Source organism: Streptomyces sp. NPDC006174, assembly GCF_040614075.1.
Taxonomy (GTDB): domain Bacteria; phylum Actinomycetota; class Actinomycetes; order Streptomycetales; family Streptomycetaceae; genus Streptomyces.
The window spans coordinates 278,365-333,596 of record NZ_JBEXTJ010000007.1 but is presented as its reverse complement, the minus strand read 5'-3'; the positions used below and the strand labels follow the sequence as shown (position 1 = coordinate 333,596).

Here is a 55,232-nt window from a genome sequence, read left to right as displayed (position 1 = left end):
GTCCGCCCGGACCGAGTGAAGGTCGATCGGGAGCAGCCCTCGCCTGAGAACCCCAGCGGCAAGGTGTTCTGGGTGCAGACCGACGACGGTGGCCGGGTGCGGCGTACGTCCCGGGAGATCATGCACCTCCCGCACCTTGGGTACGACGGGGTAACAGGGGTCTCCCCGATCCGTGTGGCGGCACAGGGAATCGGGCTTGCCCTCGCCGCAGAGCGGGCCGCAGGGCGGCTGTACGGCTCGGGCAACATGATCTCGGGCGTCTTGCAGACCGAGCAGCGGCTTCAGCCGGAGCAGGCGGCGGCGCTGAAGGAGGGATGGAAGGCGCGGTACGGCGGGTCGCAGGCAGCCCACGATGTGGCCATTCTCGACTCCGGGGCGTCGTTCCACCCGGTGACGATGCCGTACAAGGACAGCCAGTTCCTCGAATCGAGGATGTTCCAGGTGACCGAGGTAGCCCGGATGACTGGGGTGCCGCCGTTCCTGTTGATGTCCACGGAGAAGTCCACGTCGTGGGGTACGGGGCTGGAGCAGCAGGCGCAGGGGTTCGTGACGTGGGACCTCGCGCCGACGTGGCTGACGCCGACGGAGCAGCGGGTGACGAAGGAGCTGCTGCCGAAGAACGTGTACGCGAAGTACCAGTTGGGCGGGCTACTGCGCGGTGACAGTGCGGCGCGCGCCACCTTCTACCGGGCAATGCGGGACAGCGGGGCGTACTCCGCGAACGACATCCTCGCCCTGGAAGACCTGCCGCCGATCGCCGGGCCCGAGGGCGACATGCGGTTGCAGCCGCTGTACATGGCGCCGCTGGGCTACGACCCGAGCGTCAAGGCGCCGGCGGATCTGCCGCCGGATGCGGACCGGGCGGCGCGTGCCGCCGACCATCTCGCCAAGGCGGCCGAGCTCATGGCCCCGCCGGAGACGAAGGAGGGCAGCGATGCCGAAGACGACTGAGCGCCGCGACCTGACGATCTCTGCGGCCGACGTTGCGTTGCGCGCGACCGAGGGCGGTGCGCGCCAGTTCTTCGGGCATGCCGCCGTGTTCAACAGCCGGACCGCGATCGGTAACCCGCTGACCTGGGGTTTCTACGAGGAGATCGCTGACGGGGCGTTCACCAAGACCCTGAGCGAGGGCGATTCCCGGTACCTCGTCGACCATGACACCCGGCTTGTCGTCTCGCGCGTATCGGCCGGGAGTCTGCGCCTGGCGCAGGACCAGATCGGCCTGGCCGTCAACTCGGACCTGGACGAGCGGCTCTCATACGTCGGCGACCTGATCGTGAACCTCGACAACCGGAACATCACCGGCATGAGCTTCGGGTTCCAGGTCGTCAAGGACGACTGGCAGATGGTCGACGTTGAGACGGTCGACGGCGACAAGGCTGAGGCTGAGCTGCGGATCATCCGCGAGGTGAAGCTGTTCGAGGTCAGCGCCGTGACGTTCCCGGCCTACGAGGACACCGATGCCGGACTCCGCTCCGTCGGCGTGGCCCTGGCCGCGCGCGGCGACGACGAGGCGTTCGACCGCCGGGCCGCGTACCGGCCCGAACTTCTGAACTTCCGCCACGAGCCGGGCCTTGTGCCCACTCGGGGTGGTGACGCAACCCAGCCGGGAGAGACCACTGGGGGCCGTCAGGCGATGCGCATGGAGGCGCTTGCCGCCCGCTACCTGCTCGCGCGGTAGCTGCTCTCACAACCCTTTCCAGCCCCTCACCGCACGGTGGTGGGGCTACTCGTGCTGGGAGGCACAATGCCCAACCTTCAGACCCTGCTCGACAAGAGGGCCACCGCGTGGAACGCGGCGCAGGAGTTCCAGTCCCGCGGCGACGACAAGCCGCTGTCCGCCGAAGACCGGTCCGCGTGGGACGCGGCCCTGGCCGACGTGGAGCAGCTGTCCAAGGACATCGAGACCGAGCAGCGTCACGCGAAGCTCTCGTCCGTCGACTACTCGCAGATCGTCGCTCCGGGGGCGGACACCGAGGAGGCCGAGGAGGCGCGCGCCCGCCACGGTGGCGAGGACGGGGTGAAGGCGTACACCGCGGCGTACCGCTCGTGGATGCGTGACGGCACCCAGGACCTCACCTCCGAGGAGCGCGCGACCCTGCGGACCGGCTGGTTCGACGGCAAGGAGCTGCGCGCGCAGGGCGTCGCAACCGGCGCGGCCGGCGGGTACCTCGTGCCTCCGGCCTTCCGGGCCAAGCTCGTGGAAGCCGTCACGTTCTACTCGTCGATGCGCGACGTGGCCGAAGTCATCACCACGGAGACGGGGGCGACCCTGCCGTGGCCGACGGCCAACGACACCGGAAACATGGGCGCGATCCTGGGCGAGAACACGCAGGTCGGCGAGCAGGACGTGGAGCTGGGGCAGGCCGACATCGGCGCCTACATGTACACGTCCAAGCTGGTCCGCGTCTCGCTCCAGCTGCTCCAGGACAACGCGTTCGACCTGGAGTCGTGGCTGGCCCGCAAGCTCGGGGAGCGCATCGGCCGCATTCAGAACGTCCACTTCACCACCGGCACCGGCAGCTCTCAGCCTGAGGGCGCGCAGACGAACGCCGTCATCGGGAAGACGGGCGGCACCGGGCAGACCACGTCGGTCACGTACGACGACCTGATCGACCTGATCCACAGCATCGACGCCTCGTACCGCAACGGCGGCCGGGTGCAGTTCATGCTGAACGACGCCACCCTCGCCGCGGTCCGGAAGCTGAAGGACGGGCAGAACCGCCCGCTCTGGGAGCCGAGTATCCAGGTCGGGGTCCCGGACGGCCTGCTCGGCTACAAGTACACCGTCAACCAGAACATGCCCGTCATGGCGGCGAACGCGAAGAGCATCCTGTTCGGCGACTTCTTCGCGGGCTACCTGATCCGCGACGTGCGGGACGTGCAGATGCTGCGTCTGGCCGAGCGGTACGCGGACTTCCTCCAGGTCGGGTTCCTGGGCTTCGCCCGGGCGGACGGCACCCCGCAGGACACCGCCGCGTACAAGGCGTACCGCAACTCCGCGACCTGATCCGCCGATCCCCGCACGCCACGAGGCAGAAGGAGTACGACATGGCGACCACGCCGAAGAAGGAGAGCACCGATTCCGGGGTGCTCCAGGAGAAGCCGGACGCGTCTGCGGCGACGGTGGGTGACCATGACCGCATCGTCATGGCGTCGCGCCGCGCGGACGGCAGCATGGACCAGAACCGGCCCGAGTTCATCGGGGACCCGGAGGTGGCCGTCGCCGCCGCGAAGGAGCAGCTGGGCCAGCAGGCGGCCAGCGCCGTGGACGTCGCGGCCCGCGGGGTGTCCAGCACCCCGGAGGGCGAGGGCTCGTCGGAGCCCGACCCCGACGTCGCGGCGCTGAAGGAGGCGCAGGACAAGGCCATCGCGTCGGCCAAGTCCCAGGCCGAGCGTGAGGTCCGTGACCTGCACCAGGGGCTGGGTGGCTGATGGCCCGCATCCGACTGCTGACGAGCGTGTCGGGCCGCGGGTTCGCGTGGGCGCCGGGTGAGGTCGTGGACCTGCCCGGCGCCGAGGCGGCGGCGTGGGCCGACGGGGTTCGCGCCGAGCTTGTACGCGACGAGCAGCCCGAGACGCCGGAGGCTGCGGCCGTACGGCCGGAGCGGACCCGGAAGCGGCCGGCCCAGCGCGAGACCCGCACCACGTAGAAGGGGGCGGCCGTGGCACTGCTCACCCTGGCCGAGGCGAAACGGCAGGCAGACGTACGGAGCGAGGCGCAGGACGCGGAGATCCAGCTGTACATCGACGCGCTGACCTCGGTCATCGAGGGCTACGTGGGGGTAGTGGAGGAGCGGGAGGTCACGGACACCGTGACCGGCCAGGGCCCGGCGGTCGCGCTGCTGCACCCGCCGGTCCTGTCCGTCACCTCCCTCACCCCGACGGAGCCGGGCGGGACGGCCGTGGACGTGGCCAGGCTGCGCGTGGACGGCCCGTCCGGGGTCATCGCGTACGCCGACCGCACCCTGTTCTCCGGCGGCCCGTGGACCGCCGTGTACCGGGCCGGGCGCACCGAGGTCCCGGCCACGATCCGGCTCGCCGCGCTTCTGCTGTTTCAGCATCTGTGGCGCACCCGCAACGGCCCGGCCCGCGGCGGTGGCAGCTCGGACGACTACAGCGTCACCGAGCCCATCCCGGGTTTCGGGTATGCCGTGCCGAACAGGGTGCTCGAACTGCTGGAGCCGTACAAGCGCCCGCCGGCGGTGGGCTGATGGCGACGTCTGCGGTACCCGCCACGATCACCGCGCTGCTCACCGCGCTGAAGGCGGCCCCGGAGCTGGCCATGGTGCGGGTCATCGACGGGCCGCCGCCCAGCACCAACTTCAGCGAGTCCGACCGGCTCTACGTCGGCTGGTCTCCCGGGGCTGAGCAAGCGGCCGAGATCCAGCAGGCGTTCGCCGGGGCCGGGGCTCGGACTCGGGACGAGGACGCGTCCATCTCCTGCTACATCGAAACGCGTGAGGGCGCTGGTGACATGGCCTGGTGCCGTGACCACGTCTTCGAGCTGCTTGCCGTGGTGGAGGACTTGCTCCGGGCCACCAACGCCGTTCCGGACGCGCCGACGTTGGGCGGGGCGGTGCTCTGGTCCGAGCTGACGGCCGGATCCCTCGTGCAGGAACAGGGCCCGGACGGCGCGTATGCCGGGCTTGGCTTCACGGTGCGCACGCGCGCCCGCATCTGATCACTCAACGAAGGAGTACGCCATGGCGCGAGTGCGCTACATCGGCGCCGAGCCGGTCACCGTGCCGGAGCTCGGCAGCAGGACCGTTCAGCCGGACGAGCTGGTGGAGGTGCCCGACGGCCGGTTCGACGGGTACGTGTGCCAGACCGCCACGTGGGAGGCGGTGGAGGAGCCGGCGTGGCGGGCCGAGCACGGCCCCGAGAGGGTCTCCTTCACGGGCAAGGAAGCCGTCACGCCGAAGAAGACGACCAGCGTGGCAAAGGCCGCGCCGAGCTCGAAGGAGGGCTGACCCATGGCGATCGGTTCCGGGCTTGGCGCCCAGATCGGCATCGCGGCCGAGAGCAGCTACGGCACGTTCGTCGCGCCGGCGAAGTTCATCGAGTTCACGAAGGAGGGCCTGGCCCTCCAGAAGACGACCGCCCAGTCGGCGGGGATCGCGGCGGGTCGGCTGGTGCCGCTGTCGTCGCGGCGGGTGGTGACTCAGCGGCAGGCGTCCGGCAGCCTGGAGATGGAGGTCACCAACAAGGCCATGGGTGTGCTGCTCCAGACGCTCATGGGTACGACGGTGACCCCAGTACAGCAGGCGGCAACGGCGGCGTACCTCCAGACGCACATCCTCACGGACACGGCGGGCAAGTCGCTGACGATCCAGAAGGGTGTGCCGCTGACCACGGGTACGGTCACCGACAAAACCTTCCTGGGCTGCAAGGTCATCTCGGCCGAGTTCTCGTGCGAGGTCGGCGGGATGCTGGTCGCCACGTTCGAGATCGATGCGAAGGACTGCGACGAGACCCAGACCCTGGCCGTCGCCACGTACCCGGCCATGTCACCGTTCCACTTCGGGCAGATGTCGGTGAAGACCGGCACGTACAACTCCGAGGTCGCGCTCGACGGGATCCGCAAGGTGTCCGTGAAGATCGAGCGACCGCAGGCAGTCGAGCGGTTCTACGCCGGGCAGGCCGGGCTGAAGAAGGAGCCGATCTCGAACGACCAGGTGAAGATCACCGGGTCGCTGGAGACCGACTACGTCGCCACCACCCTGGACGACCTGCACACCTCGGACGCCGCGACGTCGCTGGTGTGGGACTTCACCGGTGCGCTCATCGAGGGCGCGCACAACGAGCGCTTCACCGTCAAGATTCCCGCGATCCGGCTCGACGACGCGCCGCCGGTGGTGGAGGGCTTCGACCTGGTGAAGCCGACGTACAACTTCACCGGGCTGTACGACGGGACGAACCCGACGGCCATCGAGTACATGTCCACGGACATCACCCTGTAGGAGGTGGCCCGGTGGCTGTCTCCTCTGTGCAGATCCTCGGGACCGGGCAACTCCTCGAACTCCAGCGCAAGCTGCGGGCGGCCGGCCACGAGAACATCCGGTCATCCATGCAGCGGCGCATCCGCCGTGCGGCCGAGCCGCTGCGGGACGACCTCCAGTCCTCGATCCGCGGCCTGTCGATCCGCTCGACGGGCCGCGGATCGGGCAAGCGGGGCGGCCGGTCGCCGACGACGCGCCCTCTGCGGGCGTCGATCGCGCAGGCCATCCGCATCAGCGTCCGGACCGGGGGCAACCCGGGGGCCCGGGTCTGGGTCGACAAGGGTCTGCTGCCCCGGGACATCCCGATGGGCGTGCTAAACCGGCTGAACGAGGGCCGACTGCGGCACCCCGTGTTCGGCAACCGGCGCCGCTGGGCGCAACAGACGGCCACCCCGTTGTGGTGGGACGGCCCCGTACGCAAGCACACCCCCCGCATGACCGCCGAGGTGGCCCGCGTCGTGGACGACGTGCGCCGCCGTATCGAGTAGGAGCAGCCTGTGATCATCGTCTACACCCCTGCTGGCGCCGAGCCCGAGCACTACGACGCGAAGACGCTGCTGGCGTCGGAGGCGTCGATCGTGGCCCGGACCGTCGACATGAAGTGGCCGCAGGTGAAGGACGGGCTGGTCGACGAAGATCTCGACGCGATGCGCGGCGTGGTCTGGGTGCTGAAGAAGCGCCACGCGCCGACGCTGCGCTTCGGGGAATTCGACCCGGGGGTCGCCGAGATGGTCACCCGGTACGACAAGACCGAGGCCGAGGCGTGGTTCGACGCTGCGTTCAACCTGATCGGTGTGGACCCGGAGACCACGGTCGAGCGTGTGGCCACCGCGCTGCATGAGGCGGCTCCGGGTGCCGTCGCCGACCTGGAGCACGCGCGGGCGTACATCGAGACGTGCCGGGCTGAGGCCGAGGCGGGAAAAGAGCCCGAGCCGCAGCCGGTGGCGGAGCCGTCCGCACCCGCGCGCAAGACCTCTGCGAAGAAGACGTCGCCGAGCTCCGAGCCCAGTTCCTAGGCCTGTTCGCTCACCTCCTGCACATGCCACCCACGGTGGTGGACGGCCAGCTGGTGGACGACTTCTACGCCCTCGTCGTGTGGCTGGACAACCACCAGCAGCAGCTCAAGGAAGCAGGAGGTGAGTGACCGTGGCGACTCGCCTGACGTTCCTGCTCGATGGTCGTGACCAGCTGTCCCGTGTCCTGGACCGGGCCGGGGATTCCGCGAACCGGATGCACCGCCGGATCAGCGCGGCCGCCACGAACTCCAGCACCGCGATCAACGGCATGGCCCGTACGACGACGGACCGTATGGCCGGGATGCAGCGGGACACCGGGCTCGGGGCGAAGGCCGTCGACAAGCTCGTCGGGACGATGCTGACGCTGGCGCCGGCGGCGATCCCGATGGTGGCGTCGCTGGCTCCGATCGCTCCGGCGGTCGGCGCGGCGGCCGTGGCTGCTGGGGCGTACGCCGCTGCTCTGGGCCCGCAGATCGCCGCAATGACGGAGGCGGCGGAGGCGGAGAAGAAGTACACCGACGAAGTCAAGAAGTCCGGCCGCACCAGCGAGGCGGCGGTCGCGGCGCAGCTGGAGTACCAGCGGGTCGTGGCGGACATGCCGCCGGAGACCCGCCGGGCGGCCGCCGCCCTGTCGGTGCTGAAGGACGGGTACGACGATTGGTCGGACAGCCTGGCGAAGGACACCCTGTCGCCGGTCACCAAGTCGTTCGCCCTGCTCAACGGGCTGCTGCCCAAGACGAGCGGGCTGGTGCGCGGCACGTCGCGTGAGCTGGACCGTACGGTGACGATTCTGGCCGGCGGGATGCAGTCGCCTGGCCTGGACCGTTTGAACTCGCAGTTCGAGCAGTTCGCCACCGGCACGCTCCGCAAGGTCAACGACGGGCTCGTCGGCTTGATGCGGAACTCTGACGGCAAGGTCGGCTCGGGCCTGTCGGAGTTCATGGCGTACGCGCGCACCAACGGCCCAGCGGCGGCCGACACCGTGAAGAACCTCGGTCAGGCGCTGCTCAACCTCTTGGAGGCCGGGTCCGACGTGGGCGTCGGAATGCTCCAGGTCGTGAACGTCCTGGCCAAGCTCGTGGCCAGTGTCCCGCCCGAAGCCATCGCCACGTTCCTGCAACTCGCCTTCGCGATCAAGGCGGTGCAGTTGGCGGCGGTCGGTCTCGCGGCCGCGCGTACGGCAATGGCGGGTTTCGCCGTGTCGCTCGTGGCAATGCGCGTGGCGGCGGCCGCGGCGCCGACCCGGCTGGCTGGGGTGACGGCGGCGATGGGCACGATGTCCCGGGGCGCCCGGCTCGCGGCGGCCGGGACGGGTATCGGGCTGCTCGTCATCGCGCTGATGGAGCTGGAGCAGATCGGGAAGGAGGCCCCGCCGGACGTCGACAAGATGACGTCCGCCCTGGGCCGGTTCGCGGACTCGGGCCGGGTCGCGGGCGAGATGGCCCGCGTCTTCGGCAAGGATCTGTCGGGGCTGCTGGCCAGCCTCAACCTGATGGCCGCGTCCGGTAAGGGTGACGAGTTCTTCGCGCGGTTCGAGAAGAACCCGGTGTCCTTGAAGGACGCGAAGAGGGATTTCGAGGCGCTCGACAAGAGCCTCGCTGCCCTGGTCGCTGGGGGGAAGGCCGACCTGGCGGCGGCTGGGCTGGCCCGTATCAAGGTGGAGATGGGCTCGGCCGGGTTCTCCACGGCGGGCCTGAAGGATCGGCTCACCGAGTACCAGGAGGCGTTGGCCAACGCCGCCTTCGAGCAGAAGCTGATTGCCGACTCGATGGGTCTGTTCGGCCAGCAGGCTGTGGCTGTGCAGCAGAAGCTCGACGCGCAGAAGGCCAGCGCGGACGGGCTGCGGCAGTCCATCCAGGCTCTCAACGATCAGCACCGCGCAGGCTTGGGCGGGATGATCGGGTTCGAGGCGGCGATCGATTCCGCGACGGCCGCGATCAAGGGCAACGAGGAAGCCCTGTCGATGTCGGGCGGGCAGCTCAACCTCAACTCGGAGAAGGCCCGTACGGCCGCCACCGCGCTGAACGACCTCGCGGCCAAGACCGACGAGGCGGCGGCGCAGGCCCGGCAGTCGGGGGCGTCGTGGGAAACGGTCAACGGAATCTACGCCCGGGGCCGGGCCGCGCTGATCCGGTCTGCCGACGCGATGGGCCTCACCCGTGGCCAGGCCAAGGCACTCGCGGACCAGATCCTGCGGACGCCGGACAAGACGGCCAAGCTCAAGGGCAACTTGGAAGACCTCCAGGCCAAGCTGAACTCGGCGAAAGCGCAGCTCAAGTCCGTACCGGATGGGCGGCGTGCGGCACTGCGTGCGGAGATCAGCGACCTCACGCGGAAGGTGGCCGCAGCCAAGGCGGCGATCGGCAGCGTCCAGGGCAAGACGGTCTCGGTCATGGTCAACTACCGGGCCAACAAGAACCCGTCCAGCTTCGCGGCGTCGATCGGCGGATACGCATCCGGTGGCAAGCCGAAGCCGGGCGAGCTGGCGTGGGTCGGTGAAGAGGGCCCGGAGCTGGTCCGCTTCGGCGGCGGTGGGGCGGAGGTCTACTCGCACCGCTCCAGCATGGCGATGGTGGCCGATGCGTCGGCTGCCGGCCGGGATGCTGGGCTGGGGCTCCAACGCGGCATGGGCGTGGCGACCGGTGAGGTGGAGGCGTCCGGCCGCGCGCTGGCAGGGGCGATCCTGTACGGCGTCCGCGACGAGCTGGAGATCCGTTCTCCGTCGAAGAAGATGCGCGCGCTGATGAAGGACGTCGGGCGCGGGCTGATCCTGGGCATGACCGGCGAGAAGTCGAAGATCAGCGCCACGGCACGGGACTTGGTCGCGGACATCTGGGCGGCGTGGAAGGGCGTCAAGACCAACAAGGACTCCGCGCTGGTGGCCAGGGTCACGCGGGACACGCGGCGGCTCCAGACTCTGGCGACCGCCCGGGACAAGATTGCCGCGCGGATCAAGGCGGCGAACGCGTACCGGGCGACGCTGTCCACGAACGCCCGGCAGGCCGCCGGGCTTTCGTCGCTGGGGCTCCAGGATGAGGAGGTGTCGGCCGGGAGGATCCAGGCCGGGCTGAAGCAGAAGCTGGCCCGAGTCCAGCAGTTCACCCGGTACGTCGCGTCCCTCGCGAAGCGCGGGCTGAACCGGTCGCTGCTGAAGCAGGTCATCGACATGGGGCCGGACGCCGGGTACGCCTACGCCTCGGCCCTGTCCGGGATGGGCACGGCGGCACTGCGCGCGGTCAACAAGACGCAGACCAGCCTCGACCAGGCCTCCTCGAAGCTCAGCTACCTCGGGGCCGACCTGATGTACGACAACGGGCGGAACGCCGCGAAGGGCTACCTGAAGGGGCTGTCGTCGCAGCAGGCAGCGATCGAGAAGCAGATGCTCGTGATCGCCAAGGGCATGGACAAGGCGATCCGCAAGGCACTCGGGATCAGGAGTCCCTCCACCGTCGCGGCGGTGTCCGGTGCGTTCTTCACCCAAGGCGTGGCCAAGGGAGCCGTGGACGAACTGCCCGTGCTCGACCGGGCGATGGGTGCGGTGGCCGGACGGATGGCCACCATGCGGCCGACCGTCGGGCGGCCCGCGCTCGCAGGTGGCGGGGCGGGTGGTGGCCAGACGATCCAGGCGCACATCACCGTGCAGTCCCTCGACCCTCTCGCGGCCGCACGCGAGGTGCAGAAGATGCTGCTCCAGCTCGGCCGGTCGCACGGTACGAGCGTGACGTTGAAGGTGGGGTGAGCCGTGCCGGTTCTGGTGGAGGCGGGCTGGGGTGGGGTGGTGCAGTGGCCGGACACGATCACGTGGACGGACATCACCGACCGCGTCGACATGGTCCAGGGCATCACCATCACCCGGGGCGCGTCCGACGAGCTGTCGGAGACGCAGCCGGGCACGTGCACGATGACCCTGGACAACCAGGACGGGGCGCTCACCCCGGGTAATCCCGGTTCGCCGTTCGCTCCGTTCGTGCGGCGCAACGCTCCGATCCGGGTGACGCAGGTCGTCATGCCCACCCGGACCGGGGCGGGGCCGTGGCCGCTGGCCCAGCTCGCCGATGATTTCGATGACGAGCGGACCGACACGACGCTGTGGACCGCGTCCGGCGGCGCGCTGGAGACACCGCAGGGCCGACTCCAGCTGCCGCTGGTCCCGGGGGTGGTGTCGCGGTACACCAGTCAGCGGCAGTGGACGCTGACCGGCTCGCAGTTCTCGGTCAAGCTGTGCAAGGTGCCGGCGCTGGCGGGGTCGTCAGTGGCGTCGATCAGCCTCTATCTCCACTCGGCCACCAGCGGGACCCGGTTCCGCTGGTACTACCACGTGGCGACGAACGAGCTGCGGGCCCTGAACGAGGTCGGCGGTACGGACGGGGCGCCGGTGGCCATGACGTACAACTGGATCCAGCACGCGTGGGTGAGGGTGCGGGAGACCAGCGGCGTTGTGCTGTTCGAGACCAGCCCCGACGGGTGGGACTGGACGGTCCGCCGCAGCGTCAGCACCCCAGCGTGGGTGGGCACCGACCTGGTCCAGGTGGAGCTGGCCGCGTCCCGGACCGGAGGCAGCTCCGACCCGGCCGAGCTGGACCTGCTCGGCGGGGTCGCCGTCCCCCGGTTCTGGGGCGTCGTCAACGAGTGGCCGGTGTCCTGGTCCGGGTTGCAGAGCAGCGTCAGCATCAGCGCGACGGACCTCTTCAAATGGCTCAACAAGCAGCCGGCCCTGCGGTCGATGCTGGGAATGGAGGTGCTGACCCGGCATACCCTCGCCGGGATCTACGCCTACCTCGCCGCGTACTACCCGCTGTCCGAGGAGGCCGGTAGTACGGCTGCCGGTGACGTGGCCGGCCGGTTCGCCCTGGGCGCGCTGACGGTCACGCAGGTCGGCGTCGGCGGCACCCTGGAGTTCGGGACGGAGGGAGTTCCTGAGACCGGCGAGACCGCGGTCACGATGGCACCTGCGTCCGCCGGCGCCGGGCGGTACCTCGTCGCGGACACCGGGCTGGCGTTCGCTACTGACAGCATCTGGCTGCCGCAGTACCAGGTGTGGTTCAAGACGAGCGTGCCGGGCCGGGTGCTGCTCGGCCTGCACGATCCGGGCCTGGACTACCAGACCATCCTCGCCCTGAACGGGTCCGGGGTCCTGGTGGTGGAGTCGACGGAGACCGGGCCGCCGCTGTCGATCACCACCACCGCCACGGGCAACTTGGCGGACGGGAAGTGGCACCACCTCGTCTACGACCAGTCCCACAAGCGGATCTACGTGGACGGCGCGGCGGTGGGCGGCGGCCTCCTCGCGTGGTCAGCCACGGACTACCGCACCCTGTACGTCGGCGGCTACCGCGGGGCCCGCCTGTTCGACGGGCAGATCGGCCACGTGTCCGTCCACCTGGGTACCGGCCCGCTCGGTCCGCTCTACTCCCAGACCTACGACGCGATCACCGGATTCTCCGGGGAGTCGGCGGACTGGCGGGTGGAGCGGCTGGCCCGGTACGCGGGGCTGACCTCGGTCAGCATCCTCGGCAGCACCCATGACGCGATGGCGTCGCAGGGACCAGGCGGCTCCACCGTGGTGGCCCGGCTGCGGGAGGTCGAGTCGACGGAGTCCGGGAAGCTGTACGCCGAGCGCGACTGGTACGGGCTCGCCTACCAGTCGCGTGACCTGCGGTACAACCCCGACCCGGCCGACGACGCCTTTGCCATCGAGTGGGCGGACGTAGAGCCGGGCTCCGAGCTGGCGGACGACGACCAGAAGATGGCCAACCACGTCACGGCCTCACGGCCTGGCGGGGCGACGCAGACGGTGCAGGCCGCGAGCTCCATCCTCGCCTTCGGGGTGTACCCGGAGTCGATGAACCTCATCAAGACCTCCGATCTGTCGGTGCTGGACGCGGCAACGTGGCGGGTGATGCGGTACGCCAACCCCAGCCCGGAGCTGCGCGAAGTGCCGATCGAGGCGCACACGATGCCGAACTACCTCGACATCCTCGCCGCCGACATCAGCTCCCATTTCACCGTGACGGACCTGCCGCCGCAGGCGCCGGCCACCGAGCTGCGGGTCACCGTGGAGGGCTACTCCGAAACGCTCAAAGAGCGCAGCCACCGCATCCAGTTCCGTACCTCGGAGACCAGCCGCGACAGCGTGTGGGTCCTCGGTGACCCGGTCTACTCCCAGCTCGACTACACCACCCGCCTCGGCTACTGAGAGAGGACCCATGGCCGCAACCGCCCTGCCCGCCGCGATCGTGCGCGCGGAAACGTACTACCTTCCCCCGCCGCCCCGGCGCGGCCAGCCCGCACATGACTGGTCGCAGGTGCCCGGCGCCGAGCTGATCTACCGGTGGGCCGAGACCCACCTGCGCCGGCGCCTGCCCGTCCCCACCACCTCGGTCCCCGACCACCCGGGTCTGTACGCGCGGATCGATGACGGGCGGTGGCTCGCCGAGTGCGACGCCTGCGGATCCGCCTGGATCGTCAGCGTGCTGGACCCGCGGTTCGGGTGCGTCGAGACCGCGTGCAAACGCGACTGGGTGCCGCTGATCCTGCCCGAGGACACCGACGCGGCGGAGGCTCACGCGCTCGCGTTGCAGCGCCGGTTCTGGTGGCACGCGGACGACCCGCGCAACCCTTCCTGGGTCCCGCCCGAGCCCGAGCCGCCGACGGACCCGGAGCCGGAGCCGCCGGTGGAACCTGACCCGGAGGAGCATCCGTGACGTTCGACCCGCGTACCTGGAACTCCGGTGAGACCGTCACCGCGGCGCTGCTGAACGAGCAGGTCCGTGACCAGTTCGCCTCGATGTTCGCGGCGTGGACGTCGTTCACCCCGATCTGGACCGGGACAACCACCAACCCCGTCTACGGCAACGCAGTGGTGACGTGCCGGTACATGAAGATCGGCCGCTCCTGCCGGGTCCGCTGGGACATCCTCATGGGCTCGCAAACCACCTACGGGTCCGGCGGCTGGTGGCTCGGCCTGCCGTTCGCCGCCGCCGGGACCGGCGCGCAGATCGGCAGCGTGCACGCGTTCCAGTCCCAGCGCGTGTCCGGCCAGATCATCGTCTCCGCCGGCGCGTCGGTCGGCTCGATCTTCTTCCCGACCACCGGGTCTCCCGCCACCCTCACGTGGGCGGGCCCGACGGTGCCGCTCACGTGGGCGGCCGGCGGGCGCCTGGTCGCGGAGATGCACTACGAGACCGCCACCTGACCCACCCTGAATCCGCTCGCCCCGAGCCGCACCGGCCCGGGGCTTCGTCATGTCTGGAGGCTGTCATGGCCGATCCGTTGTCCGCCGCCGCGTTCCTCGCGGCCTTGCGCGCTGAGGGCGTGCGGGTCGTGGAGACGACCGGGTGGCGCACTCACAACCGCAACTCGAAGGGGGCGTGGGGGCCCGTGCACGGGGTGATGATCCACCACACCGTGACCCGGGGCACCGCGTCCACGGTTGCCCTGTGCCGCAACGGGCACTCCGCCCTGCCCGGACCGCTGTGCCACGGCGTCATCGCGAAGGACGGCACCGTCCACCTCGTCGGGTACGGGCGGGCGAACCACGCCGGGTCCGGTGACGACGATGTGCTGCGCGCGGTCATCGCAGAGCGCGCGCTGCCCGCCGACAACGAGGCGAACACCGACGGCAACCGGCACTTCTACGGCTTCGAGTGCGAGAACCTCGGCGACGGGAAGGATCCGTGGCCGGCTGCCCAGCGTGAGGCGATCGTCCGCGCGTCGGCCGCCGTGCTGCGCGCGCACCGCTGGGGCAAGGACGGAACCACTTCGGTGATCGGCCACGCGGAGTGGCAGCCCGGGAAGATCGACCCGCGCGGCATCAGCGGCGGGATGGACGGTATCCGGAAGGACGTAGCCACGCGGCTGAAGCACCCGGCCGGCTGGTCCCCGAGCGCGCCGAAGCCGCCGACCACCACCCCGAAGCCGCCGGCGCCGAAGCCGGTCCCCACTACCGCTGAGCGGATCACCGCTCTGGAGAAGCGCGTCACCGCGCTGGAGAAGAGGAAGTAGCCATGGCTGCACCCGTAGAGAAGAAGGTCACCGCCGCGTCGGTGGCCGCGTACCTCGCGTCGACCGGGCTCCTCGCGGTCCTGACCGCCGCGCAGGGCGATGCTCGGCTCGTGGAGTTCATGCCCGACGGGCTGTCCCCGTTCGTCCTCGCGCTGATCCCGACGGCGGTCACGTTCGTCGGCGGCTGGGTCGCGAAGCACACGCCGCGCGGCCTGGGCGCCTGATGCGGGCCGCGGTGATCCGGCGGCTTCGTGCCCGACTGGGCCGCCGCGGCCTGTTCCTCGCGTTCATGGGCGTCGGCAAGGTCTGCTGGGGGCTCGGCATCATCGTGCAGCCCCCGCCCACTGCCGGGCTGGGTCTGCTCACCGGAATTGCCCCGCTGCACTGCTGGGCGTGGGTGTGGATTGTCGCGGGCACGGTGACGTTCGCCAGCGCCTGGGTGCCGTTCGGGCAGGACCGGTGGGGATTCCTCGCTGCGTCCCTGCCCCCAGCCCTATGGGCGTTCGTGTACGGCTGGGCCGCGCTGCTCGGTGAGTACCCGCGCGGCGTCTTCGTCTTCCTGTGGTACATCACGTCGCACTGTGGCGTGATCTGGTGCGCGTCGCGCGTCCCTCCCGGCGGCGACCGCGTGCGCCCGACCCGGAGGGCTGTAGAGGGGAGCCCGGGTTGAACCAAGCCTGGCTGACCATAGTCGGAACCTGCTTGACCGTGGCCGGGGTCATCACCACCGGGTGGCTGACGTACCGGGGAAGCCGGACTGCGGCCGCGATTCAGGCGGCCCCGCAGGCGAAGGCCGGAGACCTTGCCGTGCTGCAAGCGACGGTTACGCGGGTCGACGAAGAGAACAAGGAGTTGCGGACCGGGCAGCAGCGACTGCACGCGCTGCTCCGGGCGTGTACGTGGACGATGGACCGGTGGGCGGGGCAGATGCACCGGGCCGGGATCGAGCCGGAGCCGCCGCACCCTCTCGTGGAGGAGTACAACCGAACTGGAGTCTGACCTGGCCCCCACTGCCTCGCGGCGGTGGGGGCCTTTCGTCATGCCTAGGGTCAGAGCAGGCCGAGCTCGGTGTCCGGCCGGCAGAACGCGCACGCCGCGACACCCTGCACGAGGGCCTCGCGCGCCTGGTCGACGCTGACCGTACGCTGCTGCCGCTGCCCGGCCATCGAGCAGTCCGGGGCGTGGACCTCCTCGGGTGCTCCGCTCGGGCTGAGCCCGATCACCCAGGGCGGTACGGCGGCCGCGCGCTGCGCCTCACCAGCCGCCCGGTCCGCTTCGCGCTGCTGCTCGATCGCGATCCACCGGTCGATCTGCTCGACCTGCTGGACGGCGATACGGCGGGCGAACTGGAGCATGGCCAGGCGGGATGGCTCCTCGTTCACGGGTGCCGTACGGCTTTCTTGACGGCCATCTCCAGCTCGTACCGGGGCACGCCCTTGGCGATCGCGTGCTCGGTGATCGCCGTCTGCACGGCGGTGGCTGATGCCACGGTCAGCGCGCCCGCCTGCTGCTCGGCCCAGGCGGCGGCCTCCAGCTCGATCAGGTGCGGAGGAATGTCGATATCAGCCATGGCCGGATCGTACGTCTACGAGGTGGGCGCCTCGGGCAGCCGGGTCACGAACGTGCCGATGCCCGGCTCCATGTACGCGAGCCCGGCCGTACGCAGCTCGCGCAGTACCCGGCGCGCGGTCACCGGGCTGACGCCGGTCTCCGCCTGGAGATCCAGCGCTGACGGCAGGCGTGTCCCGGGCGGGTACGTCCCGTTGTCGATGCGCTCCTCCAACAGGGCGTACACCTGCCGCCACCTGGGGATCTCTGGCTGCCAGTCCATACCGTGGACGCTAGGTGCGCAGGGGTGGCCAGGCGAGACAGGCGAGATCAGTTGGCCTATCGCACCTATCGGACCTATCGTGCTGGGCTTATGGTGGTGCCCAGACGAGAAGACCCCCGCGACCGATGGCACGGCCCGGGGGTGCGGACGACGCTTCGAAGGAGCGACCGCCATGACAGAGCGTACCGGTCGGGTCAGGGCCCAGCACAGAGCCGGAGAGGACGCCGTGCAGACGGCGTATAGCGCATTCATCACCCACACCCAGAAGTGCGCTCCATGCCGTACGGAAGGCGCGGACTGCGGCACGGCCGTCGAGCTCAAGCGGGTGTACCGGAAGGCCAAGGACGCGGCGGTGGCCGCATGATGTGTGACCGCTGCGACCAGCCCATCCCGCGCGGGCAGGAGGAGCGGGTCCCGGTGCACGGTGCGTCCGGCGCCGGCGCAACGCTGGTCCTCCACCGCGGCGGGTGCCGCCGCTCTCCCGCGCACCCGGTGTCGTACCCGCCCGGCCGCGGGCGTTGAGACTCCCGCTCGTACCGGAGGCCGGCGGCGGTCACGGTCCGGGCGGGTCAGGCGGCGGCCCCTGCTGCTCGCGCCGCAGCGGGGGCCGCTCTTCGCGTACGAGGTCGGCGAGCGGTACGCCGATCGCGTCGGCGATCCGGAAGAGGTTGTCGAGCAGGGGGCTGGCGCGGGCGCGCTCGATGTCCTGGTAGGCGGACCGGTCCAGGCCGGTGCGCTCAATGACGTCCTGCTGAGAGAGGTTCGCGTGGAGCCGGGCGGCTCGTATCCGGTCGGCGACCCGTCGTCGTCGTTCAAGGAGGCGAGGGTCTGGCGGAAGGACGCGTGGCACCTGCTCCAGATTGCCGGGTCATGATCGTTTTGAATGCAGGGTTGACCCGGCTTTGTTTGATCTTGGTTACTTCGGGTATTCACAACGGACCCCCACCCGCGCACTGGTGTACACGTCTCCGCCAGAAAGCGCCGTATGGCGTCATGACTCAGTCAAGACGCCTCGCCCCGCACCCACTTGAGTGCGGGGCGGTTTACGTTGGACAGCAGAAGGCCCCCACCGACATAACCGGCGGGGGCCTTGCTCCTGTGTGGCCGGCCTCCCCGCCGACACGCCACAGGATTCGGGAGGCACGTCTCAGACGCGCGCGGGGAGACGCATCTGTCCCTCCCATGCCCCGCACTCTACGTGCCAGGGTCGCGCAGTCCATCCCTCGAACGGGTGACGGAAGACCCCTTCTCCGTTGGCGATGTGGCCCAGATGTGGCCCAGGGCGCCAAAGAGGCCCCCCGATCTTGACGACCGAGGGGCCTCGTTCATGGCCTGACCTGCTGGTTCTCACTGTGCCCCCGGCAGGATTCGAACCTGCGACACCCGCTTTAGGAGAGCGGTGCTCTATCCCCTGAGCTACGAAGGCGAGGGCCTGGAGAAGCCTTGGAGAGGATCCAGTGAGTGGATCTTCAACGAGAGCGCCAAGCCCACTGGTCGGCTGCAGTGTGGGCCCTGCTGAGCAGCAGTGCTGCCTGACAGGAGCTACGCCGATGGCCGACCAGTGAACAGGGTAGCGGATGGTGATCCGCCGGTGGTGCCACGTTTCGCTGCCGGCTGGGGCAGACTCGCTGAGCAGCACGTTTGTCGCGATCCAGGAGGTGCTGGGCTGGACCCGGCTCGGCGAGCGGGGCACCGTCCGGGCGGCGCCCCGGCTCCTCGGGCCGCTGGCCGGCCGGAGCGTCGACGGACTCGGCATCGCCGCCGAAGGCGACCCCGGCTTGTTCGTACGGCTTCTCTCCTACCGGACGCGGCCCGATCCCGGCTTCCCGGTCGTCACTCCCTGACGGAGGCCGGACGCCGTGTCGCCCGGCCCACGCTCATGTGGGTGAAGCCGGCGGCGAGGAGAGTGGCGGGGTCCAGGAGGTTGCGGCCGTCCAGGAGGAGCGGGGTGCGCATCGTGCGGGCGGCGGTGGGCCAGTCGACGTCCGTCAGCTCGGGCCACTCGGTGACCAGGATCGCCGCGTCCGCGTCGGCCAGCGCGGCGAGCGGGTCCGAGTGGCGGGTGGTGGAGGACCAGGGGTCCTGGTGGGCGGTGGTGTGCGGGGCCATCGGGTCCCAGCAGGTGACCGTGGCGCCTTCGGCGAGGAGGCGGGCGGCGAGGGTGGTGCTGGGGGCCTCGCGCATGTCGTCCGTGGCGGGTTTGAACGTCATGCCCAGGAGGGCGACGCGGCGGCCCTTGAGGCCGTTCAGCTCGGCCTTGAGGCGTTGCACGGCCCGCCTCGGCTGGAGCTCGTTGACCTGGATGACCGCGTTCAGCAGCTGGAACGGATAGCCGGAGTTGCTGGCCATGGCCCGTAGCGCGCGGGAGTCCTTCGGGAAGCACGAGCCGCCGTAGCCGAGGCCCGCCTTCAGGAAGTGCGGGCCCAGGCGGTGGTCCAGGCCGACGGCTCGGGAGACGTGGCCGATGTCCGCGCCGGTCGCCTCGCAGACGGTCGCGATCTCGTTGATGAACGTGATCCTCGTGGCCAGCAGCGCGTTGGACGCCAGCTTGACCATCTCGGCTGATGCGACATCCATCCGTTCGACGGGGGAGTCGAGCGCCGAGTAGAGGGCCGCCACCCACGCGGCCGTCGTGTCGTCCGACGTGCCGATCACCACGCGGTCCGGGTGCAGGAAGTCGTCGACCGCCCGGCCCTCCGCCGTGAACTCCGGGTTGGCGGCGTATCCGACGTGCGTCAGACCCCGCTCGTCCAGCGCCGCCCGTACGCGTGCGCCCGTACCGACCGGGACCGTGCTCTTCACGACGACCGCGACCAGATGCGCAGCATCCCGTACCGCGTCGATCACCGCCCAGACACGGGACAGGTCCGCGTCGCCGGACGCGGTCGGCGGGGTGTCCACGCAGACGAAGACCACCTCCGCGTCGCTCACCGCCTCCTGGACGTCCAGCGTGAAGGCCAGCCGCTCCTTGTTCCGGGCGATCAGGTCGCCGAGGCCCGGCTCGAAGAACGGTACGTCGCCGGCGTTCAGCAGCCTGATCCGCTCGGGCTGGATGTCCCGGACGACGACCCGGTGACCCAGCTCCGCGAAGCACGCTCCCGTCACCAGGCCGATGTAGCCCGCGCCGAAGACAGCGATCCTGCGGGACGTGCCAGTCATGATTCTCTTCCGTTCTCTCGGTCCCGCGCCGGAGCGGGGTCAGGCGCGACGGCCCTGGTTTCTCGGGTGGTTGCGGGCGGTGCGCTCGTTGCCGAACTTGTACGAGCCCGTCCAGCGCGCCATCACCTCCTGGGCGTCGCCCGACTCCACCTCCTCGGTGAACTTCGCGGCACGCTCGCCGCGCAGCGTGGTGGCCTTCCGGCCGCGGTGCGTGATGAGGACGGTGCCGTCGGTGCGGGCTTCGTAGCTGAAGCCGGAAGGGCTCGGCATGTTGTCTTCCTCTTCTCTCGGGTGCGGCGGGCCGACCGGTTCAGGCCGTGTCGTCCGTTCTGGTCCGGTCCCAGGAGGCGCGCACCGGCAGCACGCTCGGCACGGTGCCCTCCTCCGCCGCCAGCATGCCGTGCGCGAAGAGCCGGACCAGCGGATGCAACCGGTACGCGTGTCCGCCCGGGCGGCGGACCACCTCGGCCCAGTGCGCCGCGGCCAGGTCGGCCAGCAGCTCGTCGGTCTCCTCCGCGCCGAGCCCCAGCGGCCCGGCCGCCGTACCGGGCTCCACCGGATGCGGGCCCAGCGCCGAGTGGAACCGCAGCGTCCGGCGGGCGGCGGGGCTCAGTTTCCCGTACGCCTCCGTCAGGCGGTCGCGCAGCGACAGGTCCGCGACCACCAGCTCCGCCAGGGTCCGTCCGGGGTCCGCGAGCCGGTCGGCGTACCGGGACAGCGGCCAGTGCGGACGCGCCGCGATCTTCGCGCCCGCGATGCGCAGCGCCAGCGGCAGCCCGGCGCAGGCGTCCACGACAACGGCCGCGGCGACCGGTTCGGAGTCCGTACGGGACCGGCCCGCCAGCCGCCCGAACAGGGTCCGCGCGTCCGGCGGTGCGAGCGGCGCCAGCACCGTACGGCTCACTCCTTCCAGTGCGTACAGGCCCGAGCGGCTGGTGATCAGCACCGCGCAGCCGTCCGTCACCGGCAGCAGCGGGCGCACCCGGCGCTCGTCCGCCGCGTCGTCCAGGACCAGCAGCAGGCGGCTGTCCGCCGTACGCGTACGCCAGGCGCGGGCGCGATCGTCCAGGGCCGCCGGGATCCGGTGCTCGGGTACGCCGACCAGCCGCAGCAGTGCGGCCAGCGCGTCGGCCGGGTCCAGCGGGTCGGGGCCGGAGCCGCGGAGGTCCAGGTGGATCTGGCCGTCCGGGTAGGAGCGCTTGACGCGGTGCGCCGCCTGGAGCGCCACGGCCGTCTTGCCGATGCCCGGCATGCCCGTCACCACCTGGACCGCCTGGCCCGGTCGGCGCGGCTGGCGGCTGGTGAGCGCGGTGGACAGGCGGATGACCTCCTGGTCCCGGCCGGTGAAGTCGGCCGGAGCGGATGGTAGTTCGGCGGGACGGAGGGTGCCGGTCGCCGGCCACGGAGGTCCTGGTGGCGTGGGAGGAGGTGGTGTCGGAGGTGCGAGTTTCGGCGCTGTCGGTGCCTTGGTCGCCGCCCGTGCGGACGTGCGCGCGTGAGCCCGTACGGCTCCGCCCGACCCGCCCGCCTGAGCCCTTGCAGGCCCGCCCGCCTCACCCGCCGTACGTCGTGCCGTGCCTGGTAGCAGTGACGGGTGGCCGGTCAGCAACGCCTGTTGCAGGCGGCGCAGTTCGGCCGACGGCTCCAGGCCCAGTTCGGCGGCGAGCGTCGCGCGGGCGGCGCGGTAGGCGGCGAGCGCGTCCGCCTGGCGGCCCGAGCGGTACAGCGCCGTCATCAGCTGGCCGCGCAGCCCCTCCCGGAGCGGGTCGGCGGCGATCAGCGCGATGAGTTCGGGGACGAGCGCGGCGTGCCGGCCGAGCTCCAGGTCCGCCTCGATCCGCCGTTCCAGCGTGACCAGGCGTTCCTCCTCCAGCCGGTCGCGCTCGGCGTCGGCCAGCGGATCGCAGACGCCGCCGAGCGCGACGCCCCGCCAGACGGCGAGAGCGCGGCGCAGCTCACCGGCGGCGGTCACCGGGTCTCCGGCGGCCAGGGCCTCGGCGCCGCGCGCGGCCCGCTCCTGGAACTCCAGCAGGTCGATGCGTACGCCGTGCTTCGGCAGCCGGATGAGATAGCCCGGCCGCCGGCGCTCCACCGCGACGCCGGGGCCGAGCAGATGGCGGACGCGGGAGGCGTACGTGTGGAGCTGGGCCGGGCAGGTGGCCGGCGGATGGTCGCCCCAGAGCAGCGCGGTCAGCCGGGTGTCGCTGACCACCCGGCCCCGGGCCAGGAGCAGCGCGGCCAGGACGGTGCGTGGCTTGGGCCCGCCGAGTTTGACCGGCGCGCCGCCGCGGTGGGCGTCCACCGGGCCGAGCAGGCTCAGCCGCAGGGTCTCCGTCGAGGTCTCCGGTGTGGTCTCCACTGACGTCTCCGCCTGGGCCACCGCCGTCACGGGCCCCATATGTTGCCGTTCGGCTTGGAGCCGGAGAGCAGGCCGACCGGAGTGGCCGTACCGCTCAGCGGCGTCGGTGCCGAGGCCGTCGTGTGCGTGCCGCTCGCCGGGACGGTGACCGCGTCGGCCACCGCTCCCGCTCCCAGGAGTACGGCGCTCAGCGCCGCCGCCGCGCATACCGACGTGATCGTGGAACGGATGAGAGTCTGCATGGTCCCCCCAGGACGCATCAGCTGAGCCGTGTGATCCGGGTGTTCCGGCCGGATCGTGCCGGCCGGGTTCGAGCGCCTTTCCCCTTTGACCGGCGCTCTGTCCGGTGAGAACACTCTGCTCGGGGCGGGCGGCCTTGCCCAGGCTTTTCGTTGACAGGGACCTGCAATGGCAGGACGAGGACACGTCCACGGCCCGGACCGCGCACGGTTGCCTTGAGTCAGCTTTCCAGCGTCAGCAGGTCCACCAGCAGCGTGAGCGGCATCGCCGAGACCCTTCTCAGCCGCAGGCCGCGGGCCGTGCAGCGGCTGAGCACCGCGTCGGCGGCCCGTTCGGACTCGGTCAGCGTGGGACGGGAGAGGAAGAGCACCGCTTCGTGGCAGAGCGCCGGAGCCCGGGAGAGCGGCGCGGCGGGCGGCGCCGGCTGGACGTAGATGTGCTCCACGCCGTCACCGGGACGGGCCGCCCGCGCCAGCAGGCCCCGTACCTCGGCCGGAGAGAGGCGAGCGGCGGATTCCAGCCGGATGTCTACGAGGTACACGGCCGGCCCGTCCTGTCCGCCCACGGCGGCTCCTCGCCGGCGGCCACCCACGTAGACCTGCGGACCAGGCCCGTGCGCGGCGGGCCCGTGCGGGCCCGGCTGACGCGGCGGAGACTGTCCAGATCAGGCCATGGCGTATATTCTTCGCCCGCATCCGCGTCTGTGACCACGTACGCGGAAGCGCTGCGCGGTGCGACCCACCGCGACTCTGGGGGAGGGGAACCATGCTCGGTCGATTGGGGATCGGCCCGGATGAGGAAGCGGTCTACCGCGCCATGCTCCAGGACGGCCCGGGGGCCGTCGCCGGTCTCGCGGAGGCTCTGGGCTGGCCCGAGGAGCGTGCGGCCTCGGCGCTCGACCGGCTGGCCGCGCTCTCGCTCGTACGGCCTTCGGCGGACGGCGGGCCCGGCCGTCCCGTCGATCCGGAGGTGGGCCTGGCCACACTGCTCGCCGGCCAGGAGAGCGAACTCCTGGAGAAGGAACGGCAGATCAGGGCCAGCAGGATCGCGATGGCCGGGCTGCTCGCCGACATCCGCGCCACCGGACAGGGCGTCGCCGAGGTGCGGAAGCTGCGGACCATGGAGCAGATCCAGTCGAAGATCGAGCATCTGGCCACGACCTGTACCGGCGAGATAGCGGCGTTCGTGCCCGGCGGCGGCCAGAGCGAGCAGCATCTGGAGGCGGCCCGTCCGCTGGACACCGCCACCAGCGACCGAGGGGTCCGCCTCCGGTACATCTTCCTGGACAGCTGCCGTAACTCCACCGCGACCAGGGAGTACGTGGCCTGGCTCGGGGAGCGCGGCGGGCTGGTGCGCACGGTGCCGCGGCTGCCGCTGCGCATGCTCATCTACGACCGTTGCCGCGCGATCGTGCCGATGGACGCGTCGGCGGCGGACCGGGGTGCGCTGGTGCTGGAGGGCACCGGCGCGCTGACCGGTCTGCTCGCCCTCTTCGAGCAGACCTGGCAGCAGGCGAAGCCGCTCGGCGAGAGCGCGGCCGAGGCCGTGGCCGGCCACGGCAGCCCGCTGTCCCCGCCGGAGCGGGCCGTGCTCGACCTGCTCACGGAAGGGTTCACCGATGAGGCCATCGCCCGCCAACTCGGCGTGTCCGTACGGACCGTACGGCGTCTGACCGCCGATCTGATGCAGCGGCTCGGCGCGCGCAGCCGCTTCGAGGCGGGCGTGCTCGCCGCCGGCAAGGGCTGGGTGAACGTGTGACCGCGCACTCCTCACGACCGCCGGCACCCGACGTCCCCCGTTCGTCCCCGATCCGGTTGCTCCAGGGCTGCAGGGTGGCAGCGCGTTCTACATTTCCTCTGCACCGGCGAGCTGGAGGTCCGCCACGTCGGCCATGTGCCGGCCGCGGAACCAGTCGATCGTGGCGGTGAGGCCGCGTTCCGTCGTGAACCGGGCGCTCCAGCCGAGCCCTTCGCGTGCCTTCGCCGTGTCGGGCCGGCGGATCGACGGGTCGTCCGTCGGGCGCTCCACGTGCACGATGGCGGAGGCGGAGCCGGTGAGCTCACGGATCCACTCGGCGAGCCGGAGGACCGAGATCTCCTCCTGGTTACCGAGGTTGACCGGGCCCGCCAGCTCCGAACCGGTCATCCGGACGATGCCGTCGACCAGGTCGGGGACGTAGCAGAGCGAGCGCGTCTGTGAGCCGTCGCCGGCCACGGTGATCGGCTGCCCGGCGAGCGCCTGGCGGATGAAGGTGGGCACGGCGCGGCCGTCGTGGGCGCGCATCCGGGGCCCGTACGTGTTGAAGATCCGGACGATGCCGGTGTCGACGCCGTACGTACGGCGGTACGCCATCGTGATCGCCTCGGCGTACCGCTTGGCCTCGTCGTACACCGAACGCGGCCCGACCGGGTTGACGTTGCCCCAGTAGCTCTCCGGCTGCGGATGGACCAGCGGGTCGCCGTACGTCTCCGAGGTGGAGGCCAGGACGAACCGCGCGCCCTTCTCCCGGGCCAGGTCGAGCAGGTGGCGGGTGCCTTCCGAGCCCACCCGCAGGGTTTCCAGGGGCAGTTGGAGGTAGTCGATCGGGGACGCGGGCGAGGCGAGATTGAGTACGGCGTCGACCGGGCCATCGACCGCCGGTATGCCCACCGTGACATCGGCCTCGACCAGCCGGAACCCGTCGCCGACCAGATGCGCCACGTTCTCCGGTGAGCCCGTGACGAAATTGTCGACGCACACGACGCGCCAGCCGTCCGTGAGCAGCCTTTCGCACAGATGCGAGCCGAGAAATCCCGCTCCGCCGGCCACCACCGCTGTTCTCGCCATCTTTGTTCTCTCCCGTTCATCGAAATCATCGCACGGAACATCCTTGGGGATTTGACCGCAACAGGTCGGCTCCTGCAAGCGTGGATATTTCACCGGCGACCGGTCCCATGAGTTCCTCATACGCGATGTGAGATCTTCACGTCCGGCGGGCGGATGGCTTCCTCATGCGTAATCGGTGAGCCCGGCACTACCGGACCGGGCGGGATTTCCTGAGACTCAAGGGGTCAACAGCGGTTCCTATTCGAGGGGAAGTCCACCGTGTCGCAGAACGACATCACCACCGAGAACATCGAAGAGCTGATCGCGAAGAACATCGCGGAGCGGTTCGCCGACGACCACGAGGTGCTCGGGCTCTCGCAGCACTTCCGCCGAGAGGGATACGTCAAGCTGCCCGGCCTGGTCTCGCCGGAGGTCTTCGACGCGGTCGCCCAGGAGACCCACGAGCTGATCGACACCCACCAGAAGCGCATCGACATCCGCCTCAAGGAGACCGGCGACTCGCCGCGCTACATGTCCACGGTCGGCCAGAAGGCCATCGCCACGGACGGCTCGCTGATCCCGGCCGTCTACGAGTCCGCCGCGCTCAAGGACTTCCTCTCCCGGCTGGCCAAGGAGGAGGTCATGGGCTGCCCGTGGGACGAGGAGAAGTACATCATCACCCGCCAGCACCAGAAGGGTGACACCCACGGCTGGCACTGGGGCGACTTCAGCTTCACCGTCATCTGGCTGATCGAGGCGCCGTCGCTGGAGTACGGCGGCATGCTCCAGTGCATCCCGCACACCGACTGGAACAAGGACGACCCGCGCGTCCAGGAGTACCTGCAGAAGCACCCGATCCGCAGCTACGGCCACGCCAAGGGCGAGCTGTACCTGCTGCGTTCGGACACCACGCTGCACCGCACGGTCCCGCTGAACGCGGACAGGACCCGCATCATCCTCAACACCTGCTGGGCCAGCCGCGCGGACCAGGAGAAGGCGGCCACGCACGAGACCATGAGCGCGATGTTCGACTGATCCGGACGGACCTTCATCCGGGCGCGAGCAGAGGGACGACGACGATGGCCAGGATGCCTGCCACGCTTTCCATCACCGCGATGGTGCCCTGTTTCAACGAGGAGGAATGCATAGAGCAGGCATACCTGCGTATCAAGGAGGAGGTGTATCCGTACGGGGATGCCGAAATCCTTTTCGTCGACGACGGAAGTACGGACGCGACTCTCTCCATCATCAAGCGGCTCGCCGCCGACGACCCGCGCGTCAGCTATATCTCCTTCGCCCGTAATTTCGGACTCGAATCGGCCTTCACCGCCGGATTCTCGTACGCGTCGAAGGAATGGACCGTCCAGCTCGACGCCGACCTGCAGTCACCGCCCGCCGAAATCCACAAACTCACCCGGCGGGCCGTCGAAGGCGACTACGACGCGGTGTTCGCGGTCCGCACCGGCCGGCAGGACCCCTGGTACCGCCGGCTCGGCACGGTCGGCCACCAGGCCATCGCCACCCGGATCCTCGGCATCGAACTGCCGGTCCACGCCTCGGTGTTCCGGGTGGTGCGCACCTCGGTGGCCCGCAAGGTCGCCGCCTGCAAGGTCAGCACTCCGTACTTCCTGGCGACCCTTCCGCTGATCGGTGCGCGGTACACCACGGTGGAGACGGCCCACTCACCACGCGCCGCCGGCGTGGCCAAATGGTCGCTGGCGAAGCTGTTCCGGCACGCCGCCGACCTCTTCGTCGGCTTCTCCTACCGGCCGCTCGCGCTGATCTACCTCGCCGCACTCGGCGCGGCGGCGGCCGCCGTGGCACTGACGGCGGCCGGCAGCGGACTCCAGCCGCTGGCGCTGGCCTCGGTCCTGCTGCACACGGCCGGTCTCGGCGCGCTGGCCCTGCTGGCCCGCTACCTGGTGCGCGTCATGCGCGGCAGCGCCGGACTGCCGCGCTACCAGATCCGCGAGGCCAACGTGCCCGTACGGCCGCAGGACTACCTGTACGCCGACCCGCACGCCGGAACGCACACCGACCCTCACCCCCATCCAGAGAAGTCCACCGGCCGGGCGGCGCCCGCGTCGCTGCTCCAGACAGGGAACCTGCCATGACCAAGCCTCACATCCTCGTGCTGGGCGGCGGCGAGGACCAGCTGCCCGCCTACCACGCGGCGCGCCGACTCGGGTACGGAGTCGTCGGCGTCGACCAGCGTCCGCACGCGCTCGGCGCCTTCGCCGCCGACCTGTTCCTCTGCATGACCACCCGGGCCCCGGAGCGGATCGCCGCCATGGTCGGCCACCTCGACATCGCCGCGGTCATCTCTCCGGCGAGCGACGCCGCCCAGGAGTCGGTGGCCGAGCTGAGCCGGCTGCTGAAGACTCCGTACCGGCCGGCGCCGGACGCGGTGCGGGCCTCGGTGGACAAGGGGTACTTCCACGAGGTGCTGGAGCGGCTCGGGCTGCCGACGTACGCCTACGTCCAGTCCGCCGACCCGGTGGAGCTGCGCCTCGCCGCCGCCGCGCTGCCCATGCCGGTGATCGTGAAGCCGAGCGACTCCTCCGGCAGCAAAGGCGTCCAGGTCGTCGCCGACCAGGCCGCACTGCCTGCGGCCGCCGCCGAGGCCCGTACGTACTCCTTCTCCGGCGAGGTGATCGTCGAGGAGATGCTGCTCGGCCGGCACCTCTCCGCCGAGGCGTTCCTCCGTGACGCCAAGCTGGCGACCATCGCGGTCACCGAGCGCTCCACCACCGGCGCGCCGCACATGATCACGACCGGGCACACGGTCCCGGCCGAGCTGGCGCCGGTCACCGAGATCGCGCTGCGCTCGATGGTCATGGACATCTGCGGCGCGCTCGGCCACACGGACGGCCCGGTCAACTTCGACTTCGTGGTCGACCGCACCGAGGAGATCCGCTTCATCGAGATGGGCGCCCGGCTCGGCGGCAACGGCATGCCGCTGCTCGTCCGGCACGCGTACGGCATCGACACCTACGAGGCCGCGCTCCGCCTCGCGCTCGGCCTCCCCTTCGACCTCCAGGCCCGCCACGACAAGAAGACGGCCCTGCAGATCCTGTCCACCGACACCGACGGCATCCTGCGCACCATCGACGGCGCCGACGCGGTCCGCGCGCTGCCGCAGACCGCCGAGCTGCGCATCTTCCCGACTCCTGGCTCCCGGGTCCGGCGCTACACCCAGGCCGGACACAAGATCGGCTACCTCCTGCTGGTCGCCGACACCTACGCCGAGCTCCGCGAGGCGCAGGCCAAGGCGAAGTCGCTCCTCCGCTTCGGCGTCGAACCCGACGCGCCGGGCACCGCCGCGACCGCGCCGGCCGCCGCTCCCGAACCCGCCGCGGCATCCGCCGCCCCCATCCGCACCGATCTGCTTACGGAGAAGCGTTGACCACGCTCCGGCGCCATGCGCCCTTCCTCATCCTGGCCTCACTAGCCCTCGTCTTCGCGGCCGTCGTGTGGTTCGTGATGCCGCACGAACGCGAGGTCAAGAGCCTCGGCGTCATGCTCTTCAAACTGGTGCCCTTCGTCCTCGCCACCGAGGCGCTCGCCCAACTCGACCCGGAATGGGCGCAGAAGCTGCGGCTGCACCTCTTCGCGCCGCTCTGCTTCATGCTCTACTTCCTCTACTTCGTGCCGAAGATCTTCTTCCACGCGGAGAACCATCCCGAGCTGTACTACTACGTCCTGACGCTCACGCCGTTCCTGATCCTGACCTTCCTCTTCTGCTTCCGGATCGGCGGCGGCGCCGCGCAACTGGTGCGCCGGCTCGGCTACGCGATGCTCCTGATCATGCTCTCGGGCCTGGAGGACCTCGCGTACCTCACGATCAACGAGCACACCGACCCGCAGTGGCAGACCATCCCCGAGGTGTGGACCTGGGCCTCGCACATGACGGTGCGGCTCGGCCACCCGGCCAGCAAGCACGAGGCGTTCGCCATGATCATCACGCATGTCGTGATCGCGCTCTTCGTGCTCTTCGCGCCGACCCGCTGGTTCAGCGCGCTCGGCCGCGTCGTCCCGCGCCGCCGCTCGGCCGTGTCCGGCACGGCTGCCTGACGGGCCTCACGGCAGAAGGGGAGTGGGACGATGTTCCTCCGAGAGGCCTGGTACGTGCCCGTCACGTACGCCCGGCAGTACGGGTCCCGGCGCGCGCTGCGCCGGCGCCAGCTCGCCCAGCTGAACCGGATGCTGGCGCACGCCCGCGCCCGGGTCCCGTACTACCGCGCGCACCCCGCCTACCGCACCGGCCCGCTGCGCTCGCTCGCCGAGGTGGCGCGGCTGCCGGTCATCGACAAGGAGGTCCTGCGGAGCCGGCCCGTGGAGGAGCTCCTCGCGGACGGATCCGATCCCGGCACCCTGCCCACCTTCCGCACCAGCGGCTCCACCGGGCGGCGGGTCACCGTCGTCCACGACCACCGCAGCCACGACTACCACCTCGCCTCCTGCGTACGCCGGTTCCTGGCCACCGGCCGCTACCGGCCCACCGACCGGCTCTCGCACATCCGGCCGTTCGCACCACCCGCGCGCGGCTACCAGAAGGCCGGGCTGTTCCGCCGCCATGTGCTGCTCACCGACCGGCCGATGGACGAGATCACGGCCGAGCTGCTCGCCGCCCGGCCACAGGTCATCATCGGCTATCCGGTCCATCTGCGGTCACTGCTAAGGGCGTTGGGCCCGGCCGAACTCACCGCTCTGCGCTCCACGTTGAGGCTGGTGATGACGGAGTCCGAGCTGCTCGTGCCGGAGCACCGGGCGCTGCTGGAGCGGGAGTTCGGGGTGCCGGTGCATGACGAGTACTCGGCGTTCGAGGTGCTCAACATCGCGTACGAGTGCCTCCACCAGCGGGCCCACCTCGCGGAGGACCGGCTGCTCGTGGAGATCCTCGGGCCGGACGGCCGGCCGGTGCCGGACGGCGGTGAGGGCCGGGTGGTGGTGACCGCGTTCATGGAGCGTGCGATGCCGCTGATCCGCTACGACCTGGGTGACGTGGGCCGGATCGACACCGGGCCGTGCCCGTGCGGCCGGCGCTTCAGGACCCTGCGGCTGACGGCGGGCCGCGTCAACGACGCCGTGACCCTGCCGAACGGCCGCCAGCTGTACCCGGACACGTTCCTGCACCTGGCCGCGACCTTTCCCGGTATCGCGGAGTGCGGTGTGGTGCAGGACCGGGAAGGCGCGGTACGGCTGAACGTCGTGCCGGACGGAGAGCTTCTCCCGGCCGCGTGGGACGAGCTGACCGCCGCGGTGCGGGAGCGGCTGCTGGCGGTGGCGGGCTGCGACTTCCCGCTGGAGGTCGTGCGGGCGGAGAGCGTCGAGATCACGGCGGGCGGCAAGGGCCGGTTCGTCACGTCGGACGCGGTGGCGCCGGTGGCGTCCGGTGCTTGCATCGCGGCCGCCGATCCGGCCCGCACCGCACCGGCGTGACCGCGACGTCCGGCGGCCCGGGCCGGGCCCCAGCACCGGACCGGGCGCCCACCGCCACCTCCTTCCGCCCCGACCGCCGTCCCACCGCACGGTCGTTGGCCTCCCTGCTCGCCGGACGCACCGCCTTCCGGCTGGCGTTGCTCGGCGCCAACGCGGTCCTGCTGGCGAGCTGGGGCGAGGCCGGGTACGAGCCGTACGCCGCCGCCATGGGCACCGCCCAGGTGCTCACCACCCTCACCACGCTCGGCATCGAGAAGTCCGCGCTGAAACTCGTCCCCAGAGCGCTGCGCACCGGACCTCAGCTCATCACCGTCCTCCTGGCCTCCGCGCTGCTGCTCGCCGGTGCGGCCGTGCTCTGGCTGGCCGGCACGGCGCTCTTCGTGCGGTCCGGCGGCGGCTCCACGGTCGCGCTGGGCCTGCTCGCCGGGCTCTACGCCGCGCTGCTCGGGCTGAACACCGTCCTGGTCGGCCTCTGCCGGGCCCTGGACCGCAACCGCGCCGACGTCCTGAACTTCGCGGCGCTGTCGCTGGTCATCGCCACCGGAGCCGGCGGAGCGAGCCTGCTCGGCTGGGGCCCGGAGGCCTTCACCGGCTGGATCCTCGGCGGCACCGCGCTCCTCAACCTGGCGCAGCTGCCGGCCCTGTACCGGGCCACCGGCCGGCCGGTGCGCGGCGGGGTCGTACGGCCGGTGATGACCACCGCCGCGCTGATGGCCTGCGGCGACATCGCGGCTTCCGGCACGGTGAGCGTCCTCTTCGTGCTGCTCGGCGCCTCCCGGCACCACGAGCAGACCGGCCACCTGTATCTGATGATCCTCGCCTCGTCGGTGCTGCTGAACGGCTTCGGCTATCTGCTGCGGCTCTTCCAGCCGCATGTGTCGCTCACTCTCCGGTCGGTGGATCCCGCCTCGCTGGACCGCCGCGTGGTCCGGCGGCTGCTGCCGGTCGCGGCCGTGGGAGCGGTGTGGAGCGCCGGGAGTCTGTGGCTGGCGTGGTCGGCGGAGCAGTCCGGGCTCGTTGCGCCACCGGTCGCCGTCCTGCTGCTGTACGTGCTCGGCGTGCCGATCGTCTTCACCGTCGGCAGCCTCAACTACCTGCTGGAGAACGCCACTCCGCACACCTTGCGGGCCACCGCCGTGAGCGCGCTGGGCGGCCTGCTCTGCGCCGTCCTGTCCGGCCTGCTCCTCGTGCCGGCGCTCGGCGCGCTCGGCGCGGTCACCGCGCTCACCGTCGGCGAGGTGGCCCACGCCGTGCTCGCCCGCCTCCTGCTCCGGAGCCGCACCTTCCGCAGCCGCGCGCCCGAGACCCGTACGACCCCGTCCATCACGCGGCCCACCGTGCCGACCGACCTTGGAGCACCACGATGACCCAGCCTCCGTCGCGCCCCGCGAAACTGCCCGCCTGGCGTGGCATCGTCTATCCGCTGCTGATCTCCGTTGCCGCCGTCGGCGTGCTCGTCGCCGCGCTCGCGTTCGGCCTCGGTACTCCGGAACCCGGTGGTACGGGAGGTGCCGGAGCCGGGCCGCCCGCCGAGGGCCCGCATGTCGCCGAGACCGTGCTCCGGGTCGTCCTCGCCCTCGCCGCGGTGGCCGCCGCCGCCACGGCGGGCGGTCTGCTGGCCCGTAAGCTCGGCCAGCCGCCGGTCATCGGCGAGATCGCCACCGGCCTGCTGCTCGGCCCGTCGTTCCTGGCCGGAATCTTTCCCGGATCCACCGAGCTGTTCTATCCGGAGGCGGCCGAACCGCTGCTCGGCGTGTTGGCGCAGGTCGGACTGATCCTCTTCATGTTCGCCGTCGGCTCCGAGTTCGACGCCTCCCAGGTGCGGCGCAGCGGACGGGTGGTCGGCGCGGTCAGCCAAGGCAGCATGATCATCCCGTTTGTGCTGGGCGTGCTGTCGGCGGCGCTGGTCTACCGGGAGTTCGCCGGCGGCGGCATCGGCTTCGTCCCGTTCGCGATCTTCCTCGGTACGGCGATGAGCATCACCGCCTTCCCGGTCCTCGCCCGGATCGTCCAGGAGTCGGGCCTGGCCCGCCATCCGCTCGGCACCATGGCCATGACCTGCGCCGCCGCCTGCGATGTGATCGCCTGGTGCGCGCTGGCCACGGCCATGGCGGTGGCGACGGCCGGCAGCGTCTGGGGCGCGGGCGGGACGGTGCTGCTCGCGGCCGCGTTCGCCGCCGTCGTCCTGATCGCCGGCCGTCCGCTGGTGCGCGCGGCAGACCGCTGGGCGGACCGTACCGGTGTGTCGTCGGCCGTCCGGCTGCTCGCGCTGCTGGTGCTCGCCTTCTCGCTGGCCTGGGTCACCGATGTGATGGGCGTCCACTCGATCTTCGGCGCCTTCCTGGCCGGGATGCTGGTCCCGCACCGGCCGGGCACCGCGCTCACCGCCGTACAGACACGGCTCGACTCGGTGAACCGCCGGCTGCTGCTGCCGCTGTTCTTCGTCTCCGTCGGCATGACCGTGGACCTCACGCAGGTCACCGGCCACGCGGGCCTGCTGCTGGCCGGGACCGTCGCGGTCGTCACGGCGGTCGTGGGCAAGCTCGCCGGTACCGCCGTCACCGCCCGTACGGCCGGACTGCCGTGGCGGATGTCGCTCGGGCTCGGTGTGCTGCTGAACGCGCGCGGTGTCACCGAGATCGTCGTGCTCCGCGCCGGACTGGACGCCGGGCTCATCAACCAGAACGCGTTCACCGTGCTCGTCGTGATGGCGGTGCTGACCACGGTCATGACCGGCCCGGCGCTGCGCCTGCTGAAACTCTCGCACCCGACCGCCGCCGCGCAGGCCACCGCTCCCGCCGAAGAGACCCCTGCCAAGGAAAGCCCCGCCAAGGAAACCTCCGCCAAGGAAAAGGAAATGGAACCGGCATGAACCTCGCCCCTCCCGTCCCCGTCTCGCTCGTCACCGGAGGCGCCGGCTTCATCGGATCGCACGTGGCCCGCGAACTGCTCGCCGCAGGCCACCGCGTCATCGTCCTCGACGACCTCAGCGGCGGCGAGCGCGCCAACGTCCCCGACGCCGCCGAGTTCCGGCACGGCAGCGTCTGCGACCCGGAGGTGGTCGACGCCGTCTTCGCCGCCCACCGCGTCGACTACGTCTTCCACCTCGCCGCGTACGCCGCCGAAGGGCTCAGCCACTTCATCAAGCGGTTCAACTACATGAACAACGTGGTCGGCAGCGTCAACCTCATCAACGCCGCCGTCAACGCGGGTACGGTTCGGTGCTTCGTCTTCACCTCGTCCATCGCGGTCTACGGCGCCAACCAACTGCCCATGAGCGAGGACCTGGTGCCCGCTCCGGAGGACCCGTACGGCATCGCGAAGTTCTCCGTCGAACAGGAACTCCGCGTCACCCACGAGATGTTCGGCATGCCGTACATCGTCTTCCGGCCGCACAACGTCTACGGCGAGTACCAGAACATCGGCGACCGCTACCGCAACGTCATCGGCATCTTCATGAACCAGGCCCTGCGCGGCGAGCCCTTCACGGTCTTCGGCGACGGCGAACAGACCCGCGCCTTCAGCTACATCAAGGACGTGGCGCCCTCCATCGCCCGGTCCGTGGAGATCCCGGAGGCGTACAACGAGGTCTTCAACATCGGCGGCGACCACGTCTACAGCGTCAACCGCATCGCCACCGCCGTCTGCGAGGCGATGGGCGTGGAGCTGCGCGTCAACCACCTGCCCGAGCGCAACGAGGTACGTGACGCCTACGCCACCCACGAGAAGGCCCGCAAGATCCTGTCCACCGGCGACCGGCACGTCGGCCTGGAGGAAGGCATCGGCAGGATGGCCGCCTGGGTCAAGGAGGTCGGTCCGCAGGAGCCGTCGGTCTTCTCCGGCATCGAGGTGGTGCGCAACCTCCCGCCGTCCTGGCGGGCCGCGCTGGAGGAGCGCCGGGCGATCTGAGCCGGTGCGGAGGTACGGAGGTACGGAGGTACGGAAAGGAGGGTCCGGCCGTGCGGCCGGACCCTCCGGGGTTCAGCGCGCGGGAGCCTCCACCTTCACGATCCTGATCTTGCCGTTGGCCTCCGGCGCGATGGAGCGCACCGCCTCGGCCCGTACGTCGAAGCCGGGAACGGCCTCCCGTACGGCCGCCGCGATCCGCTCCGTGACGGCCGTGTCGGAGGCCGCCGCGAGGACCACGCGTACCGTCACCTGACCCGGCCGCTCCTGCACCAGCTGCATCCGGGACACCTCGGCGAAGTCCTGCACCGCGTACGTGAGGAAGTCGGCGTAGAACTCCCGTCCGTCCAGCCCGCGGAACCGGTCCTGGCTGCGGCCCTGCACCCGCAGCACCACCGGCGTGCGGCGCCCGCAGCCGCAGTCGGCCGGGCCCACGGTGACCCGGTCGCCGAGCCGGTAGCGGATCAGCGGCATCGCCTCGCTGTGCAGCCGGGTCACCAGGATCTCGCCTTCCGCCTCGCGCGTCCCGTCCGCCGGTACGACCGAACCGTCGTCCTGCTCCAGCTCCACCACCACGTCCGCGGCCCGCAGATGCAGTGCGCCGCGCCGGCAGGTGCGGGCGATCGTGAACACCTCCACCGAGGCGTACACCTCGTGGCAGCGCGCGCCGAGATGGCCGAGCACCCGGGCCCGCGCGGTCGGCGTCAGCCGCTCACCGCCGAACAGCACCCGCCGCGCGGCCCCGTACCGTACGCCTCGCCGCTCCAGCTCCTCCACCACGGAGGCGATCACATGCGGGAAGCCGACGAGGAAGGTCGGCCGGGCCGCGAGGAAGGCCGCGACCTGGTCGTCCAGCGTGGTGCTGGTGTCGATGTGGAACGTACGCAGCAGCCCGAACCGCTCCAGCGGATGCCGCAGGAACGGCGTGACCCGGAAGTAGGCCATCCGGTCCCACGGCCGCAGACCCGAGGCCAGCATGTCGTACAGGTACGAGGCGCGCAGATAGCCGAGGTCGTGCTCGGAGTTGCGGATGGTGATCGGGATGCCGGAGGAGCCGCTGGTGGTGCCCGCCTTGGTGTTCGCCGTGGTGAAACCGGCCGCGAGCAGCTCCTCGGGCGCCCGGTCGTGGAACTCGGCCCGGTCCAGCGTCGGCAGCGACGGCAGGTCCTCCGGGCCGCGGAAGGCGGCCGCGGTCTCCGGTGCGACCAGCTCGCGGTAGCGCGGTACGTCCGCCTGCGCGTGCCGCACCAACTCCACCAGCAGGCGCCGCCGTTCGGCGTCGAGCCGCTCCGGCGAGGCCCGCTCCAGCCGGTGGGTCCGTACGAGGTTGCGCAGGACGGGCACGAGCCGCATGACGGGTGCCAGGGCTGAGTTCACGGTGTTCTCCCGAGGATCGGTACGCCGTGCCGGGGGCAGGAGGCGGGCGCGAAGGAGCCGGCGCCTTCCGGCCGGACGTGGACGAACGTGGGGCGGCGCCGGCGCAGCAGCGTCAGCACGGTCACGCCGCCGAGCAGCCGGGCGTGGACGCGGTCGGCGCTGAGGTGCAGCTCGCCGCAGTCGGCCGGGACGCCGCCGAGGTGGCCGAGCCACGGTTCGTACCAGAGAGCGCCGGGCGCGGGACGGTTCCGGGCGGCGGCCGCCAGAGTGAAGCGCTCGACGGCCACGGCACCGTCCAGCTGTCCGGCGTCACCGACCACCAGCGCGTCGCGGCCCGGTCCGCGAGCTCCGGTGGCGTACCGCTCGACGACGTGCGGCAGCGCGTCCGCGGTGGAGGCGAGCAGCACGCGCCAGTCGGTGCCGTACGCGCGCACGGGCTCGCGCAGCGCGGTGGTGACCTCGTACACCTGCCGGCCGCCGGTCCGGTGGCCGGCGATCCGCAGCGCGTCGCGCAGCTCCGCGAGGTGCTCGGTGGCCGGCCGGCCGGGGTCGCGGCGCGCGAGCAGCGACGAGCCGAGCGGCATGAGCAGGTGGAGCCGGAGGTCGGCCTCGTCGCGGGTGAGCGGCGGCAGGGTTCCGGTCGCCGCGTACCGCTCCCGGTAGTGCGGGACCGTGGAGACGGCTCGGCGCACGGCACGGCTGTAGCGCGTGTGGCGCTGTGGGCCGCGCATCTCAGCAGAGGGTGTTCTGGTCGTGGACGAGCAGCCAGTCGCCTTCGGTGCGGGCGAAGACCAGGCTGAGGAGGTAGCGCATCGCGTACGGCTTGCCGTCCTCGTCCAGGTCCCGGTAGCGGACGTCGAGCACCGCGACGGCGGTGTCCTGGTGCACCACGGTCCGGACCGTCTCGGTCTCCATCGTCCAGTCGGGATCCGCGAACCAGTTCTGGTGGAAGGCGCGGAGGGCCTCGGCGCCCGTCACCGTCCTCCCGTTCGGCAGGATGACCGTCGCCTCGTCGTGGACGGTGGCCATGTAGGCCGCCAGGTCGCGGGCGCGGACGGCCGCCAGGTGGCGGTCGAGTGCGGTGGTGAAGTCCATGGGTCTGCTTTCGCTGATGGGGACGGACACGTGGGTGGAGGCCGTGGGCGCGGAGGCCGTCAGAAGGGGACGGCGACCGCGTGGCGCGGGACGGTGGTGGCGCCGAAGGATTCCTTCAGCTGCCGCATACCGGGGCCGAGTTGGACGGCGGGCACGCCGGTGGCGATCAGCCGGTCGATCTCCCGGAGGTACAGGTCGAGATAGAGATCCCGGCCGCCGTCGGAGCCGGTCACCGTGGTCAGCCAGCCGTCCGGTGCGTCCAGGACCAGATCGAAGGAGACCGGCCGGCCGGAGCTCTTCTCGCGGTGCGCGAAGTACGAGGCGCCTGGCGACCGGTTGAGCCGCTCGAAGTAGGCGGGCAGCAGCGGTACGACACCGCTCGGGCGGTCCGTGTGCTTCATCCGTGTCAGCTGGTCCAGCCGGCTGGCGTGCACCGGGTCGATCGCGGCCACCGCCGACTCCACGACCAGCTCCGGATCGGCGCCGACGCGCGCGTGGAGCGCCGAAAGACGCCGCCTGCGGCCTCGGGGCAGCTCCGCGAAGTACGCGTCCATGCTCGGCCAGCGGTTGTGCAGCACGGCGTTGGGTGCGGTGGCTCGCCGCAGCCTCAACGGTCCTTCGAGGTAGTGGAGTTCGGACGCCTCGGCATCGAGGTGGACGACTCCGAGGCAGCGCGGGCCCAGCCGCCGGCGGATCGCCCGCTCGAAGGCGCGGGTGGCGGCCCGGCGTCCGGCGGTGTCCAGGCCGGGAGCGTACAGCCGTCCCGGGCTGAAGCTGTTCGGCAGATGGACCTGGAACCAGCCCGGTACCGCCGCCCGGCCGGCCGGCCGGAACCGCTGCGCGACCGGCCGGATCCCGAGCCGGCCGCAGAACGCCGCGACCGGCTCACCGGCCTCCCGCACCAGCCCGGCGAAGAGCGGCCGCCGGCTGCCCCAGGCGGCCGCCTCCAGCAGCTCCGCCTCCCAGAGCACGCAGGCGCGGTGGCCGCGCACGAAGGAGTCCCAGTCGTCGGGTACCGACGCGCCGCCAGGAGTGAAGAGTTCAGCGCGCACGGCTCGGAGCCTCCTGAAGGTCGGGGACGCGTGGGACGCCGGATCCGGCGGGCGGCTCGACGCAGAGAGGCCGTTCACCGCGAGCGCGGTAGGCCTCCAGCGCGTCGGCGAGGACGGCGGGCCCGAAGACATCGGCGAGGGTGTCGAGCCGGGGCCCGTGCTCGGTGCCGAACAGCGCGCCGTAGATCTGCCGGAACTCCGCCCGCGTGCGCCCGGCGTGTGGTGCGCCGGGGCCGGTGTGCGTGCGGAGTTGGCTGATGAGCAGGTCGAGCGGGTGGCCGGCGGCGGTCTGGGGATCGGCCGGCGCGGGATCGGCCGGAGCTCGATGACCGGCCGTGGCTTGATGACCTGCCGGGGCTTGACGACCGGCCGGAATCAGGCCGTCCGCCGGGCCACCGTCCGCAGGCGTACCGGCCGCAGGCCAGTAGCGGTCGCGGCCGTGGGTCGTGAGCCAGGCGTGCGCGTGGTCGATCCGTTCCGTCAGCAGCGGACCGTCGGCGCCGGGATGGCGGGCCGCGAGGTGGCGCCGCGCCGCCTCGGGCGCGCAGCCGTGCGCGTACAGCGCTCCGAGGACCGTACGCATCCGGGGCAGCGTCCCGTACCCGTCCGGCTCCTCGTCCGTCAGCAGCTCCCACAGCACACGGTCGCGGGCCCGGCCGTCTCCGGACGCGGACCGCGCGAACCGGTCGAACTCCTCGTACGCGCCCAGGAACGCGGCCGGCCCGAAGCCCAGCCGCAGATCGGCGAGGCAGTCGCGGCGGGCGTACAGCCACAGCACCAGCGGCACCGGGTGGACGGCGAGCAGATCGCGTACGTACGGACCACCGCCGCGCGATCCGGAGATCTTGCCGCTGCCGTGCTCGGCGCGGACCAGTCCGTACGGGACGATGACCGGCTGCGGGAAGCCGAGGTAGCGCTCGTACACCGGCAGCGTCCGGTCCATGGTGCTGCCCGCGCTGACGTGGTCCTGACCCGCCGGTTCGCAGTCGATGGACTCGTGCGCGACGCGCAGTGTCCAGTCCAGCGCCCAGGACGGCTTGACGTCCGCCGGGTCGCGGGCGGTCAGCTCGGCGCCGCACGACAGGCAGCGGTAGCGCGCGGCTCGCCGGTCCAGGCGGTGGATCTCGGTGGTGTTGCGGCCGCACTGCAGGCAGTAGACGGCGAAGAGGTCGCGCCCGTCGTCCTTGCCGAGCAGCGCCGCGAGCCGGTCCGCGTCGCGCTGGTAGCGGCGCTGGACCGTCCGGTACGCACCGGCCCGGTACCGCTCGTACTGGTAGTGGGTCCGCCAGTCGCCGCCGGGCGGGGTCCGGCCGTCCTGGTCGGCCTCCGGCGGCAGGATGCCCATGGCCCGGAGCTCGGCGAGGTAGGTGCGGCAGATCCGGGCGGCGCGCTCCCGGTGCTCGCCGAGCGGCCGCCCGCCGTGGCCCGCCAGCTCCGGGTCCCTGACGGCCTGGCCGGTCCGTACGGGGTCGTAGTCGTCGAAGCTGAGCAGGATCGCGGAACGGCGGCCCATCCGGCGCAGCGCCCGGTGCACCAGGTGCGCGCAGACGGTGTCCCGGAAGTTCCCGACGTGGAAGTAGCCGCTCGGCGACATGCTGGTCTGGATCAGGACGCGGTGGTGCGGAGGATGGCGGTCGGCGAGCCGGCGCGCGTACTCCATGGCCCAGTGCCCGGTGTACGGGTCCTGCGCGTGCGGGTCCTCGACGCGTGGGCGCTGCCTGCGCGCACGTGGTCTCCTTGGCATGGCGGGAGTACAGCGCGCGTTCCGATAAACGACCTATACGAGGCCGTATGCGCCGGCGGTGGAGAACTCACAGCCAGCCGTTCTCCTTGGCCGTGCGCAGCGCGTCGATGCGGTTGCGGGCGCCGAGCTTGTTCACGATCGTCGTGAGGTAGTTGCGGACCGTTCCCACCGACAGGTTCGTGGCGGTGGCGATCTGTCCGGTCTCCGCGCCCGCCGCGACCAGGCCCAGCACCTCCACCTCCCGCCGGGTCAGCGGATTGTCACCGATCTCCCAGGCGGACATGGCCAGTTCGGGATCGATGATCCGGCGGCCCGCACCCACCCGGCGTACGCCGTCCACCAGCTCGTCCGGCGACGCGTGCTTCGGCAGGAAGCCGCTCACCTGCGCGTCCAGCGCCCGCCAGAGCTGGCCGGGCAGCGCGACGCCGGTGAGGATCAGCGTCCGGCAGCCGGGGACCTGGTCCCGCAGCAGACCGGCGGCGGTGATGCCGTCCATGCCGGGCATGTCGATGTCGAGCACCGCCGTGTCCGCCTCCGTCCGGAGCACCGCCGGTACGACGTCGCTGCCGCTCGCGACCTGGGCCACCACCTCCATGTCCGGTTCCAGCTCCAGGAGCGCGGCCAGCGCCACCCGGATCATGTGCATGTCCTCGGCCAGCACGATCCTCTGCATGCGTCCCCCCGTTGTCCGTCCGGGCCCGGTCCTCCGACGAGGGGCCTCAGGCGGTTCCGGCGCCTTGTGTACCACCGGGAAGGGGGCCACCGGTGGGGCTCGTATAGCCGAGTGATAGCGGCGGCGGTGAAGCTCTGCCACCACCGGAGAACCGGACGCAGAGGGGGACGACATGGTGCGGGGACTGTCCGTACGGTCCGCACGGACCACGGAGAAGGCCATGGAGAGGACGACGGACGAAGGAGTGACGGCCGACCCCGTCCACCGCCGCGTCGTCGTCCGCGAACGGCTCCGCTTCGCCCGCGATCTGCACGACCTGCTCGGCCCGAGGCTCCTGGCGATCACGCTCCAGTGCGAGCTGGCGCTCCGGCTGATGGACCGCACGCCGGAGACGGCCCGGCACCGGCTGGCCGAGGCGCTCTGCGGGATGCGGGAGATCCAGGAGGAGGCCCGGCGGGTGGCGCACGGCTACCACTGCCTCTCGCTCGACACGGAGATCGAGTCCGTCCGGTGCCTGCTGGAGGCGGCCGGTCTCCGCACCGAGGCGCGCCCGGCCGGCGCGCCGCTCCCGCCGCTCCTCCAGACGGTCCTGGCCACGACGGTGCGGGAGGCGGCCGCCAACGTGCTGCGGCACAGCCGCGCCGGCAGCTGCCGGGTGGTGGTGGAGACATCGCCGGGCGAGGTGGTGCTGACGGTTTCCAACGACGGGGTCGAGGCTGTCGGGCGGCCGGGCGGCGGGATCCACGCCTCCGGGCGGCCGGGTCCTTCCGCCGTGGCCGGTGACCTCGCCGTCAGAGGGCCGGGGCTGGGGCTGTGCAGCCTCGGCGAACGGATCGCCGCCGCCGGAGGCCGGCTGACCCACGGCCCGTATCCTTCCGGTCACTACACGCTGGAGGCCCGCTTCCCGCTCTCCGGCCCCGCGCCGGACGGTCCACGGATCCCGCCGGCGTAGCGTCAGACCTGCCGAGCCAGCGCGAGAGAGGCCGCCCGTGTCCACCACCGCCCCGCCGCCACCGGACCCCGGAGCCGCCGAGCGCGCAGCGGCCCTCCTCACCGCTCCCGGCGCACCCTTCGCCGTGGTGCGGGGCGAGCGGGGCACGCTGGAGTACGCCGACGGCCCGCGCACGCTCCGGGAGTTCGTGGAGACCACCTGGGCCTATGGTGACACGCCGTTCCTGATCGCCGGTGAACACCGTTGGTCGTACGGGGAGTTCTTCGCCGCCGCGTCCGCGCTGGCCGTCCGGCTGGTCGAGCGGTACGGGCTGCGCCCCGGCGACCGGGCCGTGATCGCGATGCCGAACCACCCGGAGTGGCAGATCGCCTTCTGGGCCGCGCAACTGGCCGGTCTCATCGCCGTACCGCTCAACTCCTGGTGGACGGAGGCCGAGTTCACATACGCCCTCGACGACTGCGAGCCCGGCGTGCTGCTCGTCGACGCTGAGCGGCTGGACCGGGTCGCGGGCTGGGCGCGGCGGACCGGGACGCGCGTGGTGCTCTTCAGCGATGCCCGGAAGGCGGGTCAACTCCCGGACGGCGTCAGCCTCGAACGGTACGAGGACCTTCCCGCGCCCGATCCGCTGGCCGCGCCGCCGGACGTGGAGCCCCGGCCCGAGGACGACGCCACGATCCTCTACACCTCCGGCACCACCGGCCGGCCCAAAGGCGCGGTGGCCACGCACCTGGCCCAGGCCGGAGCCACGCTCAACCCGCGTTACCAGGCGGCCTTTTCGGCGCTCGGGCGAGGAGCGGTGCCCGGCATGGGCCCGGCTCCGGTCTCGCTGATGACGTTCCCGTTCTTCCACGTCGCCGCCTTCACCAGCTTCTACGGCGTGATGGCGGCGGGCGGCATGCTCGTCCTGATGGAGAAGTGGGACGCCGACGAGGCCCTCCGGCTCATCCGCGCCCACGGCGTCACACACTTCGCGGGTGTGCCGACGACGGCCCTCCAGCTGCTGGACGCCGCCGAGCGCACGGGCGACGAGCCGGCGAGCCTGACCCTGTTCAGCACCGGCGGCGCCGCGGCCCCGCCCGCTCTGGTCGCCCGCCTCACCGCCCGTTACGGCGAACGCGTCGAGCCGCGCAACGGCTACGGCCTCACCGAGACCAGCGGCGGCGTCCTCGCGAACATCGGCGCCGAGTACCGCGCCGACCCCGCCGCCGTCGGCCGCCCGACGCCCGTCACCGAGACCCGGATCGCGGGAGAGACGGGAGAGCTGGGAGCGGCGGGCCAGGAGGTGCCGGAGGGGCAGGTGGGAGAGCTGTGGCTGCGCGGCCAGTCGCTGTTCCGCGGCTACTGGCGTGACCCGGCCGCGACCGAGCAGGCGTTCCGGGACGGCTGGTTCCGTACGGGAGACCTCGCCGTGCGGCGCGCGGGGCGCATCGCGGTCGTCGACCGGCTCACGGACCTGGTGATCCGGGGTGGCGAGAACGTGTACTGCGTCGAGGTCGAGAGCGTCCTGCACGACCACCCGGACGTGGCTGACGCCGCCGTCCTCGGCATCCCGCACACGGTGCTGGGCGAGGAGGTCGTGGCCGTCGTCCGGCTGCGTACCGGAGCCTCGGCCACCGCCGACGTCCTGCGCGAGCACGTGGGCCGCTCACTGGCCGGGTTCAAGGTGCCGGCCTGGGTGCTGTTCACCGAGGAGCCGCTGCCACGCAACGCCACCGGCAAGCCTCTCAAGCACGAGCTCCGTGACCGGTTCGCGGCCGGCGACGCGGACTCGGCACGGCTCAGGACCGAGTGATGGTTGAGGACCCGGGCTCGGCACGGTTCAGGACCGGCTGATGGCCGAGGACCCGACCTCAGCGCCGCTCACGGCCGAGTGATGGCCCCGGCCCCGGCCTCCGACCGTTCACGGCCGAACGATCCGGACCCGGTAGTTCCCGTTCCCGTCCTCGTCCAGCACGGATATCCGTACGCCGTTGGCCCGGTCGGTGAACGTCTGGCCGGGCCGGAACGGCGCGTCCGACAGCTCCGCGTGCACATTGGGGCGGCGCGTGCAGCCGCCGCTGTCCTGGGTGGCGTCGGCGACGGAGACCGGGCCCTGGCCGGTGTCCACGTCCGAGCTGACCTTGTAGATCAGCACGCCGGGCCGGCACACGGCCTCGTCGTTGCCCGCCGCCGTACGGACCTCCACCGCATAGCCGGACTGGGCGCTCAGCGGGACGAAGGCGAGCTTGGTGCCGCCTTCGGTGGCCAGCGGGCCGAGCGTGTGGTCGCTGGTGCCGGGCTGCGAGGCGCAGCTGATCTGCTCGTTGTCGAGCCAGCCGAGCTTCCACTTGTGCCAGCCCAGGAAGTCGTTGTTGGCGCCCCAGTCCTCGGACATGATGTCCCAGTGGCCCACCGAGCCGCCGCCCTCCATCGTGTAGAGGTCGGGCAGGCCGAAGACATGGCCGTTCTCGTGCGGCAGGACGCGGTAGCCCGTCTGCTCGTACGATCCCGAGCCGTCGTCCTGGCGGCTGTAGACGAAGGACGTGTTGGCCAGCGGCACGCCGTCCGCCTCCGGGGCGTCGGTGTTGCCGGAGAAGGTCACCGAGAGCACGGTGTCCAGGGCGGAGGGGCCGGCGTTCGGCGTGACGAGGACGTTGACCAGGTCGTACGCCGAGAAGTCCACCTTCGGATCGGCGACCGCCACCAGGTCCTCGACCAGCTGCCGGTAGCCCGGTTCGAACGGTGAGCCGCGCTCTATCCCGTACTCCGCGAACGGCAGCGGCATCCGCAGCCACTCCTGGACGGGGGCCTCGGGACGGTAGTCGAGGCGGCCGTAGGAGCTGGTCGTGAACCAGTCGGAGGTCTGCGGGAAGAACTCCGCGAACCGGTCCTCCGCCGGTTCGCCCGCCTCCGCGTCCGGGAAGTCGATCATCAGGTTGAGCGCCTTGACCTCACCGGTGGAGCGGGCGTAGCCGGGCGGGGTCGGCATGCCGAGCGACATCTGGACGCCCATGGTCGTGGCGATCCGGCACGGGGCGACCGTGGAGTCCTCGGCGGTGGCCGCCGGGCCGGCCGCGGCCCGTCCGGCGCCGGGGAGCGTGGTGCTCGCCGACGCCATGGCGGCTATGACCAGGGCCGTCGCTCCGGCCAGGGCGAGGGGGCGGCGGTGACTGCGTATCCGGTGGCGGGGCTGCTGCATAGAGGCGCCTTCGGGGTCCGCGGCAGCCGGCCGACCCTGACTGCGCTCTGGCGATCAGCCTGTGCCGGGCGCTCCGGAGGCGCTCGCTGGGTGCGCCGATCGGAGGTTTTTCGCCGCCGGGTGGTGTGACTCAGGTCACAGCGAGGAGCGGAAATAAGCGGGGAGGCTCTCCCCGTTTGCATCGGTGTCCCCCTGAAGCGGGGAGTTGATCCCCGGTTACGAACGGGGGTCGGCCGATCACTCACCGTCCGGAGAGAAGGTCCGCAGCCGTGGAGACCGTCACCGACGCCACCGACGTCACGTGTGCCACCGACGCACCTGGCGCCGCGTGCGCCACCGACGCCACCGCACCGTCGGCCCGGCGCCGTACGCCGCGCCCGCGGGCCGACGCGCTGCGCAACCGTGAGCGGATCGTCGCGGCCGCACGTGAGCTGTTCGTCGAGTTCGGGCCGGACGTGCCGCTCGACGACGTCGCACGGCGGGCCGGCGTCGGCAACGCCACGCTCTACCGGAACTTCCCCGACCGCGCCGCGCTGACCCACGAGGTCGTGCTCGCGGTCACCTCCCGCACCACCGCGAGGGCCGAAGAGGCCGCAGCGGCGGAGGCCGACCCGTTCGCCGCGCTCAGCCGTTTCGTGCACGCGGCCGCCGACGAACGGATCGGCGCGCTGTGCCCGATGCTCTCCGGCGTCTTCGACCGGGACCACCCCGACCTGCTCGCCGAGCGAGACCGCCTGGAAGCGGCGGTCGAAGGACTCGTGTCGCGCGCCATGTCCGCCGGGCGACTGCGTACCGACATCGCCGTCGGTGACGTACTCGTCGCCCTCTCCCAGCTCACCCGGCCGCTGCCCGGCATCGCCTGCCTGGACATCGACCGCTTCACCCACCGCCATCTGCAGCTGTTCCTGGACGGACTGGAGGCCCCGGCCCGCTCCGTACTGCCCGGATCGGCGGCCACCCTGGAGAACCTGAGGCGCCGCGACTGACGCCCGGGCTCCGGCCCCGTAATCAACGTCCTTTTACGTTCACGCACGTACCTACTCCGTCACGCACGCACTCCCATCACGTACGTACTCCCATTCACGCGTACGCCAGCACGTACCGGCGACTGATCTCGCGACGTCCTCGGCGCCCTCGCATGTCCCTAGGTGGCTACTCCCATGTCAAAAACCGCTGACGCCCCGCTGTCGAGAACGGCCGGCACCGGGCTCCCCGATCCCAGCCGCTGGAAGGCGCTCGCCTTCATCGCGCTCGCCCAGCTGATGGTCGTGCTCGACGCGACCATCGTGAACATCGCTCTGCCGTCCGCCCAGACCGACCTCGGCATCTCCGAGGGCAACAAGCAGTGGGTCATCACCGCCTACGCGCTCGCCTTCGGTGGTCTGCTCCTCTTCGGTGGCCGGATCGCCGACCTATGGGGACGTAAGCGCACCTTCGTCGTCGGGCTGATCGGCTTCGCGCTGGCCTCCGCGCTCGGCGGCGCCGCCCAGAACGAGGCGATGATGTTCGGCTCCCGGGCCCTGCAAGGTGTCTTCGGCGCCCTGCTCGCTCCCGCGGCCCTCTCCTTGCTCGCCGTGATGTTCACCGACGCCAAGGAGCGCGCCAAGGCGTTCGGCATCTACGGGGCCATCGCCGGTGGCGGTGGCGCGGTCGGGCTGATCCTCGGCGGCTTCCTCACCGAGTACCTGAACTGGCGCTGGACGTTCTTCGTCAACATCCCGTTCGCCGTCGTCGCCGCCGTGGGCGCGTACTTCGTCATCCGTGAGCCCTCCGGCACCCGCAACCGCTCGCCGCTCGACATTCCCGGCGTCGTCCTCTCCACGCTCGGCCTGGTCGCGCTGGTCTACGGCTTCACGCGCGCCGAGTCGGCCGGCTGGTCGGACGGTCTGACGATCACCATGTTCGTCGCCGCCGCCGGGCTGCTGCTGGCCTTCGTCGTGACCGAGTCGCGCGTGAAGTCGCCGCTGCTGCCGCTGCGCGTCCTGACCGAGCGCAACCGCGGCGGGGTCTACCTCTCGCTGGGGCTCGCGATCATCGCGATGTTCGGGCTGTTCCTCTTCCTGACCTACTACCTGCAGATCGTGAAGGGCTACTCGCCGGTCAGGACCGGCTTCGCCTTCCTCCCGATGATCGCGGGCATGATCACCGGTTCCACCCAGATCGGCACCCGGCTGATGACCAGGGTCCCGCCGCGGCTGCTCATGGGCCCCGGCTTCCTGGTCGCCGCCATCGGCATGCTGCTCCTGACCCAGCTGGACCTCGACACCAGCTACGCGGCCGTCATCCTGCCCGGCATGCTGCTGCTCGGCCTCGGGATGGGTACGGCGTTCATGCCGGCCATGTCCCTGGCCACACACGGCATCGAGCCGCGTGACGCGGGCGTCGCCTCCGCGATGGTCAACACCTCGCAGCAGGTCGGCGGCGCCATCGGCACCGCTCTGCTCAACACCATCGCGGCCGGTGCCACCACCGCGTACATCGCCGACAACGCGGCCCGCGCCACGGACCCGAAGCTCCTGGAGCTCCAGGCCATGGTCAGCGGCTTCGCCAGCGCGATCTGGTGGGCGGTCGGCATCCTCGTCGCCGCCGCCGCGATCGCGGCCGTTCTGATCAACACCGGCCGTCCGGGAACGGGGACCGGAGCTGTGTCCGGCGGCGACACCGAGGGAGCCGAGGACGAGCTCCGGATTCCGGTGGTCGCGCACTGACGCCACGGCCTCATGGGTCTGCCCCGGTTCCGCCGTACCGGCGGGGCCGGGGCAGGCGTGTGTGCGGGGTTCAGCGGAGCCAGGGCAGATCCGCGTCCGGTCCCTCCGGTTCGAGCCCGTGGGCCAGCACGCGCATGATGTCGCCGAGGCTGCGCACCTGCTCGGGCGTGAGCCGGTCGAAGAGCGCCTGCCGTACGGCGTCGACGTGGCCCGGCGCCGAACGGGTGAGCATCGCGTAGCCCTCGTCGGTGAGCACCGCGTTCTGGCCACGCTTGTCGGACGGGCACTCCTCGCGCCGCACCCAGCCGTTCTTCTCCAGCCGGGCGATGGCGTGCGAGAGCCGGGAGCGGGTGATCTTCACGTTCCTGGCGAGCTCGGTCATCCGCATCCGGCGCCGAGGGGCCTGGGAGAGCTGGACGAGCAGCCCGTAATAGGTGTGGGGCATGCCCGCGTCCCGCTGCAGCTGACGGTCGAGGTGATCCTCCAGCAGCGTGGTGGCATGCAGATAGGCGCGCCAGACGCGCTGCTCCTCGTCGGTGAGCCAGCGTGTCGCGCCGGTGGATGCCGTGGTCATGTACTCCACTGTACGACCTTTTCTTGAAAGTTTAACTAGATAGGGCTAAGGTCTCCGGAGGTAGGAACTTGAAGGTTCAATAACCTGGCCGGTGGGATTCCGCAGGACCCTTGAAGAACCATCCCCCGGGATCAGGCATTCATGATCAGTGTCCGGTCTCCGGTGGAGAGTGGACAGGGAGTGGAGTGTCATGACGGTCACCGCGGAGCGCATGCCCGCCCTCTACCTCTCGCACGGCGCCCCGCCACTCGCCGACGACCCGGTCTGGCCCGGCCAGCTCGCCGCCTGGTCCGCCACGCTGCCGCGCCCGCGCGCGATCCTCATGGTCTCGGCGCACTGGGAGGAGGCGCCGCTCGCGCTCGGCGCCGTCCAGCCGGTCCCGCTGGTCCACGACTTCTGGGGCTTTCCCGAGCACTACTACCGCGTACGGTACGGAGCTCCCGGCGCCCCGCAGCTCGCCGACAGCGTCCGCAAGCTGCTGCGCGGCGCCGGTACGCCGGTCCAGGACATCCCGGACCGCGGCCTCGACCACGGGGCGTACGTGCCGCTGGTCGAGATGTTCCCGGACGCCGACATCCCCGTACTCCAGATCTCCATGCCGACGCTCGACCCGCAGAAGCTGATGGACATCGGGCGCAAGCTCGCGCCGCTGCGGGACGAAGGCGTGCTGATCGTCGGCAGCGGCTTCTTCACGCACAACCTGGCCGCGCTGCGCCACCAGGGCGGCGGGGTGCCGGGCTGGTCGGCGGAGTTCGACGACTGGGGCGACCGCGCGCTGCGGGCCCAGGACGTCGACGCACTGCTCGACTTCGAGCACACGTCACCCGCCGGAAAGCTGGCCCACCCGCGCACCGAGCACTTCGCCCCGCTCTTCGTGACGCTCGGCGCCGCCGAGGAGGAGCTGGGCCGGGGCCGAAGCGTCATCGACGGCTTCTGGATGGGCCTGGCCAAGCGCTCGGTGCAGTTCGGCTGAGAGCGCCGGTCGCGAGCAACCCCGAGGCGATACGGGTCGTCTTCCGGGGTACACGCGAGGTCGGAACGTTCCGGGCCGCCAGGGACGTTCTCGGTAGAGGGCGGCGTGGCCCATGGGCGTGGCTTCCTGTGAGCGCGGCCTCACCCGGAGCGGCGTCGCAGGCTTCCCGCCAGGGCTGCCAGGGCCTCTGCGCACCGTGCCTGACCTGCGTTTACGCGGGTGTGCGGGCCAGGTTTCGTCCGGTCGGCGCCGGACAGGGTACTGCATGATCGCGAAAATGAATGGGCGGCATGGGAATTCTGTCCGGATTCCAGTCGTTGTTTCCATCGGATGCAGGGCACCCGAGAGGGTGTCGCGACCTACTCAGCAAGGGAGCACGCATGGCAACCCGTGCCGTCGCCCGTCGTTCGTCCACCGCCTCCGGTGGGACCGACCGGGCAAGCAGTGTTCGCGCCGTGGGCGGGGAAATCGCCGATCGCGACCTGGTCGGCATGTACCTGGACGAGATCGCTCGTACGCCGCTGCTCGACGCCGCCAAGGAAGTCGACCTCTCCCAGTCCATCGAGGCGGGCGTCTACGCCCAGCAGATCCTCGACGGCGAGGTGGAGAGCGAGGCCGGTGGCGCGAAGCGTGAGGAGCTGGAGGCGCTGGTCGCCGAGGGCGAGCGCGCCAAGGACATATTCATCCGTTCCAACCTCCGCCTCGTCGTTGCCGTGGCCCGCCGCTACCCGCGCGCGGGGCTGCCCCTGCTCGACCTGATCCAGGAGGGCAACGCGGGCCTGGTCCGCGCGGTCGAGAAGTTCGACTACGCGAAGGGCTTCAAGTTCTCCACGTACGCGACGTGGTGGATCCGCCAGGCCATCACCCGGTCCATAGCCGACCAGTCCCGCACGATCCGGCTCCCCGTCCACCTGGTGGAGGAGCTCGGCCGGATCCGCCGGGTCCAGCGCGAGTTCAACCGGGAGAACGGGCGCGATCCCGAGCACGCGGAGATCGCCGCCGAGCTCGACTCCAACGCCGAGCGCGTGGGCAACGTCCTGGACTGGGCCCGCGACCCGGTCAGCCTCAACATGTCGGTCGACGACAACGGTGACACCCAGTTCGGCGACCTGCTGGAGGACACCTCCGCCGTCTCGCCCGAGCAGTCGGTGATGACGCTCCTGCGCAGCGAGGAGCTGGAGGACCTGATCGGCAAGCTCGACAACAGGACCGCCTCCATCATCAAGATGAGGTACGGCATGGAGGACGGCCGCGAGCGGACGCTGACCGAGGTGGGCAAGCAGCACGGCCTGACGCGGGAGCGGATCCGCCAGATAGAGAAGCACGCCCTACTCGAATTGAAGCGAATGGCACACGACACGGGCTTTGACGCTGTGGCGTGAGCGGATAACCCGCTAGCCTCCCCATCAAGCCGGTCAACCCCGGCCGACCGACCGGTTTCCCACCGGTCCCCGGAACTGAGTCCCGGCGCCCACCCCCCCCGGCGTCGGGGCTCACCCATGTCCGGGGTGGTGTCGGGGTCCGGGGAGCGGTCCATGCCCGGGGCCGTCCGGGCTTCGGCGGCCCTGGTGCGGCCGAAGCCGCGAGTGGTCCTTGGTCCGGCCGGGGCCGCACCGGTCACCGTCCCGGCGAGGCCGCTCGGGTCAGTCGGGCGCCGAGGCTCTCCACGTACGCCACCAGCTCCGGCGGCCCTTCCACGGTGAACTCGCACTCCACCAGCGCGAGCCGCAGCGCCACCCACTCCAGCGAGTCCGTACACGAGGACCGCAACCGGCAGCCGGCCTCGGCGTCCGGTCCCGCCCCGGGCTCCGGTCCCGCCCCGGGCTCCGGCCCCGCCCCGGGCTCCAGCACCGCCCCGGGCTCCAGCACCGCCCCGGGCTCCGGTTCTGGCACGCCGAGCGTCGGCGGCAGCCGCGCCGCCACGAACTCCGCCGGCGCCGCGAACCGCACATCGAGCCGCAGCTCCGGCAGCCGGCCCGCCATCGACCGCGCGAAGAACCGTGCCGCGTCCTCCGCTCCGCCCTCGCCGCCCTCCACGGGCAGCGGCCGAGCCGTGAACCGGGCGCCCGTCGCGAACGGCTCCGAGACCCGGTCCACCCGGAACGTCCGCCAGTCCTCCCGCAGCAGGTCGTACGCCACCAGGTACCACCGTCGCCCGGTGCTCACCAGCCGGTACGGCTCGACCTGCCGCTTCGTCTCCGTACCGTCGCCACTGCGGTACGAGAACCTCAGCCGCTCCTGTCCGGTCGCCGCCGAGGCCAGCGTCGTCAGGGTCCGCGGATCGATGGTGGCCCCGTCGCCGCGCGTCAGCGGCACCGTGGCGTTCTGCAGCGCCGAGACCCGGTGCCGCAACCGCGACGGCAGCACCTGTTCCAGTTTCGCCAGCGCCCGTACGGAGGCTTCGTCGACGCCCTCGATGGCGTGTCCGGCCCCGGCCCGCAGCCCGACCGCGATGGCGACCGCCTCCTCGTCGTCCAGCACGAGCGGCGGCAGGGCGGCTCCGGCGACCAGCCGGTAGCCGCCCACCGAACCGCGTGAGGCCTCCACCGGATATCCCAGGTCCCGCAGCCGGTCGATGTCGCGGCGGATGGTGCGCGGGCTGACGTCGAGCCGTTCGGCCAGCTCACCGCCGGGCCACTCGCGCGGGGTCTGGAGGAGCGACAGCAGCTTCAGCAGTCGTGCCGGGGTGTCGGTCATGGGATCGAGGATGCGCGCCCATCAGGTCACGATCAGTCCTAATGAAGGAATAGCTTCTTCTCATGTCTTCTTCCGCAGCGCTGCCGGACCCGGCACCGAACACCGCATCGAGCACAGCACCGAGCACCGCACCACCTCTGCCCGGCCCCACCGACCGGCGCCGCTGGTTCGCTCTCGCCATCGTGATGACCGCGGCCTTCATGGACCTCGTCGACGTCACGATCGTCAACATCGCCATCCCGAGCATCAGCCAGGACATGGAGGCCTCGGTCTCCGCGATCCAGTGGATCACCGCCGGATACGCGCTCGCGTTCGCGGCGGGGCTGATCACCGGCGGCCGGCTCGGCGACATCTACGGGCGCAAGCGGCTCTTCCTCATCGGCATCGCCGGGTTCACCGTCGCCTCGGCCCTCTGCGGCCTCGCGCCCAACTCCGACATACTGGTCGCCGCCCGCATCCTCCAGGGTGCGACGGCGGCGCTGATGGTGCCTCAGGTGCTCTCGATCGTGCACGCCACCTTCCCGGCGCACGAGCGCGGCAAGGTCTTCGGCCTCTTCGGCGCGGTCGTCGGCCTCGGTGCGGTCTCCGGTCCGCTGCTGGGCGCGCTGCTCACCGAGTGGGACCTCTTCGGCCTCGGATGGCGGCCGATCTTCCTGATCAACCTGCCCGTCGGCATCGCGGGCCTGATCCTCGGCGCGAAGTTCATCACCGAGTCCAAGGCGCCGCGGGCCATGCGGCTGGACCTGACGGGCGTCGGCCTGGTCACGCTCGCCATGCTGATGCTCATCTACCCGCTCACCCGAGGGCACGAGCTGGACTGGCCGCTCTGGGGCCACTTCTCGATGGCCGGCAGCCTGTTCGTCTTCGCGCTCCTCGTCCGGCACCAGCGGCAGAAGGCGGTCATCGACGGATCGCCGCTGATCGAGCTGTCCCTGTTCCGGATCAAGAGCTTCGCCGCGGGCATCGCCGTACAGCTCACCTTCGGCGTCGGCCTCGGCATCTTCTTCCTGGTCTGGACCCTGTACATGCAGCTGGGCCTGGGCTGGAGCGTCCTGCGGGCCGGTACGACGGGCATCCCGTTCTCCGTCGCCGTCTCGGTGGCCGCCGGGATCTCCGTACAGAAGCTGGTGCCCCGCTTCGGCCGCAAGGTCCTCCAGGCGGGCGCGCTCCTGATGGCCGCCGGGCTCCTGACGTACCTCTGGGAGGCCGAGCACTACGGCCTTGCCATCACCTCCTGGCAGATGGCGGTTCCGCTGGTCGTCATGGGCGTCGGGATGGGCCTGATCGTGGCGCCGCTGACCGACGCGATCCTCTCCGAGGTCCCCAAGGAGCACGCGGGTTCGGCGTCCGGGCTGATCAACACCGTGCAGCAGATGGGCACCGCGCTCGGCCTCGGCCTGGTGTCGGTGGTCTTCTTCGGCGCGATCGGCGACCGGCTCGCCCCGCAGGAGGTCGGCCCGGCCTTCGTGAACGCCTTCCAGCAGTCACTGTGGTGGGTGGCCGGAGTGCTCGCGGTGATCTTCCTGCTGATGTTCGCACTGCCGTCCCGGCCGAAGGCGCACGTGGAGGGCGAGGCGGCGGGTGACGCGCCGCTCACCAAGGAGCCGGCACTGAAGGGCTGAGCGGCGGGGCGGGGGCCGGTACGACGTGCGGGTGCCGGGTGAGGGGCGGGAGGGTGCCGGGCGGGCGGCGGGGCTCGGCCCGCTCGCCCGTCGTCCGGCGCACTCCCTGGGCTCAGCAGATCCTCGTACGGCTCTCCATCGCCGCCCGGGCCGTGTGCTCGTCCTCGTACACCTCGCACATGTGGCGGCCGTCCGGGGTCGCCGTGTGCTCGACCTCCCACAGGCTCGTCTCGCTGCCGTCCAGCAGCAGGAAGGCGTGCTCGTAGAGCGTGAACCCGGCCTCCTGCCCGTCCACTTGGCACTGGCGCCCGAAGATCTGGGTGATGTGGTGGGCGAAGGCGGACCGGAGCAGCCGCGCCTTCGCCTCGCCCGGCCGGTCGCCGTTCTCCGCGCGGCGCAGGACCCGGCGGGCGTGGTCCGCCGAGTTGTCGGGAGCGTACGTCCGGGGCGCGGGGGCCGGGGGAGCGGACATCAGGACCGTCAGGATCTCCAGCTCGCCGCGGCTCGCCTCGTCGCCGAAGGCCGGCGCGTCGGAGAGGCTCCCGGCCAGCCGGGCCGCCGCGATATGGGCGTCGCCCTCGTCGGCGTAGAGCTCATGGAGGCGGGGCTCCTGCTCGTCCCGGCCACCGCTGTGCACCAGCTCCCACAGGGCCAGGTCGGAACCGTCGGTGAGGAGATACGTGTGGCGGTAGGTCTCCCGGTGCAGCACGGGGCTGTGGTGCGACGAGTGCAGTGAACTGCTGTGCGCCAGCGCCGAGCCGAGCAGGTCGACCGTGTCGTCGGGAAGGTCGAAAGAGTTGAGGGCGCGTCGCAGGAGTCGGTCGAGGTGCTGCTCGGTTGTCTCGTACGGATCGCTCAAGGTGCTGTCTCCAGGCCGTCGCCGCGTGTTACTTGATGCGTGCATAACGTAGTCCCTGGGTCTGACATCGTGACCGGGGTTCGTAAAAACGTAAGGCGCCTGAGATAAGTTCCCCGTCTGTTCCCAGCGCATTTCGGGCGGTTGGGGGTGAACTCCCTTGCCTAGGTTGCGAGTCGGGCGCCCGCGCGCCCCGTCACCCGAGCCGCGCGCCCCCTGACTCCCTACCTCTCCCCGTACAGATCGGCGTAGGCGAGGAACGTGCCGCCGGCCCCTTGGACGCTCCGGGCCGCGCGCACCGCCTTCACGATCGCGCGGGCCAGCACGTCCGCGCCCGCCGCGAGGATCTCGTTGACCGCGACCGGGTTCTCCGCAGCCACCGAAACCCGGCCCGTGGCCAGCGCGAACACGGTGTCGCCGTCGGTCAGCAGATGGACCGGACGCACCGCGCGGGCCATGCCGTCGTGCGCGGTGCCCGCCAGCTTCTGCGCCTGGGCCCGGACGAGAGCCGCGTCCGTCGCGACGACCGCGATCGTGGTGTTGAACGGCGGAGCCCCGCCGCCGGCCGCCTCCGCCGCCTCCCGCTCCCGCGCCAGCCGCCGTACCGCCTCCGCATGCGTCGAAGCCGCCGGGTGCGCGGGCGGCTCCCCGGCCCCGTACTCGCCGAACAGCACCCCGGTACGGGGATCGAGCACCGAACCCGCCGCGTTGACCGCGACCAGGGCGGCGACGGTGACCCCGGAAGGCAGCCGCACGCTCGCCGTGCCGATGCCGCCCTTGAGCTGCCCGGCCACCGCACCCGTACCCGCGCCCACGCTCCCCTCCGCCACCGGCGTTCCCGGCTCGGAGGCGGCCGCCGCCTCCACCGCGGCCCGCCCGGTCGACGCGTCGGGCCGGGCCCGCCAGTCACCGCCCCGGCCGAGGTCGAAGAGCGCGGCCGCCGGAACGACCGGCACCACCTGTCCGG

57 protein-coding genes and 1 tRNA gene (2 of these 58 only partly in view) are annotated in these 55,232 nt (G+C 71.4%); 36 read left to right on the top strand and 22 right to left on the bottom strand.

Going from position 1 to position 55,232, the window contains the following annotated elements; all coding sequences use genetic code 11:
• The 19 genes from ABZ267_RS18620 to ABZ267_RS18530 all read left to right on the top strand — a co-directional run.
• Positions 1 to 951, top strand: partial view of a phage portal protein gene (locus tag ABZ267_RS18620; RefSeq protein ID WP_356746599.1) — the 3' portion only. Its footprint begins 381 nt before the window's first position; the window shows 951 of its 1,332 coding nt (coding positions 382-1,332); its start codon lies beyond the left edge, outside the window; the stop codon is at positions 949 to 951.
• Positions 935 to 1,681 (top strand): HK97 family phage prohead protease, encoded by a 747-nt coding sequence (locus tag ABZ267_RS18615; protein ID WP_356746598.1) that lies wholly within the window; start codon positions 935 to 937, stop codon positions 1,679 to 1,681. The genes ABZ267_RS18620 and ABZ267_RS18615 overlap by 17 nt, the downstream gene beginning before the upstream one ends.
• Before the next feature lie 66 nt (positions 1,682 to 1,747).
• On the top strand, positions 1,748 to 3,010 hold the full coding sequence (locus ABZ267_RS18610; protein ID WP_356746597.1) for a phage major capsid protein: 1,263 nt from the start codon (positions 1,748 to 1,750) through the stop codon (positions 3,008 to 3,010).
• Positions 3,011 to 3,051: 41 nt separating this feature from the next.
• The gene (locus ABZ267_RS18605) at positions 3,052 to 3,435 is read left to right on the top strand and encodes a hypothetical protein (RefSeq protein WP_356746596.1); all 384 of its coding nucleotides are present in this window, start codon (positions 3,052 to 3,054) and stop codon (positions 3,433 to 3,435) included.
• Positions 3,435 to 3,653 (top strand): hypothetical protein, encoded by a 219-nt coding sequence (locus tag ABZ267_RS18600; protein ID WP_356746595.1) that lies wholly within the window; start codon positions 3,435 to 3,437, stop codon positions 3,651 to 3,653. Before ABZ267_RS18605 ends, ABZ267_RS18600 begins: the two co-directional genes overlap by 1 nt.
• Positions 3,654 to 3,665: 12 nt before the next feature.
• The gene (locus ABZ267_RS18595) at positions 3,666 to 4,214 is read left to right on the top strand and encodes a head-tail connector protein (RefSeq protein ID WP_356746594.1); all 549 of its coding nucleotides are present in this window, start codon (positions 3,666 to 3,668) and stop codon (positions 4,212 to 4,214) included.
• Complete coding sequence (locus ABZ267_RS18590; protein ID WP_356363913.1) at positions 4,214 to 4,684, top strand: hypothetical protein; 471 nt, start codon at positions 4,214 to 4,216, stop codon at positions 4,682 to 4,684. Before ABZ267_RS18595 ends, ABZ267_RS18590 begins: the two co-directional genes overlap by 1 nt.
• A gap of 22 nt (positions 4,685 to 4,706) precedes the next feature.
• Positions 4,707 to 4,973, top strand: a complete 267-nt coding sequence (locus ABZ267_RS18585; RefSeq protein WP_356363916.1) for a hypothetical protein — start codon at positions 4,707 to 4,709, stop codon at positions 4,971 to 4,973.
• A gap of 3 nt (positions 4,974 to 4,976) precedes the next feature.
• Positions 4,977 to 5,963, top strand: coding sequence for a phage tail tube protein (locus tag ABZ267_RS18580; protein ID WP_356746593.1), 987 nt, complete (start codon positions 4,977 to 4,979; stop codon positions 5,961 to 5,963).
• 11 nt (positions 5,964 to 5,974) lie between these two features.
• Positions 5,975 to 6,490, top strand: coding sequence for a hypothetical protein (locus tag ABZ267_RS18575; protein WP_356746592.1), 516 nt, complete (start codon positions 5,975 to 5,977; stop codon positions 6,488 to 6,490).
• A 9-nt stretch (positions 6,491 to 6,499) separates the two neighbouring features.
• Positions 6,500 to 7,018 carry a hypothetical protein gene (locus tag ABZ267_RS18570; protein WP_356746591.1) on the top strand — a complete coding sequence of 173 codons (519 nt, stop codon included), beginning with the start codon at positions 6,500 to 6,502 and terminating at the stop codon, positions 7,016 to 7,018.
• 130 nt (positions 7,019 to 7,148) lie between these two features.
• Positions 7,149 to 10,757, top strand: a complete 3,609-nt coding sequence (locus ABZ267_RS18565; protein ID WP_356746590.1) for a hypothetical protein — start codon at positions 7,149 to 7,151, stop codon at positions 10,755 to 10,757.
• A 3-nt stretch (positions 10,758 to 10,760) separates the two neighbouring features.
• Positions 10,761 to 13,214, top strand: a complete 2,454-nt coding sequence (locus tag ABZ267_RS18560) for a LamG-like jellyroll fold domain-containing protein (protein WP_356746589.1) — start codon at positions 10,761 to 10,763, stop codon at positions 13,212 to 13,214.
• A gap of 10 nt (positions 13,215 to 13,224) precedes the next feature.
• On the top strand, positions 13,225 to 13,722 hold the full coding sequence (locus tag ABZ267_RS18555; protein WP_356746588.1) for a hypothetical protein: 498 nt from the start codon (positions 13,225 to 13,227) through the stop codon (positions 13,720 to 13,722).
• Entirely contained in the window at positions 13,719 to 14,213 is a 495-nt protein-coding gene (locus ABZ267_RS18550; protein WP_356746587.1) for a hypothetical protein, read from the top strand. Before ABZ267_RS18555 ends, ABZ267_RS18550 begins: the two co-directional genes overlap by 4 nt.
• A 65-nt stretch (positions 14,214 to 14,278) precedes the next feature.
• A complete protein-coding gene (locus tag ABZ267_RS18545; protein ID WP_356746586.1) occupies positions 14,279 to 15,022 on the top strand; it encodes an N-acetylmuramoyl-L-alanine amidase in 744 nt (247 codons plus the stop codon).
• A gap of 2 nt (positions 15,023 to 15,024) precedes the next feature.
• Positions 15,025 to 15,246, top strand: coding sequence for a holin (locus ABZ267_RS18540; protein WP_356746585.1), 222 nt, complete (start codon positions 15,025 to 15,027; stop codon positions 15,244 to 15,246).
• A complete protein-coding gene (locus ABZ267_RS18535; RefSeq protein WP_356746584.1) occupies positions 15,246 to 15,692 on the top strand; it encodes a hypothetical protein in 447 nt (148 codons plus the stop codon). The genes ABZ267_RS18540 and ABZ267_RS18535 overlap by 1 nt, the downstream gene beginning before the upstream one ends.
• 137 nt (positions 15,693 to 15,829) lie before the next feature.
• Positions 15,830 to 16,021, top strand: coding sequence for a hypothetical protein (locus ABZ267_RS18530; RefSeq protein ID WP_356746583.1), 192 nt, complete (start codon positions 15,830 to 15,832; stop codon positions 16,019 to 16,021).
• A gap of 50 nt (positions 16,022 to 16,071) precedes the next feature.
• Here ABZ267_RS18530 and ABZ267_RS18525 read toward each other — a convergent pair whose 3' ends face one another.
• The 5 genes from ABZ267_RS18525 to ABZ267_RS18505 all read right to left on the bottom strand — a co-directional run bounded on the left by ABZ267_RS18525 (position 16,072) and on the right by ABZ267_RS18505 (position 18,279).
• Positions 16,072 to 16,404 carry a DUF6233 domain-containing protein gene (locus ABZ267_RS18525; protein ID WP_356746582.1) on the bottom strand — a complete coding sequence of 111 codons (333 nt, stop codon included), beginning with the start codon at positions 16,402 to 16,404 and terminating at the stop codon, positions 16,072 to 16,074.
• Entirely contained in the window at positions 16,401 to 16,592 is a 192-nt protein-coding gene (locus ABZ267_RS18520; RefSeq protein ID WP_356746581.1) for a hypothetical protein, read from the bottom strand. The genes ABZ267_RS18525 and ABZ267_RS18520 overlap by 4 nt, the downstream gene beginning before the upstream one ends.
• Before the next feature lie 15 nt (positions 16,593 to 16,607).
• Positions 16,608 to 16,853, bottom strand: coding sequence for a winged helix-turn-helix domain-containing protein (locus ABZ267_RS18515; RefSeq protein WP_356746580.1), 246 nt, complete (start codon positions 16,851 to 16,853; stop codon positions 16,608 to 16,610).
• 553 nt (positions 16,854 to 17,406) lie between these two features.
• Positions 17,407 to 17,703: a helix-turn-helix transcriptional regulator gene (locus ABZ267_RS18510; protein ID WP_356746579.1), complete on the bottom strand. Its 297-nt coding sequence runs from the start codon at positions 17,701 to 17,703 to the stop codon at positions 17,407 to 17,409.
• Positions 17,704 to 18,206: 503 nt separating this feature from the next.
• A tRNA-Arg gene (locus tag ABZ267_RS18505) sits at positions 18,207 to 18,279 on the bottom strand.
• Positions 18,280 to 18,430: 151 nt separating this feature from the next.
• On the opposite strand from ABZ267_RS18505, the gene ABZ267_RS18500 reads away from it, so the two are divergent.
• Positions 18,431 to 18,697, top strand: a complete 267-nt coding sequence (locus tag ABZ267_RS18500; protein WP_356746578.1) for a hypothetical protein — start codon at positions 18,431 to 18,433, stop codon at positions 18,695 to 18,697.
• Here ABZ267_RS18500 and ABZ267_RS18495 read toward each other — a convergent pair.
• The 5 genes from ABZ267_RS18495 to ABZ267_RS18475 all read right to left on the bottom strand — a co-directional run bounded on the left by ABZ267_RS18495 (position 18,687) and on the right by ABZ267_RS18475 (position 23,176).
• Complete coding sequence (locus ABZ267_RS18495; RefSeq protein ID WP_356746577.1) at positions 18,687 to 20,012, bottom strand: UDP-glucose/GDP-mannose dehydrogenase family protein; 1,326 nt, start codon at positions 20,010 to 20,012, stop codon at positions 18,687 to 18,689. The two genes, ABZ267_RS18500 and ABZ267_RS18495, sit on opposite strands and share 11 nt — an antisense overlap.
• A gap of 39 nt (positions 20,013 to 20,051) precedes the next feature.
• Entirely contained in the window at positions 20,052 to 20,282 is a 231-nt protein-coding gene (locus ABZ267_RS18490) for a hypothetical protein (RefSeq protein WP_128846868.1), read from the bottom strand.
• Positions 20,283 to 20,322: 40 nt separating this feature from the next.
• Positions 20,323 to 22,371, bottom strand: a complete 2,049-nt coding sequence (locus ABZ267_RS18485; protein ID WP_356746576.1) for an AfsR/SARP family transcriptional regulator — start codon at positions 22,369 to 22,371, stop codon at positions 20,323 to 20,325.
• Between the two features lie 26 nt (positions 22,372 to 22,397).
• Complete coding sequence (locus tag ABZ267_RS18480) at positions 22,398 to 22,613, bottom strand: hypothetical protein (protein WP_356746575.1); 216 nt, start codon at positions 22,611 to 22,613, stop codon at positions 22,398 to 22,400.
• Between the two features lie 218 nt (positions 22,614 to 22,831).
• On the bottom strand, positions 22,832 to 23,176 hold the full coding sequence (locus tag ABZ267_RS18475; RefSeq protein WP_356746574.1) for a hypothetical protein: 345 nt from the start codon (positions 23,174 to 23,176) through the stop codon (positions 22,832 to 22,834).
• A 200-nt stretch (positions 23,177 to 23,376) separates the two neighbouring features.
• On the opposite strand from ABZ267_RS18475, the gene ABZ267_RS18470 reads away from it, so the two are divergent.
• The gene (locus tag ABZ267_RS18470; protein ID WP_356746573.1) at positions 23,377 to 24,369 is read left to right on the top strand and encodes a LuxR C-terminal-related transcriptional regulator; all 993 of its coding nucleotides are present in this window, start codon (positions 23,377 to 23,379) and stop codon (positions 24,367 to 24,369) included.
• Between the two features lie 87 nt (positions 24,370 to 24,456).
• Here the strand turns inward: ABZ267_RS18470 and ABZ267_RS18465 are convergent, their stop codons facing one another.
• On the bottom strand, positions 24,457 to 25,437 hold the full coding sequence (locus ABZ267_RS18465) for a UDP-glucuronic acid decarboxylase family protein (protein WP_356746572.1): 981 nt from the start codon (positions 25,435 to 25,437) through the stop codon (positions 24,457 to 24,459).
• 258 nt (positions 25,438 to 25,695) lie between these two features.
• On the opposite strand from ABZ267_RS18465, the gene ABZ267_RS18460 reads away from it, so the two are divergent.
• From ABZ267_RS18460 to ABZ267_RS18425, 8 genes are read left to right on the top strand one after another with little or no spacing between them, the layout of a single operon-like run.
• Entirely contained in the window at positions 25,696 to 26,451 is a 756-nt protein-coding gene (locus tag ABZ267_RS18460; RefSeq protein WP_356746571.1) for an ArpA protein, read from the top strand.
• A 53-nt stretch (positions 26,452 to 26,504) separates the two neighbouring features.
• Complete coding sequence (locus ABZ267_RS18455; RefSeq protein ID WP_356746570.1) at positions 26,505 to 27,530, top strand: glycosyltransferase family 2 protein; 1,026 nt, start codon at positions 26,505 to 26,507, stop codon at positions 27,528 to 27,530.
• Positions 27,527 to 28,822: an ATP-grasp domain-containing protein gene (locus ABZ267_RS18450; protein WP_356746569.1), complete on the top strand. Its 1,296-nt coding sequence runs from the start codon at positions 27,527 to 27,529 to the stop codon at positions 28,820 to 28,822. The genes ABZ267_RS18455 and ABZ267_RS18450 overlap by 4 nt, the downstream gene beginning before the upstream one ends.
• A complete protein-coding gene (locus tag ABZ267_RS18445; protein WP_356364027.1) occupies positions 28,819 to 29,490 on the top strand; it encodes a hypothetical protein in 672 nt (223 codons plus the stop codon). The genes ABZ267_RS18450 and ABZ267_RS18445 overlap by 4 nt, the downstream gene beginning before the upstream one ends.
• A 30-nt stretch (positions 29,491 to 29,520) precedes the next feature.
• Positions 29,521 to 30,858 carry a phenylacetate--CoA ligase family protein gene (locus ABZ267_RS18440; protein WP_356746568.1) on the top strand — a complete coding sequence of 446 codons (1,338 nt, stop codon included), beginning with the start codon at positions 29,521 to 29,523 and terminating at the stop codon, positions 30,856 to 30,858.
• Complete coding sequence (locus tag ABZ267_RS18435; RefSeq protein ID WP_356746567.1) at positions 30,855 to 32,225, top strand: hypothetical protein; 1,371 nt, start codon at positions 30,855 to 30,857, stop codon at positions 32,223 to 32,225. Before ABZ267_RS18440 ends, ABZ267_RS18435 begins: the two co-directional genes overlap by 4 nt.
• Positions 32,222 to 33,730, top strand: a complete 1,509-nt coding sequence (locus tag ABZ267_RS18430) for a cation:proton antiporter (RefSeq protein WP_356746566.1) — start codon at positions 32,222 to 32,224, stop codon at positions 33,728 to 33,730. Before ABZ267_RS18435 ends, ABZ267_RS18430 begins: the two co-directional genes overlap by 4 nt.
• Complete coding sequence (locus ABZ267_RS18425; RefSeq protein WP_356746565.1) at positions 33,727 to 34,767, top strand: NAD-dependent epimerase/dehydratase family protein; 1,041 nt, start codon at positions 33,727 to 33,729, stop codon at positions 34,765 to 34,767. The genes ABZ267_RS18430 and ABZ267_RS18425 overlap by 4 nt, the downstream gene beginning before the upstream one ends.
• A 72-nt stretch (positions 34,768 to 34,839) precedes the next feature.
• Here ABZ267_RS18425 and ABZ267_RS18420 read toward each other — a convergent pair whose 3' ends face one another.
• The 6 genes from ABZ267_RS18420 to ABZ267_RS18395 form a co-directional block, all read right to left on the bottom strand.
• Positions 34,840 to 36,141 carry a phenylacetate--CoA ligase family protein gene (locus ABZ267_RS18420; protein ID WP_356746564.1) on the bottom strand — a complete coding sequence of 434 codons (1,302 nt, stop codon included), beginning with the start codon at positions 36,139 to 36,141 and terminating at the stop codon, positions 34,840 to 34,842.
• Positions 36,138 to 36,872 carry a hypothetical protein gene (locus ABZ267_RS18415; protein ID WP_356746563.1) on the bottom strand — a complete coding sequence of 245 codons (735 nt, stop codon included), beginning with the start codon at positions 36,870 to 36,872 and terminating at the stop codon, positions 36,138 to 36,140. The genes ABZ267_RS18420 and ABZ267_RS18415 overlap by 4 nt, the downstream gene beginning before the upstream one ends.
• A gap of 1 nt (position 36,873) precedes the next feature.
• Entirely contained in the window at positions 36,874 to 37,236 is a 363-nt protein-coding gene (locus ABZ267_RS18410; RefSeq protein ID WP_356746562.1) for a nuclear transport factor 2 family protein, read from the bottom strand.
• Positions 37,237 to 37,295: 59 nt separating this feature from the next.
• Positions 37,296 to 38,288, bottom strand: coding sequence for a hypothetical protein (locus tag ABZ267_RS18405; protein WP_356746561.1), 993 nt, complete (start codon positions 38,286 to 38,288; stop codon positions 37,296 to 37,298).
• The gene (locus ABZ267_RS18400; protein ID WP_356746560.1) at positions 38,278 to 40,032 is read right to left on the bottom strand and encodes a lysine--tRNA ligase; all 1,755 of its coding nucleotides are present in this window, start codon (positions 40,030 to 40,032) and stop codon (positions 38,278 to 38,280) included. The genes ABZ267_RS18405 and ABZ267_RS18400 overlap by 11 nt, the downstream gene beginning before the upstream one ends.
• A gap of 67 nt (positions 40,033 to 40,099) precedes the next feature.
• Entirely contained in the window at positions 40,100 to 40,705 is a 606-nt protein-coding gene (locus tag ABZ267_RS18395; protein WP_356363644.1) for a response regulator transcription factor, read from the bottom strand.
• A 172-nt stretch (positions 40,706 to 40,877) separates the two neighbouring features.
• On the opposite strand from ABZ267_RS18395, the gene ABZ267_RS18390 reads away from it, so the two are divergent.
• Together ABZ267_RS18390 and ABZ267_RS18385 are read left to right on the top strand one after the other, a co-directional pair.
• A complete protein-coding gene (locus tag ABZ267_RS18390; RefSeq protein ID WP_356746559.1) occupies positions 40,878 to 41,657 on the top strand; it encodes a histidine kinase in 780 nt (259 codons plus the stop codon).
• 37 nt (positions 41,658 to 41,694) lie between these two features.
• On the top strand, positions 41,695 to 43,449 hold the full coding sequence (locus ABZ267_RS18385) for a class I adenylate-forming enzyme family protein (RefSeq protein ID WP_356746558.1): 1,755 nt from the start codon (positions 41,695 to 41,697) through the stop codon (positions 43,447 to 43,449).
• Between the two features lie 108 nt (positions 43,450 to 43,557).
• On the opposite strand, the gene ABZ267_RS18380 is transcribed toward ABZ267_RS18385, so the two are convergent.
• Positions 43,558 to 44,835: a M6 family metalloprotease domain-containing protein gene (locus ABZ267_RS18380; protein WP_356746557.1), complete on the bottom strand. Its 1,278-nt coding sequence runs from the start codon at positions 44,833 to 44,835 to the stop codon at positions 43,558 to 43,560.
• Between the two features lie 392 nt (positions 44,836 to 45,227).
• Here ABZ267_RS18380 and ABZ267_RS18375 point away from each other — a divergent pair, with 392 nt between their 5' ends.
• Entirely contained in the window at positions 45,228 to 45,821 is a 594-nt protein-coding gene (locus ABZ267_RS18375; RefSeq protein WP_356746737.1) for a helix-turn-helix domain-containing protein, read from the top strand.
• A 174-nt stretch (positions 45,822 to 45,995) separates the two neighbouring features.
• Positions 45,996 to 47,543 carry an MFS transporter gene (locus ABZ267_RS18370; protein WP_356746556.1) on the top strand — a complete coding sequence of 516 codons (1,548 nt, stop codon included), beginning with the start codon at positions 45,996 to 45,998 and terminating at the stop codon, positions 47,541 to 47,543.
• 70 nt (positions 47,544 to 47,613) lie between these two features.
• Here the strand turns inward: ABZ267_RS18370 and ABZ267_RS18365 are convergent, their stop codons facing one another.
• Positions 47,614 to 48,126 carry a MarR family transcriptional regulator gene (locus ABZ267_RS18365; protein ID WP_356746555.1) on the bottom strand — a complete coding sequence of 171 codons (513 nt, stop codon included), beginning with the start codon at positions 48,124 to 48,126 and terminating at the stop codon, positions 47,614 to 47,616.
• A gap of 181 nt (positions 48,127 to 48,307) precedes the next feature.
• Between ABZ267_RS18365 and ABZ267_RS18360 the strand changes: the two genes are divergently transcribed.
• The gene (locus ABZ267_RS18360; protein ID WP_356746554.1) at positions 48,308 to 49,090 is read left to right on the top strand and encodes a class III extradiol ring-cleavage dioxygenase; all 783 of its coding nucleotides are present in this window, start codon (positions 48,308 to 48,310) and stop codon (positions 49,088 to 49,090) included.
• A 380-nt stretch (positions 49,091 to 49,470) separates the two neighbouring features.
• On the top strand, positions 49,471 to 50,472 hold the full coding sequence (locus ABZ267_RS18355; RefSeq protein WP_356746553.1) for a sigma-70 family RNA polymerase sigma factor: 1,002 nt from the start codon (positions 49,471 to 49,473) through the stop codon (positions 50,470 to 50,472).
• A gap of 235 nt (positions 50,473 to 50,707) precedes the next feature.
• Here ABZ267_RS18355 and ABZ267_RS18350 read toward each other — a convergent pair whose 3' ends face one another.
• Complete coding sequence (locus ABZ267_RS18350) at positions 50,708 to 51,787, bottom strand: transcriptional regulator (protein WP_356746552.1); 1,080 nt, start codon at positions 51,785 to 51,787, stop codon at positions 50,708 to 50,710.
• A gap of 62 nt (positions 51,788 to 51,849) precedes the next feature.
• Here ABZ267_RS18350 and ABZ267_RS18345 point away from each other — a divergent pair, with 62 nt between their 5' ends.
• The gene (locus ABZ267_RS18345; RefSeq protein WP_356746551.1) at positions 51,850 to 53,409 is read left to right on the top strand and encodes an MFS transporter; all 1,560 of its coding nucleotides are present in this window, start codon (positions 51,850 to 51,852) and stop codon (positions 53,407 to 53,409) included.
• Between the two features lie 112 nt (positions 53,410 to 53,521).
• Here ABZ267_RS18345 and ABZ267_RS18340 read toward each other — a convergent pair whose 3' ends face one another.
• Positions 53,522 to 54,268: a DUF6227 family protein gene (locus ABZ267_RS18340; protein WP_356746550.1), complete on the bottom strand. Its 747-nt coding sequence runs from the start codon at positions 54,266 to 54,268 to the stop codon at positions 53,522 to 53,524.
• A 221-nt stretch (positions 54,269 to 54,489) separates the two neighbouring features.
• Positions 54,490 to 55,232: the 3' portion of a P1 family peptidase gene (locus ABZ267_RS18335; protein WP_356746736.1), read on the bottom strand. 307 nt of this gene lie beyond the right edge of the window; only the last 743 of its 1,050 coding nucleotides appear in the window; its start codon lies off the right edge, out of view; it ends in the stop codon at positions 54,490 to 54,492.

What these genes read in the sequence shown, in the direction of transcription:
- ABZ267_RS18355 (WP_356746553.1), top strand. Translation starts at nt 49,471, where the DNA reads ATGGCAACCCGTGCCGTCGCCCGTCGTTCGTCCACCGCCTCCGGTGGG.
- ABZ267_RS18490 (WP_128846868.1), bottom strand. Translation starts at nt 20,282, where the DNA reads ATGCCGAGCCCTTCCGGCTTCAGCTACGAAGCCCGCACCGACGGCACC.
- ABZ267_RS18590 (WP_356363913.1), top strand. Translation starts at nt 4,214, where the DNA reads ATGGCGACGTCTGCGGTACCCGCCACGATCACCGCGCTGCTCACCGCG.
- ABZ267_RS18495 (WP_356746577.1), bottom strand. Translation starts at nt 20,012, where the DNA reads ATGACTGGCACGTCCCGCAGGATCGCTGTCTTCGGCGCGGGCTACATC.
- ABZ267_RS18440 (WP_356746568.1), top strand. Translation starts at nt 29,521, where the DNA reads ATGTTCCTCCGAGAGGCCTGGTACGTGCCCGTCACGTACGCCCGGCAG.
- ABZ267_RS18360 (WP_356746554.1), top strand. Translation starts at nt 48,308, where the DNA reads ATGACGGTCACCGCGGAGCGCATGCCCGCCCTCTACCTCTCGCACGGC.
- ABZ267_RS18540 (WP_356746585.1), top strand. Translation starts at nt 15,025, where the DNA reads ATGGCTGCACCCGTAGAGAAGAAGGTCACCGCCGCGTCGGTGGCCGCG.
- ABZ267_RS18605 (WP_356746596.1), top strand. Translation starts at nt 3,052, where the DNA reads ATGGCGACCACGCCGAAGAAGGAGAGCACCGATTCCGGGGTGCTCCAG.
- ABZ267_RS18455 (WP_356746570.1), top strand. Translation starts at nt 26,505, where the DNA reads ATGCCTGCCACGCTTTCCATCACCGCGATGGTGCCCTGTTTCAACGAG.
- ABZ267_RS18615 (WP_356746598.1), top strand. Translation starts at nt 935, where the DNA reads ATGCCGAAGACGACTGAGCGCCGCGACCTGACGATCTCTGCGGCCGAC.
- ABZ267_RS18535 (WP_356746584.1), top strand. Translation starts at nt 15,246, where the DNA reads ATGCGGGCCGCGGTGATCCGGCGGCTTCGTGCCCGACTGGGCCGCCGC.
- ABZ267_RS18465 (WP_356746572.1), bottom strand. Translation starts at nt 25,437, where the DNA reads ATGGCGAGAACAGCGGTGGTGGCCGGCGGAGCGGGATTTCTCGGCTCG.
- ABZ267_RS18410 (WP_356746562.1), bottom strand. Translation starts at nt 37,236, where the DNA reads ATGGACTTCACCACCGCACTCGACCGCCACCTGGCGGCCGTCCGCGCC.
- ABZ267_RS18585 (WP_356363916.1), top strand. Translation starts at nt 4,707, where the DNA reads ATGGCGCGAGTGCGCTACATCGGCGCCGAGCCGGTCACCGTGCCGGAG.
- ABZ267_RS18580 (WP_356746593.1), top strand. Translation starts at nt 4,977, where the DNA reads ATGGCGATCGGTTCCGGGCTTGGCGCCCAGATCGGCATCGCGGCCGAG.
- ABZ267_RS18600 (WP_356746595.1), top strand. Translation starts at nt 3,435, where the DNA reads ATGGCCCGCATCCGACTGCTGACGAGCGTGTCGGGCCGCGGGTTCGCG.
- ABZ267_RS18430 (WP_356746566.1), top strand. Translation starts at nt 32,222, where the DNA reads ATGACCCAGCCTCCGTCGCGCCCCGCGAAACTGCCCGCCTGGCGTGGC.
- ABZ267_RS18555 (WP_356746588.1), top strand. Translation starts at nt 13,225, where the DNA reads ATGGCCGCAACCGCCCTGCCCGCCGCGATCGTGCGCGCGGAAACGTAC.
- ABZ267_RS18480 (WP_356746575.1), bottom strand. Translation starts at nt 22,613, where the DNA reads ATGCAGACTCTCATCCGTTCCACGATCACGTCGGTATGCGCGGCGGCG.
- ABZ267_RS18345 (WP_356746551.1), top strand. Translation starts at nt 51,850, where the DNA reads ATGTCTTCTTCCGCAGCGCTGCCGGACCCGGCACCGAACACCGCATCG.
- ABZ267_RS18390 (WP_356746559.1), top strand. Translation starts at nt 40,878, where the DNA reads ATGGTGCGGGGACTGTCCGTACGGTCCGCACGGACCACGGAGAAGGCC.
- ABZ267_RS18395 (WP_356363644.1), bottom strand. Translation starts at nt 40,705, where the DNA reads ATGCAGAGGATCGTGCTGGCCGAGGACATGCACATGATCCGGGTGGCG.
- ABZ267_RS18380 (WP_356746557.1), bottom strand. Translation starts at nt 44,835, where the DNA reads ATGCAGCAGCCCCGCCACCGGATACGCAGTCACCGCCGCCCCCTCGCC.
- ABZ267_RS18515 (WP_356746580.1), bottom strand. Translation starts at nt 16,853, where the DNA reads ATGGACTGGCAGCCAGAGATCCCCAGGTGGCGGCAGGTGTACGCCCTG.
- ABZ267_RS18415 (WP_356746563.1), bottom strand. Translation starts at nt 36,872, where the DNA reads ATGCGCGGCCCACAGCGCCACACGCGCTACAGCCGTGCCGTGCGCCGA.
- ABZ267_RS18545 (WP_356746586.1), top strand. Translation starts at nt 14,279, where the DNA reads ATGGCCGATCCGTTGTCCGCCGCCGCGTTCCTCGCGGCCTTGCGCGCT.
- ABZ267_RS18370 (WP_356746556.1), top strand. Translation starts at nt 45,996, where the DNA reads ATGTCAAAAACCGCTGACGCCCCGCTGTCGAGAACGGCCGGCACCGGG.
- ABZ267_RS18350 (WP_356746552.1), bottom strand. Translation starts at nt 51,787, where the DNA reads ATGACCGACACCCCGGCACGACTGCTGAAGCTGCTGTCGCTCCTCCAG.
- ABZ267_RS18500 (WP_356746578.1), top strand. Translation starts at nt 18,431, where the DNA reads ATGGTGATCCGCCGGTGGTGCCACGTTTCGCTGCCGGCTGGGGCAGAC.
- ABZ267_RS18450 (WP_356746569.1), top strand. Translation starts at nt 27,527, where the DNA reads ATGACCAAGCCTCACATCCTCGTGCTGGGCGGCGGCGAGGACCAGCTG.
- ABZ267_RS18470 (WP_356746573.1), top strand. Translation starts at nt 23,377, where the DNA reads ATGCTCGGTCGATTGGGGATCGGCCCGGATGAGGAAGCGGTCTACCGC.
- ABZ267_RS18520 (WP_356746581.1), bottom strand. Translation starts at nt 16,592, where the DNA reads ATGGCTGATATCGACATTCCTCCGCACCTGATCGAGCTGGAGGCCGCC.
- ABZ267_RS18400 (WP_356746560.1), bottom strand. Translation starts at nt 40,032, where the DNA reads ATGCCAAGGAGACCACGTGCGCGCAGGCAGCGCCCACGCGTCGAGGAC.
- ABZ267_RS18425 (WP_356746565.1), top strand. Translation starts at nt 33,727, where the DNA reads ATGAACCTCGCCCCTCCCGTCCCCGTCTCGCTCGTCACCGGAGGCGCC.
- ABZ267_RS18610 (WP_356746597.1), top strand. Translation starts at nt 1,748, where the DNA reads ATGCCCAACCTTCAGACCCTGCTCGACAAGAGGGCCACCGCGTGGAAC.